This is a genomic window from Paenibacillus lycopersici, assembly GCF_010119935.1.
GTDB classification, from domain to species: Bacteria; Bacillota; Bacilli; order Paenibacillales; family Paenibacillaceae; genus Paenibacillus_Z; species Paenibacillus_Z lycopersici.
The window spans coordinates 2,292,672-2,350,342 of the sequence record NZ_CP048209.1 but is presented as its reverse complement, the minus strand read 5'-3'; the positions used below and the strand labels follow the sequence as shown (position 1 = coordinate 2,350,342).

52 protein-coding genes and 1 other annotated feature (1 of these 53 only partly in view) are annotated in these 57,671 nt (G+C 60.1%); of the genes, 4 read left to right on the top strand and 48 right to left on the bottom strand.

All coding sequences use genetic code 11. From position 1 onward, the window contains the following. The 11 genes from dnaK to GXP70_RS10130 all read right to left on the bottom strand — a co-directional run. Nucleotides 1-1,416 carry the 5' portion of a molecular chaperone DnaK gene (gene dnaK, locus GXP70_RS10180; protein ID WP_162356356.1) on the bottom strand. 423 nt of this gene lie to the left of the window's left edge, so 1,416 of the gene's 1,839 nt are visible here — the first part of the coding sequence; the start codon lies at nucleotides 1,414-1,416; the stop codon falls past the left edge of the window. 49 nt (nucleotides 1,417-1,465) lie between these two features. Continuing rightward, nucleotides 1,466-2,017 (bottom strand): nucleotide exchange factor GrpE, encoded by a 552-nt coding sequence (gene grpE / locus GXP70_RS10175; RefSeq protein WP_162360405.1) that lies wholly within the window; start codon nucleotides 2,015-2,017, stop codon nucleotides 1,466-1,468. 89 nt (nucleotides 2,018-2,106) lie between these two features. Then, on the bottom strand, nucleotides 2,107-3,132 hold the full coding sequence (hrcA, locus tag GXP70_RS10170; RefSeq protein WP_162356355.1) for a heat-inducible transcriptional repressor HrcA: 1,026 nt from the start codon (nucleotides 3,130-3,132) through the stop codon (nucleotides 2,107-2,109). Nucleotides 3,133-3,330: 198 nt separating this feature from the next. After that, complete coding sequence (locus tag GXP70_RS10165; RefSeq protein ID WP_225442745.1) at nucleotides 3,331-3,729, bottom strand: TM2 domain-containing protein; 399 nt, start codon at nucleotides 3,727-3,729, stop codon at nucleotides 3,331-3,333. Between the two features lie 163 nt (nucleotides 3,730-3,892). Continuing rightward, nucleotides 3,893-4,360 carry an N-acetyltransferase gene (locus GXP70_RS10160; RefSeq protein WP_162356353.1) on the bottom strand — a complete coding sequence of 156 codons (468 nt, stop codon included), beginning with the start codon at nucleotides 4,358-4,360 and terminating at the stop codon, nucleotides 3,893-3,895. Nucleotides 4,361-4,473: 113 nt separating this feature from the next. Then, complete coding sequence (hemW, locus tag GXP70_RS10155) at nucleotides 4,474-5,628, bottom strand: radical SAM family heme chaperone HemW (protein ID WP_162356351.1); 1,155 nt, start codon at nucleotides 5,626-5,628, stop codon at nucleotides 4,474-4,476. A 253-nt stretch (nucleotides 5,629-5,881) separates the two neighbouring features. Then, on the bottom strand, nucleotides 5,882-7,699 hold the full coding sequence (gene lepA / locus GXP70_RS10150; protein WP_162356349.1) for a translation elongation factor 4: 1,818 nt from the start codon (nucleotides 7,697-7,699) through the stop codon (nucleotides 5,882-5,884). 65 nt (nucleotides 7,700-7,764) lie between these two features. After that, nucleotides 7,765-8,226, bottom strand: coding sequence for a hypothetical protein (locus GXP70_RS10145; protein ID WP_162356347.1), 462 nt, complete (start codon nucleotides 8,224-8,226; stop codon nucleotides 7,765-7,767). A 41-nt stretch (nucleotides 8,227-8,267) separates the two neighbouring features. Continuing rightward, complete coding sequence (gene spoIIP / locus GXP70_RS10140) at nucleotides 8,268-9,641, bottom strand: stage II sporulation protein P (RefSeq protein ID WP_162356345.1); 1,374 nt, start codon at nucleotides 9,639-9,641, stop codon at nucleotides 8,268-8,270. Nucleotides 9,642-9,918: 277 nt separating this feature from the next. Next, nucleotides 9,919-10,923 (bottom strand): GPR endopeptidase, encoded by a 1,005-nt coding sequence (gene gpr, locus GXP70_RS10135; protein ID WP_162356343.1) that lies wholly within the window; start codon nucleotides 10,921-10,923, stop codon nucleotides 9,919-9,921. Between the two features lie 193 nt (nucleotides 10,924-11,116). After that, nucleotides 11,117-12,415 (bottom strand): ISNCY family transposase, encoded by a 1,299-nt coding sequence (locus GXP70_RS10130; RefSeq protein WP_162360403.1) that lies wholly within the window; start codon nucleotides 12,413-12,415, stop codon nucleotides 11,117-11,119. 177 nt (nucleotides 12,416-12,592) lie between these two features. Between GXP70_RS10130 and rpsT the strand changes: the two genes are divergently transcribed. Beyond that, nucleotides 12,593-12,865 (top strand): 30S ribosomal protein S20, encoded by a 273-nt coding sequence (rpsT, locus tag GXP70_RS10125; protein WP_162356341.1) that lies wholly within the window; start codon nucleotides 12,593-12,595, stop codon nucleotides 12,863-12,865. 1,285 nt (nucleotides 12,866-14,150) lie between these two features. Here rpsT and holA read toward each other — a convergent pair. The 13 genes from holA to GXP70_RS10060 form a co-directional block, all read right to left on the bottom strand. After that, a complete protein-coding gene (gene holA, locus GXP70_RS10120; RefSeq protein ID WP_162356340.1) occupies nucleotides 14,151-15,173 on the bottom strand; it encodes a DNA polymerase III subunit delta in 1,023 nt (340 codons plus the stop codon). A 315-nt stretch (nucleotides 15,174-15,488) separates the two neighbouring features. Then, entirely contained in the window at nucleotides 15,489-16,727 is a 1,239-nt protein-coding gene (locus tag GXP70_RS10115; RefSeq protein ID WP_162356338.1) for an anti-sigma factor family protein, read from the bottom strand. Then, entirely contained in the window at nucleotides 16,724-17,272 is a 549-nt protein-coding gene (locus GXP70_RS10110; protein WP_162360402.1) for an RNA polymerase sigma factor, read from the bottom strand. Before GXP70_RS10110 ends, GXP70_RS10115 begins: the two co-directional genes overlap by 4 nt. 252 nt (nucleotides 17,273-17,524) lie before the next feature. Beyond that, nucleotides 17,525-18,484, bottom strand: coding sequence for a D-2-hydroxyacid dehydrogenase (locus tag GXP70_RS10105; protein ID WP_162356337.1), 960 nt, complete (start codon nucleotides 18,482-18,484; stop codon nucleotides 17,525-17,527). Nucleotides 18,485-18,827: 343 nt separating this feature from the next. Next, the gene (locus GXP70_RS10100; RefSeq protein WP_162356335.1) at nucleotides 18,828-19,262 is read right to left on the bottom strand and encodes a cupredoxin domain-containing protein; all 435 of its coding nucleotides are present in this window, start codon (nucleotides 19,260-19,262) and stop codon (nucleotides 18,828-18,830) included. Nucleotides 19,263-19,274: 12 nt separating this feature from the next. Continuing rightward, nucleotides 19,275-19,475 carry a twin-arginine translocase TatA/TatE family subunit gene (gene tatA / locus GXP70_RS10095; RefSeq protein ID WP_162356333.1) on the bottom strand — a complete coding sequence of 67 codons (201 nt, stop codon included), beginning with the start codon at nucleotides 19,473-19,475 and terminating at the stop codon, nucleotides 19,275-19,277. 43 nt (nucleotides 19,476-19,518) lie between these two features. Beyond that, nucleotides 19,519-20,283 carry a twin-arginine translocase subunit TatC gene (gene tatC / locus GXP70_RS10090; protein ID WP_162356331.1) on the bottom strand — a complete coding sequence of 255 codons (765 nt, stop codon included), beginning with the start codon at nucleotides 20,281-20,283 and terminating at the stop codon, nucleotides 19,519-19,521. Beyond that, nucleotides 20,280-22,001 (bottom strand): GMC family oxidoreductase, encoded by a 1,722-nt coding sequence (locus GXP70_RS10085; RefSeq protein ID WP_162356329.1) that lies wholly within the window; start codon nucleotides 21,999-22,001, stop codon nucleotides 20,280-20,282. The genes tatC and GXP70_RS10085 overlap by 4 nt, the downstream gene beginning before the upstream one ends. 21 nt (nucleotides 22,002-22,022) lie before the next feature. Next, the gene (locus tag GXP70_RS10080; protein WP_162356327.1) at nucleotides 22,023-22,805 is read right to left on the bottom strand and encodes a gluconate 2-dehydrogenase subunit 3 family protein; all 783 of its coding nucleotides are present in this window, start codon (nucleotides 22,803-22,805) and stop codon (nucleotides 22,023-22,025) included. A gap of 155 nt (nucleotides 22,806-22,960) precedes the next feature. Next, entirely contained in the window at nucleotides 22,961-25,690 is a 2,730-nt protein-coding gene (locus GXP70_RS10075; protein ID WP_162356325.1) for a ComEC/Rec2 family competence protein, read from the bottom strand. Nucleotides 25,691-25,863: 173 nt separating this feature from the next. Continuing rightward, nucleotides 25,864-26,394, bottom strand: coding sequence for a deoxycytidylate deaminase (locus tag GXP70_RS10070; protein ID WP_162356324.1), 531 nt, complete (start codon nucleotides 26,392-26,394; stop codon nucleotides 25,864-25,866). Between the two features lie 52 nt (nucleotides 26,395-26,446). Further along, nucleotides 26,447-27,739 carry a homocysteine synthase gene (locus GXP70_RS10065; protein ID WP_162356322.1) on the bottom strand — a complete coding sequence of 431 codons (1,293 nt, stop codon included), beginning with the start codon at nucleotides 27,737-27,739 and terminating at the stop codon, nucleotides 26,447-26,449. Between the two features lie 65 nt (nucleotides 27,740-27,804). Next, entirely contained in the window at nucleotides 27,805-28,488 is a 684-nt protein-coding gene (locus GXP70_RS10060) for a helix-hairpin-helix domain-containing protein (RefSeq protein ID WP_162356320.1), read from the bottom strand. Between the two features lie 195 nt (nucleotides 28,489-28,683). On the opposite strand from GXP70_RS10060, the gene comER reads away from it, so the two are divergent. Further along, on the top strand, nucleotides 28,684-29,523 hold the full coding sequence (gene comER / locus GXP70_RS10055) for a late competence protein ComER (RefSeq protein ID WP_162356318.1): 840 nt from the start codon (nucleotides 28,684-28,686) through the stop codon (nucleotides 29,521-29,523). 66 nt (nucleotides 29,524-29,589) lie between these two features. Here the strand turns inward: comER and leuS are convergent, their stop codons facing one another. The 17 genes from leuS to GXP70_RS09970 form a co-directional block, all read right to left on the bottom strand. After that, entirely contained in the window at nucleotides 29,590-32,028 is a 2,439-nt protein-coding gene (gene leuS, locus GXP70_RS10050; RefSeq protein ID WP_162356316.1) for a leucine--tRNA ligase, read from the bottom strand. A gap of 85 nt (nucleotides 32,029-32,113) precedes the next feature. Further along, nucleotides 32,114-32,347 (bottom strand) — a binding site (T-box leader). A 400-nt stretch (nucleotides 32,348-32,747) separates the two neighbouring features. Continuing rightward, nucleotides 32,748-33,503 (bottom strand): class I SAM-dependent DNA methyltransferase, encoded by a 756-nt coding sequence (locus GXP70_RS10045; RefSeq protein WP_162356315.1) that lies wholly within the window; start codon nucleotides 33,501-33,503, stop codon nucleotides 32,748-32,750. A 10-nt stretch (nucleotides 33,504-33,513) separates the two neighbouring features. After that, the gene (locus GXP70_RS10040; protein ID WP_162356313.1) at nucleotides 33,514-34,467 is read right to left on the bottom strand and encodes a CvfB family protein; all 954 of its coding nucleotides are present in this window, start codon (nucleotides 34,465-34,467) and stop codon (nucleotides 33,514-33,516) included. Then, nucleotides 34,464-34,811, bottom strand: coding sequence for a ribosome silencing factor (gene rsfS / locus GXP70_RS10035; protein WP_162356311.1), 348 nt, complete (start codon nucleotides 34,809-34,811; stop codon nucleotides 34,464-34,466). The genes GXP70_RS10040 and rsfS overlap by 4 nt, the downstream gene beginning before the upstream one ends. Beyond that, nucleotides 34,808-35,383, bottom strand: a complete 576-nt coding sequence (yqeK, locus tag GXP70_RS10030; RefSeq protein ID WP_162356307.1) for a bis(5'-nucleosyl)-tetraphosphatase (symmetrical) YqeK — start codon at nucleotides 35,381-35,383, stop codon at nucleotides 34,808-34,810. Before yqeK ends, rsfS begins: the two co-directional genes overlap by 4 nt. Further along, nucleotides 35,370-35,960, bottom strand: a complete 591-nt coding sequence (gene nadD, locus GXP70_RS10025) for a nicotinate-nucleotide adenylyltransferase (protein WP_162360401.1) — start codon at nucleotides 35,958-35,960, stop codon at nucleotides 35,370-35,372. Before nadD ends, yqeK begins: the two co-directional genes overlap by 14 nt. A 42-nt stretch (nucleotides 35,961-36,002) precedes the next feature. Further along, nucleotides 36,003-36,296 (bottom strand): ribosome assembly RNA-binding protein YhbY, encoded by a 294-nt coding sequence (yhbY, locus tag GXP70_RS10020; protein WP_162356306.1) that lies wholly within the window; start codon nucleotides 36,294-36,296, stop codon nucleotides 36,003-36,005. Nucleotides 36,297-36,322: 26 nt separating this feature from the next. Next, complete coding sequence (aroE, locus tag GXP70_RS10015) at nucleotides 36,323-37,186, bottom strand: shikimate dehydrogenase (protein WP_162356305.1); 864 nt, start codon at nucleotides 37,184-37,186, stop codon at nucleotides 36,323-36,325. Between the two features lie 51 nt (nucleotides 37,187-37,237). After that, nucleotides 37,238-38,362 (bottom strand): ribosome biogenesis GTPase YqeH, encoded by a 1,125-nt coding sequence (yqeH, locus tag GXP70_RS10010; RefSeq protein WP_162356304.1) that lies wholly within the window; start codon nucleotides 38,360-38,362, stop codon nucleotides 37,238-37,240. After that, a complete protein-coding gene (locus GXP70_RS10005; protein WP_162356303.1) occupies nucleotides 38,359-38,886 on the bottom strand; it encodes a YqeG family HAD IIIA-type phosphatase in 528 nt (175 codons plus the stop codon). Before GXP70_RS10005 ends, yqeH begins: the two co-directional genes overlap by 4 nt. A 305-nt stretch (nucleotides 38,887-39,191) precedes the next feature. Further along, complete coding sequence (locus GXP70_RS10000) at nucleotides 39,192-41,435, bottom strand: transglutaminase-like domain-containing protein (RefSeq protein WP_162356302.1); 2,244 nt, start codon at nucleotides 41,433-41,435, stop codon at nucleotides 39,192-39,194. After that, complete coding sequence (locus GXP70_RS09995; RefSeq protein ID WP_162356301.1) at nucleotides 41,432-42,688, bottom strand: DUF58 domain-containing protein; 1,257 nt, start codon at nucleotides 42,686-42,688, stop codon at nucleotides 41,432-41,434. Before GXP70_RS09995 ends, GXP70_RS10000 begins: the two co-directional genes overlap by 4 nt. 5 nt (nucleotides 42,689-42,693) lie before the next feature. Continuing rightward, nucleotides 42,694-43,650 carry an AAA family ATPase gene (locus GXP70_RS09990; protein ID WP_162356300.1) on the bottom strand — a complete coding sequence of 319 codons (957 nt, stop codon included), beginning with the start codon at nucleotides 43,648-43,650 and terminating at the stop codon, nucleotides 42,694-42,696. A 172-nt stretch (nucleotides 43,651-43,822) separates the two neighbouring features. Beyond that, on the bottom strand, nucleotides 43,823-44,173 hold the full coding sequence (spoVAE, locus tag GXP70_RS09985) for a stage V sporulation protein AE (protein WP_162356299.1): 351 nt from the start codon (nucleotides 44,171-44,173) through the stop codon (nucleotides 43,823-43,825). A 23-nt stretch (nucleotides 44,174-44,196) separates the two neighbouring features. After that, nucleotides 44,197-45,213 (bottom strand): stage V sporulation protein AD, encoded by a 1,017-nt coding sequence (gene spoVAD, locus GXP70_RS09980; RefSeq protein WP_162356298.1) that lies wholly within the window; start codon nucleotides 45,211-45,213, stop codon nucleotides 44,197-44,199. Between the two features lie 2 nt (nucleotides 45,214-45,215). Continuing rightward, entirely contained in the window at nucleotides 45,216-45,668 is a 453-nt protein-coding gene (spoVAC, locus tag GXP70_RS09975) for a stage V sporulation protein AC (protein ID WP_162356297.1), read from the bottom strand. A gap of 452 nt (nucleotides 45,669-46,120) precedes the next feature. Continuing rightward, nucleotides 46,121-47,392, bottom strand: a complete 1,272-nt coding sequence (locus GXP70_RS09970) for a substrate-binding domain-containing protein (RefSeq protein WP_162356296.1) — start codon at nucleotides 47,390-47,392, stop codon at nucleotides 46,121-46,123. A gap of 170 nt (nucleotides 47,393-47,562) precedes the next feature. Here GXP70_RS09970 and GXP70_RS09965 point away from each other — a divergent pair, with 170 nt between their 5' ends. Next, nucleotides 47,563-50,730 carry a beta-galactosidase gene (locus GXP70_RS09965; RefSeq protein WP_162356295.1) on the top strand — a complete coding sequence of 1,056 codons (3,168 nt, stop codon included), beginning with the start codon at nucleotides 47,563-47,565 and terminating at the stop codon, nucleotides 50,728-50,730. Between the two features lie 236 nt (nucleotides 50,731-50,966). Here the strand turns inward: GXP70_RS09965 and GXP70_RS09960 are convergent, their stop codons facing one another. From GXP70_RS09960 to GXP70_RS09950, 3 genes are all read right to left on the bottom strand, one after another. Further along, nucleotides 50,967-51,542, bottom strand: a complete 576-nt coding sequence (locus GXP70_RS09960) for a nitroreductase family protein (RefSeq protein ID WP_162356294.1) — start codon at nucleotides 51,540-51,542, stop codon at nucleotides 50,967-50,969. A 184-nt stretch (nucleotides 51,543-51,726) separates the two neighbouring features. Beyond that, entirely contained in the window at nucleotides 51,727-52,566 is an 840-nt protein-coding gene (locus GXP70_RS09955) for a sugar phosphate isomerase/epimerase family protein (protein ID WP_162356293.1), read from the bottom strand. Nucleotides 52,567-52,638: 72 nt separating this feature from the next. Beyond that, nucleotides 52,639-53,709: a Gfo/Idh/MocA family protein gene (locus GXP70_RS09950; protein WP_162360400.1), complete on the bottom strand. Its 1,071-nt coding sequence runs from the start codon at nucleotides 53,707-53,709 to the stop codon at nucleotides 52,639-52,641. 124 nt (nucleotides 53,710-53,833) lie between these two features. Here GXP70_RS09950 and GXP70_RS09945 point away from each other — a divergent pair, with 124 nt between their 5' ends. Continuing rightward, complete coding sequence (locus GXP70_RS09945) at nucleotides 53,834-54,703, top strand: helix-turn-helix domain-containing protein (RefSeq protein WP_162356292.1); 870 nt, start codon at nucleotides 53,834-53,836, stop codon at nucleotides 54,701-54,703. Nucleotides 54,704-54,805: 102 nt separating this feature from the next. Here the strand turns inward: GXP70_RS09945 and GXP70_RS09940 are convergent, their stop codons facing one another. From GXP70_RS09940 to rpmG, 4 genes are all read right to left on the bottom strand, one after another. After that, entirely contained in the window at nucleotides 54,806-55,684 is an 879-nt protein-coding gene (locus tag GXP70_RS09940; RefSeq protein ID WP_162356291.1) for a phytanoyl-CoA dioxygenase family protein, read from the bottom strand. A 111-nt stretch (nucleotides 55,685-55,795) separates the two neighbouring features. After that, nucleotides 55,796-56,665 (bottom strand): AraC family transcriptional regulator, encoded by an 870-nt coding sequence (locus tag GXP70_RS09935; protein ID WP_162356290.1) that lies wholly within the window; start codon nucleotides 56,663-56,665, stop codon nucleotides 55,796-55,798. A 116-nt stretch (nucleotides 56,666-56,781) separates the two neighbouring features. Beyond that, nucleotides 56,782-57,150 (bottom strand): hypothetical protein, encoded by a 369-nt coding sequence (locus GXP70_RS09930; RefSeq protein ID WP_162356289.1) that lies wholly within the window; start codon nucleotides 57,148-57,150, stop codon nucleotides 56,782-56,784. A gap of 256 nt (nucleotides 57,151-57,406) precedes the next feature. Beyond that, nucleotides 57,407-57,559 (bottom strand): 50S ribosomal protein L33, encoded by a 153-nt coding sequence (rpmG, locus tag GXP70_RS09925; protein WP_162356288.1) that lies wholly within the window; start codon nucleotides 57,557-57,559, stop codon nucleotides 57,407-57,409. Nucleotides 57,560-57,671 lie beyond the last annotated feature (112 nt).

Sequence of the window (57,671 nt, the reverse complement as noted above, 5' to 3'; positions counted from 1 at the left end):
AATCGTAATTTTTTGGCTCTTGCCGGTGCCTTTGTCGAGCGCGGATACGTTAACGATACCGTTCGCATCGATGTCGAACGTCACTTCGATTTGCGGTACGCCGCGCGGAGCCAGCGGGATATCGCCCAGCATGAAGCGGCCCAGCGTTTTGTTGCCGGCAGCCATTTGACGCTCGCCTTGCAGGACGTGAATCTCAACGCTTGGCTGATTGTCCGCATACGTCGAGTACACTTGCGATTTGCTCGTCGGGATCGTCGTGTTGCGGTCGATCATTTTCGTGAACACGCCGCCCGCCGTTTCGATGCCGAGCGACAATGGCGTTACGTCGAGCAGTACGACGTCTTTCACGTCGCCGGTCAGCACGCCCGCTTGCACCGCCGCGCCGAGCGCAACGACTTCGTCCGGGTTAACGCCTTTATGCGGCTCTTTGCCGATCAGCTTCTTAACGGCTTCCTGCACGGCAGGAATACGCGTCGATCCGCCTACAAGCACGACTTTATCGATTTGGCTCGGGGAAATGCCGGAATCGCTCAGCGCTTGGCGAGTCGGGCCGAGCGTACGCTCGACGAGCGCCGCGGACAGCTCTTCGAATTTCGCGCGGGTCAGGCTCAGCTCCAAGTGCTGCGGCACGCCGTCAACCATCGTGATGAAAGGCAGGGAAATCGTCGACGTCAGCATGCCGGAAAGCTCTTTCTTCGCTTTCTCGGCCGCGTCCTTCAGACGTTGAACGGCCGCTTTGTCCTTGGACAGGTCGACGCCTTGCTCTTTCTTGAATTCGGACACGAGGTAGTCGATGATCACTTGGTCGAAGTCGTCGCCGCCGAGACGGTTATCGCCGCTCGTCGCTTTGACTTCGAAGAAGCCGTCGCCCAGCTCGAGGATCGATACGTCGAACGTACCGCCGCCAAGGTCATAGACGAGGATCGTCTGATCTTCGGATTTCTCAAGCCCGTAAGCCAATGCGGCAGCCGTCGGCTCGTTGACGATACGCAGCACTTCGAGACCCGCGATTTTGCCGGCGTCTTTGGTTGCTTGGCGCTGGCTGTCGTTGAAGTACGCAGGAACCGTGATAACGGCTTGCGTTACGGATTGGCCCAGGTAAGCTTCCGCGTCGGCTTTCAGCTTCTGCAGGATGATGGCGGAAATTTCTTGCGCCGAATAGTCTTTGCCGTCGATGACTTCCTTGTGGTTCGTACCCATATGGCGCTTGATCGACATGATCGTGCGGTCCGGGTTCGTGATCGCCTGGCGCTTCGCGGCTTCGCCGACGATGCGCTCGCCGTCTTTCTTGAAGCCGACGACGGACGGGGTCGTGCGGTTGCCTTCCGGATTCGGAATGACGACGGCTTCGCCGCCCTCCATTACCGCTACGCAAGAGTTTGTTGTTCCAAGGTCGATACCGATTACTTTACTCATAAGTAGAAATCCTCCTTAAGTGGATATGGAAAATATAGGAATCTGGGCATTACCCGCTCACTTTCACCATTGCGGGACGCAGCACTTTATCTTTCAGCATGTAGCCTTTCTGAACTTCTTCGACGACGATGCCTTCCTCGAATTCATCGGATTCCACCTGCATGATCGCTTGGTGGAATTCGGGATTGAACGGCTGTCCGACGGTTTCCATCGTCTTCAGGCCCTCCGCCTCGAGCACGCCTTCCACTTGGCGGAAAATCATGTCCACGCCTTTGGAGAACGACTCCACGTCGCCGCCCGTTTTCGCGGCTTCGATCGCGCGGCCGAAGTTGTCGATGACCGGCAGCAGCTGCCCGATCAATTTCATCGATGCGTACTGCGCGAGCTCCTCGCGCTCCTTCGCCGTACGGCGGCGGAAATTATCGAAATCGGCTTGCGCGCGCAAGTACCGCTGCTGATTCTCGTCCGCCAGACGCGTCAGCTCGGCAATTCGGCCGTCTTCGGCGCCCTCCGCTTCAACTTCGTTGACCGTTTCCTGTTCCTCGTTCGTTGCCTGGTCCGTCTCTTGCTTATGTTCTTCTTCTGTATGCTGTTCATTCACAGACACGCGTATCGACACCTCCTGAAAATAATCCTTCTGATTGGTTCGCGCAGTTCCAAGGGCGAATGTTCGCTGCCGGACATTCTCGATCACTTGTACCAGCGGCTGAGCAGCTTCGCCATGTCTCGGGAGAAGATGTTCAACAGGCTGATGACTTTGCCGTAATCCATTCTTGTCGGTCCAAGTATGCCGATCGTGCCGAGCGACTTGCCCTCGATGGAGTAGGTCGCCGTAATGAGACTGCAATTGTTGATCGCTTCATGCGTATTTTCTGTTCCGATGCGTACTTGAATACCGCTTGGAAGCGCATTGAACATCTGCATGATCGTAGGCGTTTCTTCCAACAGATCCAGCAGCGTCTTCACCTTGTCGACATCCTTGAATTCCGGCTGGGTGAGCATGTTCGTCGTCCCGCTCATGAAGACGCGGTGGTCGTTCTCGCTCTCCAGCGTTTGATCCAGAATGCCGAGCAGCCGTTCGAACTGGTCTGCGTAGCGGCCCAGCTCCTGGCCGACTTCCGAATGCAATTTCGATTTCAGGCGGACAAGCGGGACGCCGACGAGCTTGGCGTTCAAGATCGTAACCGCCTGCTGCATCTCCTCCATGTTCATGTCTTCCGGGAGGGAGATGGTCCGGTTCTCGACATGGCCGGTGTTGGTGACGATGATCGCCACGGCCGTGTCCTGCGTCAGCGGCACCAGTTGAAAATGTTTCAGCGACGTCGTGAACGTCTCCGGTCCGAGCACGATGCTCGTGTAATTCGTCATATTCGACAGAATCATCGCCGCATGCTGGATAATTTGCTCCATCTGGTTCATTTTCTCGGTCACGAAAGAGCGCACCAGCTGCATTTCCTGTTCATTGACTTGGCTTAGCTTGACGAGATGATCGACGTAATAACGATAGCCTTTGATCGAAGGGATGCGGCCTGCGGAAGTGTGCGGCTGTTCCAGGAAGCCAAGCTCCTCCAGATCGGCCATTTCGTTGCGGATCGTCGCCGGGCTGAAGCTGACGTCGCTGCGCTTCGAAATGCTGCGTGAACCGATAGGCTCCGCCGAACGGATATAATCGTCGATGATGACATTCAAAATCATTCGCTGCCGGTCGGTTAACATCGCAGTCCCTCCATAATCGCAAAATCGGATCGCCCTCGGGCGGCTCCGTTATCGTCTCATTCACCGTCGTTAGCACTCGATAGCGTTGAGTGCTAATCATTAATACAAAAATACCAAACCGGCTTAACCATTGTCAAGTCGGTTCGGCATTTTGCAACGACTATTTCAATAAAATCGTCCATCGCCCGCTTAACGATTTTAGACGTAATAGGGATTCGGTTTAAAGAGTAAAATGAAAAAATCGATTAGCGCGCCGATCCCGAAAATCCCCCATGTGAAAAAATAAAGAATCCCCGTTCCTACCTTCCCTTCGTAAAACCGATGAGCGCCCAATACCCCCAGAAAAAAACAGAGCGCCAGCGCGACCCATTTGTTTTTTTGTTTCCCCGCTCCATACACGCCCGCTACGTTCGTGTTCGTATTCGTATTCACGTTCGAATTATTAATCACGATATTCGGTTGCGCGCTTTTCAATTCTTCTACCTGAAGTCCGCACATCGTGCATATCACGGCATCGGCATGGATCGTTGCCGCGCAATGTTTGCAATATTTCGTTTTTATGGCAGGATCGTTCGAAACAAAGGCTGTCTGAGTCACAAATAACGCACTCCTTATGTAGGTAGGATAAAAGAATCATATAACCTGCCTATATTTTAGCATATTTTCCCGTTTAACAGTGTATTTTGCAGGATTTTGAAGCGTGCGCTCACAAAAAAACGCCAGGTCCAATTGATTTGGAACTGGCGATTCGAGCTTGGAATCAGTTGAGCATCTTAAGCACCGCGATCTCGTCGCAGGCATGCTGCTTCGGGCAATTCACGCAGTCGGTCCACACTTTCTCGGGGAAAATCTCTTTGTTCACGACCGTAAAGCCGTTCTTCTCGAAGAAATGAACCTCGTAGGTCAGCGCCATGATCTTCGGGATGTGCTGTTCCTTCGCTTCTATGATCAACTGGTCCACCAGCTTGCTGCCGATGCCCATTCCTTTGTAGCCCTCCGAAATGCCGAGCGAACGGATTTCCACCAGATCGGCCCCGAGCCGGGTCAACGAGCCGCAGCCCACGACGTCATCGCCCACCTCGGCCACGACGAACGTATCGATCTGGCGCTTCAGCGTTTCGCGCGATCGCGGCAGCATGATTCCTTTCTCAGCGTAACCGGCAATTAAATCCGCCAATATTTCGATATCGTCTTCGGTCGCTCTTCTGCATACCGCTACCGCTTCCATCGCTTGCGCCTCCATCCTTAAGCATTACGTCATGTAGCTTGATTCAATACGAATAAATATACAACACAGTGCATTTCTACACAAGAACAAATTGTCAAAAATCAAGCGGAAAATCAGCCGAGAAACGCGCCGAACACTTCGTTGCCTAGCGGGATGCCCCGCTTCGAAAGCCGGTACCCGCCGCCGCGGCCTTCCACGGCTTCGATCAGTCCCTGCCGCAGCAGCTTCTCGAGCGGCTCGCCGAAGCAGCCCTCGAGCGTCCGTCCCGGGAATTGCAGCGCGAAATCGCCGTTCCTTACCCCTGTCAGCATGCGAAGACCGACCATCATGAAATCTTCCATCGCTTCTTCGTCCGATACGCCGTTCGTCTCGAGACGCGGGAGGCGCGTCGCCGCGGCATCCAGGTACGGCTGTATGCCTTTGATATTGACATGCCGTTCCCCGCGCGCGTAGCCGTGCGCTCCTGCGCCCAAGCCGTAATACGGCTCGTTGCGCCAATACGTAATATTGTGCCGGCTCTCGAAGCCCGGCTTGGCGAAATTGCTGATTTCATAATGGTCATAGCCGGCCGCCGTCAGCTTGTCGATCAGCAGCATGTACATCGCCAGCTCGTCCTCTTCGGGCGGCAGCGGCAGCTCGTTGCGTTCGTACAACGCGTGGAACAGCGTGTTCTCTTCCACCTTCAAGCCGTACAGGGAATAATGAGGAAGCTCCAGCGCAAGCGCCTTGGCTACGCTGTCCGACAGCTGCTCGACCGTCTGGCCAGGCAAGCCGAACATCAAGTCGATAGACAGATTATGAACGCCCGCCGTTCGCGCGTTCTCGATGCTGCGGTACACGTCGTCCACGTTATGGATGCGCCCGATGCGTTCCAGCAGGCCGTTGTCGAACGACTGCACGCCGAAGCTGATCCGGTTGACGCCGCCCTCGCGCATCGCCTGCAGCTTCTCCGAATCCGTCGTTCCCGGATTCGCTTCCATCGTAAACTCCGCATCCGGATGAATCGGGAAATGCCGCTTCACCGAAGCGAGAAACCGTTCCATCTGCGGCGGCGTCAGCACCGTCGGCGTCCCGCCGCCGACGAACACGGTCCGGATCTCTTCCGGCGGCAGCGCCTTCGCGGTCATGACCATCTCCCGCTCCAATGCGTCGAGATACGCATCGACAGGCTGCCCCCGCAACACATACGAAGTGAAATCGCAATAATGGCACTTATGCGTGCAGAACGGGATATGAATATAAAGCGCGCGAGGCGCGTGGGTAAGCATATGCATTCCTCCAAGGTCTTGCATTCAGTTGCCGTTAGGCTTGGGGCTTGCGACTTCGTCCTACAAGCTTCCATAAATAAAAAAAGGAAGCGAGTCTGCTCCCTTAAAAAAGATAATAGAGGACAAGCCGGAAGATCGGTAAGGAGATGAAGCAACGAAGTGGTCGCCTTTGTAACCGGATTTCAACCTTTGAAAATTGTTCATGAAATCCGGGTACAACAGCGAGCGGAATCCCTTACCGATCTGGAGGCTCTTAGTCCTCGTCTATCTTGAGCACCGCCATGAACGCTTCCTGCGGCACCTCGACGCTGCCGACCTGCTTCATGCGCTTCTTGCCTTCCTTCTGCTTGTCCAGCAGCTTCCGTTTCCGGCTGATGTCGCCGCCGTAACACTTGGCAAGGACGTTCTTGCGCATCGCTTTGACCGTTTCGCGCGCGATGACTTTATTGCCGATCGACGCCTGGATGGGCACCTCGAACATTTGACGCGGAATGAGCTCCTTGAGCTTCTCGCAAATGATCCGGCCGCGATTGTAGGCGCGGTCGCGGTGCACGATGACGGACAAGGCGTCGACCTGCTCGTTGTTGAGCATGATGTCCATCTTGACCAGCTTCGATTGACGGTAGCCCGAGAGCTCGTAGTCGAAGGAAGCATAGCCTTTCGTGCTGGATTTCAACTGATCGAAGAAGTCGTACACGATCTCCGACAGCGGCATGTCGTACGTCAGCGTGACGCGGTTCGTGTCCAGATACTCCATGTTCACGAACTCGCCGCGCTTGCCCTGGCACAGCTCCATGATCGCGCCGACGAAATCGTTCGGCACGATGATGGCCGCTTTGACATACGGTTCTTCGACGTATTCGATCTTGCCGACTTCCGGGTAATTGGACGGATTGTCGATCTCGAGCACTTCGCCGTTCGTCTGCGTGACGCGGTATATAACGCTCGGCGCCGTCGTGATCAGCGGAATGTTGAATTCGCGCTCGATCCGCTCCTGGATAATCTCCATATGGAGCAGGCCGAGGAAGCCGCAGCGGTAGCCGAAGCCGAGCGCCGTCGACGATTCCGCTTCGTAGCGAAGCGAAGCGTCGTTCAGCTCCAGCTTCTCCAGCGCGTCGCGCAAATCGTTGTAATCCTGCGTTTCGATCGGATACAGGCCGCAGAACACCATCGGGTTGATTTTGCGGTAACCCGGGAGCGCTTCGAGCGCCGGCTTCTTCACGTCCGTGATCGTATCCCCGACGCGGGTGTCCTTCACGTTCTTGATGCCCGCGACGACGAAGCCGACATCGCCGACGGACAGTTCGCCGACGATGCCCATGCGCGGCATGAACGCTCCGACCTCGATGACTTCGAACTCCGCGCCCGTCGCCATGAAGCGGATTTTCTTGCCTGCCTTGATGCTGCCGTCGATGACGCGCACGTAGACGATAACGCCTTTGTACGGATCATAGTGCGAGTCGAAAATGAGCGCTTTGAGCGGCTCGTCCGGATCGCCGGTCGGCGCCGGAACCTTCGTCACGACCTGCTCCAGAATTTCCTTGATGCCGATGCCGGCTTTCGCGGAAGCATGCACCGCGTCGCTGGCGTCAAGGCCGATGACGTCCTCGATCTCCTGCTTGACGCGTTCCGGCTCTGCGCTCGGCAGGTCGATCTTGTTCAGCACCGGAATGATTTCGAGATTGTTGTCGAGCGCCAGGTACACGTTCGCCAGCGTCTGGGCCTCGATGCCCTGAGCCGCATCGACCACGAGCAGCGCGCCTTCGCAGGCTGCGAGGCTGCGGGAGACCTCGTACGTAAAGTCGACGTGTCCCGGCGTATCGATCAGATTGAGAATATATTCCTCGCCGTCGTCGGCTTTGTAGCCGAGACGAACGGCCTGCAGCTTTATCGTAATGCCGCGTTCGCGTTCCAAGTCCATTTGGTCAAGCACTTGCTCCTGCATTTCGCGGGACGACAGCGCGCCGGTAAATTCGAGAATCCGGTCGGCCAGCGTCGATTTCCCATGATCGATATGGGCAATGATGGAGAAGTTTCTAATTCGTTTTTGTCTTTCGCGTACGTCCGCCATGCTTAACCCCCAGAGGTACCTAAATGCTAATCATCATTGTATTATACCAGCTTGGGCAAAGGCCATCAATCCGTTACCTTCTCAAAAAAGGAAACGACCATGCGGATCCCCTTCGACGAGATCGACTGCAGCACGCCGGCCGTGCCGTCGGCAACCTCGTTCACCGTCGATTCGCTCCGCGTATCCGGCAGCCCCGGAAGCCGCTTCGCGAGCTCTTCCTGCAGCATCCGCTCGTATTCGCGCCGAATTTCCTCTTCGGTGCGCCCATGCTGCGCGTCGGCGACCGTCATCTGCCGCAGCGGAGCGACTTCGTCCTCGGGCAGCCGCTCAGCGCCAACGGCGCCGGATGCGCTCTTCTCCCATCCCTCTTCGCTGCCCGCCGCAGCCGCCGATTGGTTCGCTGACGCGCCGCCGTCGACCGGACCGTAGATCCGTTCAATGCCGCTCGTTGCGATATCGATGCCGAACAGGACGATCAGAGCGACCGCTCCCCCGACGAATGCCGTTTTCAACGTATGACGACGCATAATCCGTTTCCCCCTTTAGTATCCCATCCGGCCGCAAACGATTATTTCGTCTTCGTTTGCGGAGCCGATACCTTCTCGTCCTGCCAGTACAGATCCGAAATGACCTTCGCCAGCACGTCGATCGTCCGGTACGATTCCGCCAGCGTGTTGTCGACGCCGCCGACCTCGATCAGCACGCTGTCCGGCGCGATCGACTGATTGTATTCGCCGTTGCCGCTTGCCGTCGTCTTGGCCCATATGCCGTGCGACAAGCCGGGATATTGGCTGTTCAGCTTGTCGTTGATCGAGCTCGCGAACGCCTCGTTCTTCTCCCAGTTCGGGTTCGCGTGCCCGATGATCAGAAACACCTGCGCGTAATCCTTGCCGTCGATCGTGACCGTGGTATCCTTGCGGCGCTTCGAGTCGCGATGGATGTCGAAGAAGAATTTCAGCTCTTTATTCGTCGAGAGCGCCGCCAGAACCGATTGCTTGGAATATTTATAGGATAGGTTCCAATTGTAGTTTTTAATCGCCGTCGGATAATCCGTCCCCGAATGGAGCGCGCCGATGCCGACCTTCCCCAAGTCCTCGGCCAGACGCTTGCCGAGCAACGTAATATTCGTCGTCGGGGATTCCGGTAGCTTCTTGTTGCTGACTTCCGGGTACCACGATTCGCGGGCGTGGGAATGGTAGATGAAGACGACGTTCTTCCCTCCCGTCGTCGGCTTCGCCGGATCGGCGGGCACGGGCTTGCCGCTGCCGCTGTCCGTCCCTGCCGTGTCGCCGGGCTTGCCGCCGGAAGCTTCTCCGGGTGTATCGCCGGATGTATTGCCAGGCGCATCGCCGAACTTTCCGCCGGACGATTGGCCATCGTTTCCGCTGTCAACGCTTCCCGTATCGGCGCTTCCCGTGTCGCCGGGATCGTGATCGGGGCGGTCGGCGTCGGACAAGCCGTCCGTCGTATCCGCATCGTTGCCGCCGTTGTCCGGAATCGATTCATGATCCTCGGGCTCGACCGCGGCGCCTTCGCCCGTTCCGCCTTGCAGCAGCGTCGCTTTATCGCTGTCCAGTCCCGGATACTGGCTGGCCAGCAGACTTTTGGGATCGTCAGGGTTAATGTCCGTCAACAGACGAACGAGGAAACTGCCGATTCGATGGCCGGAAATCGACGATGGCTCGTCGGGCTTGGCCGTTCCCGGCATTTCCATGGCGAGCATGTCCGCAAACAATCCGTTTCCGACAGAGGCCGCGAAGCCTTTCATGGAAGACACCGGCGACGTTGAGGCTTTCTGCTGCACGATCATGCCGATGCCGACGACAAGAACAAGGACCATCGATCCTAATGACAGCAGGGCGAAGGTGCGTCCGGCAACGAGCAGCCGCCTGAGCCGCAGGCTGCTTTTGCCGAGGTTGAGCGTCATTATGATTCGTTTCATTCGCGTTGTTCCTCCCAGTTCCTCGATTGATTTGCTTGCCTGAACCAGGCTTGATTCCATCATATGAAGACAAGCCGTTTGCTAGAACCGAAAGTTTAATAGAACGCTAGAATGCCTGCCTCGCTGACAGATGCGAGATAAGAGATTTATAGATTCGCGGTCCGTTATCTTGACGGGAGCGGACATGACAAAAAAGCCCCCGCCCATAAGAGGCGGGGACTTGCGCAGGCCGGCGAACCGCCGGCTGCCGATCTGCCGGCCGAGCTGCGCGGCAGGATCAGTGCGTATAAGCGGCGACGTTGGTCTTGTCGACCGCTTCGTGAAGCGCGGCGTTCAGCCCGCTGGCGACGATGTTGGCGATGTCCTCGATGAACTGGTCGATTTCCTTCGGCGTCACGAGCAGGTCGTGGCCAAGCGGCCCGAGCGCCTCGCGGACGAGCTGCAGACGCTCGTTCTCGTCAATGGAATCCAGCAGCCCCATGAACCCGTCGGCCTGCCCCGCATGCCGCATCAGATGCTCCCGCAGCAGGTCGATGCTGTTGCTGACGATCGTGGACGCGTACAGCACCGTCGGCACGCCGATCGCGACGACGGGCACGCCGAGAATGTCCTTCGTCAGCCCGCGCCGCTTGTTGCCGATGCCGGAACCGGGATGGATGCCGGTATCGGCGATCTGGATCGTCGTGTTCACCCGTTCCAGCGCTTTCGATGCAAGCGCGTCGATGGCGATAATGAGATCCGGCTTGGATCGGTCGACGATCCCCTGCACGATATCGCTCGACTCGATGCCGGTAATGCCGAGCACGCCGGGCGCGATCGCGCTGACGTTCCGGTAGCCCGGCGCCACTTCATTCGGCATCAGCTCGAAGAAATGCCGCGTCACGAGCGTGTTCTCGACCACGATCGGGCCGAGCGCGTCCGGCGTGACGTTCCAGTTGCCAAGGCCGACGATCAGTACGTTGGCGGCTTTGCCGACGCCGATCCGCTCCAGGAAGCCGGCGAATTCCTGCGCGAGCTTCGTGGCGACGCGATCCTGCAGGCCGGTATCCTGCTTGCGCAGCTCCGGCACCTCGAACGTGACGTAATGGCCGATCATTTTCCCCATAATGCGCGAGCCTTCTTCGGTCGTAATATCCAGACGGGTTATCTTGATGCCGTCGTCGTCCGTCACCTCGGACAATACCCCGGGCACCGGGCCGTTTCCGCCGGATTCCGCCAGTTCCTTCGCTTCCAGCGCCAGGTCGATGCCGACGTTAAACCGCTGCAGATCCAGGTCACTCATAGAATAAGGGCGCTCCTTCCATCTTCGAATGACATTAGTTTGCGGAAGCCGAACGCGAATTATGCGATGCTTGGCGGAGACGAACGCAGAATATAAGCGGAATCGAAGCGCCGGATGCTATGTCAATTGTCTGAGAGAATGTCACCCTAACTGTTCTGTGAAAATGTCACCCCCGTTGAGTTTAAAGCCACCGTCAGGTGGCTTGGTTTCGGCCTTGCATTGTGGTATTCTGAATCTGTTTTTGGTGTACCTGATACGTCCTTTTCCAAGGATGGTCAGCGGCGGGTTTGCGTGGCTGCGCAATACCCGCTTTTTTATTGGGCTTCTTCTCCGCCTGTCGGACCGCTTTCGTGGTCTCCTTCAGCATTAAGGCCTCTCCGTTGTGCCAGATCAGCAAGGCCCCGCTAAGTGTCTCTCGGACCTCGACAACGGATTTGGCATCCCAGTGTCCCGGTACCGCCTTGGCGAAGGTGTAAATCCTCCCGCCGTACGAAAGCGTTCGGCCCGTACCCAGCTTACGATGTTCACGTGTCGTGAATACATGCTCTAAGCGTACGTCCTTGCCAAGCTTGCGGTAAGCGGAGTCGGCAGATACGGGGGCTACGGCAAACTGCTTGTTGTGCTTGGCGATAAGCTTGGGGAGTGCCTTATTGGCCTCCTCGATGGTCGATACACCGAGCAATCGCAGCTCAATGACGAGGCGGTCCTGCAGCGTCACCCAGAGGCGCTCAATGCGGCCCTTGGCTTGCGGCGTGACGGCCTTGATGTGTTCGATGCCCAATTCATGCATAGCCTTGCCAAAGTGCGAGAGGGGCTTGGTCATGCCAGCAAGCTGCTGCTCCAAGGTAAGTTTCTCGTTCGGCGAACGGAAGATGGTGTGGCGATCGCTGTAGAGTCCGAGTGGGATGCCTTGTTTCTTGATTCCCTGCATCATCACAAGCGAATACCCTTCGCGGCATTCAGTGGGCATGAATACGGCGCCTGTCACGATGCCGGTAGCGTCGTCGATGGCGGCGTGAAGGGCAAAGACAGGGGCACGATCCTCGAGCCAAGCATACGGAGTTGCGTCGATCTGCCAAAGCATACCGACTTGGGAGCGACGTTTACGGGGCTGGTGCACCTTCGAACGTCTACGCTGTTTCGCCGATTTCAAACCCTTGGTGAGGAGAATGCGACGTGTGCTGACGCCGCTTAGTTCAATCCCCTCATGCTCAGCAAGCAGTTCGGCAAAGTGACAGCTGTTGCTGCCTTGATACTTTTGTGTGTAAAGTTCCGCGACTCGATCCTTGATTTCCGCGGACAAGGCATGAACGGGCTTACGTCCGCGATTGCCGTGAGCGATCCCCCCAGCGTTTCCGACTTGATAACGTTTTTTCAGACGTTGAACCTGTCTAACCGAAAGCCCCAGCAGGGCAGCTCCTTCCTCATTCGTCATGTGTCCATCCAACACTTTCTCCACAACCAATACCTTCTTCAGCTCTGTGTTCGTCAATGTCATGGTCTCCTGTCTCATAGTGACATTATCTCAGAACAGTTACAGGGTGACATTATCACAGACGAACAACATCGAAGCGCCGGATGCTATTGCATTTTGTCCTTGCCCATGATAAACTATGTCAAGTTGTGTTTGTTACAAAGGGTTTTCCCTTTCTTACAGGAGGTGAATGCAATGCCAAACATTAAATCCGCAGTAAAACGCGTGAAAACAATCGAGAAACGCCGCGCTTTGAACGCTTCTCAGAAATCCGCGCTCCGCACGGCCGTTAAAGCTGCTGACCAAGCTGTTGTTGCTACTGATGTCGAAGCCGCTAAAGCTGCTCTGATCACTGCAACGAAGAAGCTGGACAAAGCTGTTACTAAAGGCCTGATCCATAAAAATGCAGCTGCTCGCAAAAAGTCGCGTCTGGCTAAGAAGCTGAACGCACTGAGCGCACAAGCCTAATCAAACGAAATGAAAGTCCTGCCTTTCGCCTTGGCGAAGGAGCAGGACTTTTTATGTTTTCTGCGGTTTTCTGCGATGCACCACCTTGTGCGGCGCTATCGTAAGCGTGGAATCGATGACCAAGGCTTCGCTGCTCGGCAGCCCCCGGTCCTCGGTCGCGGGTGGCATTGTCCGCTGCGTATGTGCCGTATGCGCCCTATACGCCGTATGCGCCGCCTTGGGAGTGCCCGCTCTGCTCGTTCTTACGAATCGTACACGCCTTAAACGGGTCATTTGAACGCCTGCAGCTCGCTTACGAATCAGAGACGCCTTATCTCGGTGAAAATGGCTTGTAGGCCGCTCGAAACGGTCAACTAACGACGCTGAAGTTCGTTTCAGCGCAGAAGTAAGGCAATGGGAGCGAATAGCGCCGCCTCGATTCATTAGCGACGATATCGCAGGCGTGGAATCGAATCGAGGACCGAGGCTTCGCTGCTCGGCAGCCCTCGGTCCCCGGTCGCGGGGGCATTGTCCGCTGCGTATGTGCCGTATGCGCCCAATACGCCGTATGCCCCGCCTTGGGAGTGCCCGCTCTGCTCGCTCTTACGAATCGTACACACCTTAAACGTGGGCATTTGAACGCCTGCAGCTCGCTTACGAATCAGAGACGCCTTATCTCGGTGAAAATGGCTTGTAGGCCGCTCGAAACGGCCAACTAACGACGCTGAAGTTCGTTACACCACAGAAGTAAGGCAATGGGAGCGAATAGCGCCGCCTCGATTCATTAGCGACGATATCGCAGGCGTGGAATCGAATCGAGGGCCGAGGCTTCGCTGCTCGGCAGCCCCCGGTCCCCGGTCGCGGGGGGATGGCCCGCATGGCAGCTTCCGCACACGGCCTCGCATACTTCGGCTTCGCTGCTCGGCAGCCCCCGGTCCCCGGTCGCGGGGGCATTGCCCGCATGGCAGCTTCCGCACACGGCCTCGCATACTTCGGCTTCGCTGCTCGACAGCCCTCGGTCCCCGGTCGCGGGGGCATTGCCCGCACAGCAGCTTCCGCACACGGCCTCGCATACTTCGACTCCGCTGCTCGGCAGCCCCCGGTCCACGGTCGTAGAGGGCATCGCCCCGCATGGCAGCTTCCGCACACGGCCTCGCATGCCTCGGCTTCGGGCTTCGCTCTACAGCAGCTCCTCGGCAGCCGCTAGGCCGTGCCGCAATGGGCACGCTGCGCCGCGAAGGGTTCGCGCTCCTTGCGGCGCCGCAAGGGGCACGGCCTGCGGCGCGGAGCGCACCGGCAGCGGCGCCTACGCCGCCAGCGACAGCAGAAACAGCTCCAGCCCCAGCGTCTTGTCCACGCGGCCCGTCTTCATGCCGTAATCCAGCTCCGCCAGCTTGCTCAGATGCCGTCCGAGCGTTTGGGGCGTGAACCGCCTTGCCTTCTCCGCGGCTAATTTCACGGCGTACGGATGAAGCCCCAATTGGCCGGCCATCTGCTGCGGCGAATAGTTATGCTGCTCAAGCTCTTTCACCTGCAGCATGATCCGGAACTGCCGGGCGATGAGCGCGGCGATCTTGATCGGCTCCTCCCGGCGCAGCAGCAGCTCCGCGTACAGCCGCAGCGCCTTCTCCACGTTCAGCGAAGCCATCGCGTCGATCAGCGCGAATACGTCTTCCTCCACGGTCGACGCGATCAGCATTTCGACATCCTCGGCGGTAATCTGCCCGCCGCTGCCCGCATGCAGACATAGCTTGTCCACCTCGTGCGCAAGCTGCTGCATGTTCGAGCCCGTCCGGGCAAGCAAGAGCTGCGCGGCCTCGCGGCTCATGGATCTGGCTTGCTCTTCCGCCCGCTTGACCGTCCACTCTCGCAGCTCCTGCTCCTGCAGCTCCTGGAACGCGAGCAGCGCGTTCTGCTCCTTCAGCAGCTTCACGACTTTGCGTCGTTCATCGAGCTTCTCCGCCATCACTTGAAACACGACGACACTGCTCTCGCAAGGCTGCTTCAAGTAGGCGATCAGCGTTTCGGTGCTATGCTCCAGCTTGCCCTCCTTGCCCTGCGCCGCGGCAAGCACGGACACGTCCCGAATGAGCACGAGCTTGCGCGATGCGAAGAACGGCATCGTATCGGCCTCGGCGACCGCCTCCTCGACCGGCGTCTCCGACGTGTCGTACTTCACGATGCCGAGCTCCCGTTCATCCTCCGGCAGCAGCTTGTCCGTCAGCGCTTCGACGAACTGCCGCATCCGGTACCGGTCTTTCCCGTACAGCACGTAGACGGGGCGAAACGTCCCCGCTTTCCATTCCTTCGCGGCATCCTTCAGTTCCATCCGCTCGTCCCCCTATATATTATGCGAGCGAACTTGCAGCCGGCACTCCGGCAAGATCAGCAAAACTCGCTTCCAAAAGCATACGTTAAACAGTCATTCTAACGATAGCGCCATTCCGCCGAAAACGCAACAAAGGGATGCGGCAGCAAACGCCCATCCCTTCGTCCCCGAACATCTATATAAACATTCGCAAGCAGCGGCCCATGGTACCGGCTGCGAATGGTCATACGACGACAAGCCCCGCTCGATCGTCCCATGACTTCTCTTCCCTACACCATACGCGAACATCACGTCATGTGTGCATGGGCAGCTTCATTATTTGCTAGATTGCGTATGTTCCGTCCCGGCTTGCGGATCGACGACATACGTCACTTTGGAGCCGTCGGCCTGTACCGCGGTATAGGTCAGCTGCTTGCTGTCTTCCGACCATTTCAGGTCGGATATGCCGCTTCGCTTCTCTCCAAGGAAAACAGGCAGGCTGTCGCTGACCGTATAGATGCTGACCGCATCGTCGACGATGAACGCTTGGTAGGCCTTATTCGGCGAAATCGGCGACGCCATGACCGCGTTCGCGCTCGCGCTCGCGAAATCTTTCCTGTTGTCGTTCGCGGCGCTAAGCCCGTTCGGCTGGTTTCCGCCGCCGCTGTCGGCAGGCTTACCGGCAGCAGAACCGGCGTTGGCGCCGCCGGAAGAATTCGCATCCGACGCCGGCGGGTTCGCGCTGTTCGAAGCTGCGCCGTCGTCCGCGCTGTCCGATGCCTTGCCGCTGTCCCCTTGGGCTCCGCCGTTCTTAGCGGCCGCATCGTTCCCCTGATTGACGACGAGCGATTGATTCGGGGAGAACGCCTCGGGAGCGACATCCGCCTGGTCCTGCTCGCTGCCCGTAATCGGCGGCATCGGCTCGCCGTTCGGATCGACGGAAGCCAAGCCTTTCGCCAGCTGATCGCTCTTCGCCGAACCGTTCGCCGCGCTCTTCGTCGTGACATCGCTGTAGGCTTTATCGTCCGAGCTGGCGGGAGCCGTGCCCGTCGATTCCGTAGAGCCGCTGTTCGACATGATCGAAGTCGAAGCGCTGTCGTTCGCCGCGTTGCTGCTGGCATCCGCCGTCATGCTGGCGGTGCTATTGCCGCTGTCCCGCACCGTATGCGCGCCTTGATTGCTCAAGTAGAACATGCCGAGCAGCACGCCGGCTGCCACGACGCCGCCGCCTGCCGTCATCGGAAGCCAGCGCCGCCAGCCGCCCGCGGTCTTCTTCGGCCGCCGCGGAGCCGCCGGTTCAACCCCGCCGATCACGATATTCGGCAGCGGCGACGACGGTTCGGGAGCGGATGGTTGAAGCTCGGCCAGCTTGGGTAATATCGCATCGACCAGGCTGTAGCTTGGCACGACTTTAGGCAAATTTTCAAGACCCGCAGAAAGCAGCTTCAGCCGCTCGAACATGGCTGCGCAGTCGGAGCAATGCCGCGTATGATTCATCAAGATTTCGGTTTCCCGTTCATCCAGGTCGCCGTCAAGCTGCCGTTGCATATAGTCCATCACCTCTTGACAATTCATCCTCGGACACCTCCTCTCTGGTAGTCGTGCAGGTAGGTTTGCAGCTGCTGTCTTGCCCGGAATAAGTATGATTTCACCGTATTGAGCGGCAAATCGAGCGAATCCGCGATTTCATTGTACGAGAAGTCCTGCAAGTACCTGAGTACGACGACGGCCCGATGATGTTCGGGAAGCTTGTCGATCGCTTGGCGGATATCCTGCGCCGTATAGGACGACATCACATCCTCTTCGACGGAATGGCGGTCCTGAAAAACCATCTCATGCTCGTCGATGGACACGGTCGGCTTGTTCCGCCTGAACTTGTCGATGCAGATATTCGTGACGATCCGCTGAACCCAGGTTTTGAACTGCGCCTTCTCCTCGTACGTGCCGATTTTGGTATAAATGCGAATCAGGGCCTCCTGAGCGGCATCCATCGCATCCTGCTCGTTGTTGACGATATAGTATGCGGTGCGGTACACATGATTCTCAATTTGGCGCAAAAGAGCAATAAGAGCTTCGCCATCGCCGGATTGCGCGGCTTTGATCAGGCCTGGCTCTACCACCACGGTGGTCCCCCCCTCTTGCAACTTAACAGACGGATAACGCGTCTCGAAAGTTGCACGGCATATGAACTTTTTTTATAAAAATTTTAGATGTTCGCGTTCTATAAATGATAAATGCGTGCGTTCAATAATGGGTTATAGAATTAGCGCTCCATTTAAAAAGGATAGCAGAAAATAAAAAGACCGTACACCCTGCCAAGGATTTACCAGCAGGGGCGCGGTCCTCATTCGTCTCGTGCCGCCAAGGCGACGTCAATACTGCGCGTTCAGGTCGACCAGATTGCGGCCCGGTACGCCGTGCGCGCGATAGTGCGCCAGATTATCGAGCACGATCTCCATGGCGCGATCCATGTAATGCTCCGTATTGCCTGCTTCATGCGGCGTCAGCACGACGTTGTCCAGCTCCCAGAGCGGATGGTTCTCCGGCAGCGGCTCCTGCTCGAACACGTCCAAGCCGGCGCCGGCAATGCCGCCGCTCCGCAAAGCGCCGATCAGCGCAGCCGTATCCGTCGTGGCTCCCCGGCCGATGTTGATGTAGAACGCGGTCGGTTTCATCGCTTCGAATTGGGCTTTGCCGAACAACAGCCTCGTTTCGCTTGTCAGCGGCAGGCAATTGACGACATAATCGCTCCGCGCCAGAATTTCGTTCAGTTTATCCAACCCCGCCATTTCATCCACGTTCTCGGCGTCCGCGCCGGATCTGCGAATGCCGAGCACGCGCATGCGGAACGCTTTCGCAAGGACGGCGATCTCGCCGCCGATCGCGCCGGCGCCGACGATGGCGATCGTGCGCCCGTGAGCTTCTCCGAGCATGGGCGAAGGCTGCCATTTCCCCGCCGACTGATTGCGAATGGCGCGATGCACGCCGCGCGTCAGCGACAGCAGCATGGCAAACACCGATTCGGATATTTGATATGGATGCACGCCCGACGCGTTCGTCAAGACAGCGCCTTGTGCCGAAAGGCGCTCGAGCGGGATCGAATCGACGCCGGCATTGATCGTCTGCAGCCATTTCAGGGCGATGTCCGCCTCGAACAGCGTCTTCTTCACGTCGCGGTTCCAGCCGATAATGACTTCGGCGGTTTTCAAATGCGCCCTGGCTGTCTCCGTATCGAGCGCCGATGCGTCGATGAAAGCCAATTCCGGCAGCGCCGTCCGAAGCGCCGCGATTTGTTCCGGCCGGAATGCCTCGACGGAAACGATCGTTCTCATGAGCAACGACTCCTCTCCTAATTGCATCAAACATTACCATCGGAAGGGCATTCTGTCAAACCCGGCGCCAGACCCCCCGCATACGCGACAAAGCCCTGTTCCCGGAGCGGTCGAACGCCGCGGAAACAGGGCTTATTCCTAAGTGTGCATGCGAGTGAAAGAGCAAACATTCGTTGATGAGCCCATTCGTTGATGAGCCCATTCGTTAAGGACCTTTCGGTGTGGGGCCATTCGTTAAGGGCCTTTCGCTAAGGGCCTTTAGTTAAGGGCCTTTAGTTAAGGGCCTTTAGTTAAGGGCCATTCGCTACAAGCTGTTCCTTCTTGGCTGCAGGTCTGCCGACGATCAGTCGACGATCAGTTTGCCGACCATGTTCGCATGGCCCGCTCCGCACACGATCGAGCAGTGGAACGGGTGCTCGCCCGCCTTATCCGCCGTAAAGCTGGCGGTTCCGCCGCTTTCCTTGATGTCCACGTTGTAATCGTCGATCGCGAAACCGTGCATGCCTTGGTCGTTCTGCAGCTTGATCGTCACTTTGTCGCCTTGCTTCACATGGATTTCGGGCTGATCGAACTTGAAATTGCTCGCCTTGACCGTAATCGTCTGTTCGCCGCCGGAGCTTGCGCCGGTGTTGGCGCTGTTGTTCGTACCTGTATTGCCGTTGTTCGTACCCGTATTGTTCTTGTTCGCGTTGTTGTTGCCGCCGCAGCCGCTTAGCGCAAGCGCGGCAGCGCAGCACAGAACGGCCGTCAGCAGGCCTTTGCGTAGCCGATTGTTCATGGTGAACACTCCTTATTTGACTTCTTCCAATTCCTTGACGGGCTGCTTCTCTTCGATCGCATCGTCGATTATGATGCCCTTCGTCGAGTTGCGGAATTCACGCAGCGTGTCTCCGAACGCGCGGCCGAGCTGCGGCAGCTTCGCCGGCCCGAATACGATCAGCGCGATGGCCAATATAATGATCAAGCCGGAAATGCCGACATTGTTGAACATACGGTCTCCTCCTTCGGATAAGATGGCGGAATCGGCGTTTCCGTCAAGGAAGCGCCGGTTCCAGGGATGGCTTCGACTTTCTTCTCATGTATCGCATGCTGATCCATGCGCTGATCTCGAACAGCAGAATGAGCGGAACGGTAACCGACAGATGCGAGACGAAATCCGGCGGCGAGATCAGCGAGCCCAGAACGGCGAGTCCGACGTACGCGAATTTGCGCGCCTGCTTCAGATTGCCCGGCGACAGCAGCCCGACGCGCGCCAGCAGCAGCATGACGAGCGGCATTTCGAACGCCAACCCCATCGGCAGCAGGAAGCTCACGAGGAACGACACGTAATGCTGAATGCCGTAAACCTCATGCGCGCCGATCGAATGGTTGAGCTTGATCATGAACGAGATCATCATCGGCAGCGCCACGGTATAGCCGAACAGCACGCCCGCCAAGAACAGCACGAACGACAGCGGCACGTAGAAGAGCGTGCTTCTCGCTTCCGCTTCCGTCATGCCGGGCCTTGCGAACGCCCAGATCTGGTACATGAACACCGGGAGCGACAGCAGCAAGCCGATCATCAGCGCGCATTTCATGTAGACGGCAATGCCGTCCGACAGCGCGAACACGCTCCATTCCACGCGCACGGAGCCGAGATGCGTCTTCACGAAATGCAGCATGCGCGGCGAGACGTAGAGACCTGCGGCTAGCGAGAGGACGAACCAGATAGACGCGAAGATCAGCCGCTTGCGCAGCTCGGTCAAATGCGCGATCAAGTCGCGGTCGAGGGAAAGCTTGCCGCCCTCCCCGCCGCTCATGCGAGCGGTCCAGGCTTCGCGAGATACTTGGCAATGCCGTCCGCTGCCCGATATGCCATCGCGCCGACCGTCGCGGTCGGGTTGAAGCCGCTATTGTGCGAGAAGGTGGAGGCGCCGCAGATGAAGACGTTCTCCGCGTCCCACATTTGCAAATAGTTATTCACGACGGACGTCTTCGGATCGCTGCCCATGATCGTACCGCCCGTGTTATGGGTCGATTGGTACGGCACGATATTGTACTGCTTGATTGAATCGTGCATTTCCGTCTTCGTGCCGCCCATGCCGTCGGCGATTTCCTTCGTCCGAGCGGCGATGTACTTGACCAGCTCGCGATCCTGATCCTCGAAATCGAACGTCAGCCGAATAAGCGGCAGTCCGAGCGCGTCCTTGTATTCCGGATCCAAATCCAGGTAGTGATGGCGCCATGGCATGCTGGAGCCTTGCGCGGCGACCGTCAGCGTCCGGTTCGCATAATGGAGCGTCTGCTTCTTGAACTCGGCGCCCCATTTCGGCGTGCCCGCCGGCGCCGGCTGGAATTGGATCGGCCGGAGCCCCGTCTGCGTGAACCGGATGTTCGCGCCGTGAAGGAATTTCAGGTCGGCATGATCGAAATTGTCGCCGTTGAAATCGTCAAAGCTGCTGCCGAGCGCGCCGGCGCCCATCGCCATATTGAATTCGCGGTCCTCGTACACGACGTTGGTGCTGGCGCCGTTCACTTGGTAGGCATAGTTGCGTCCGACCGATCCCGTATCGGTGTTCGGATCGTACGGCGTGCCAAGCTTGGAGAGCAGCAGCAGCCTGACGTTCGAGAACAGGTAGCTGGACAGGATGACGACATCCGCGGGCTGGATGTATTCTTCGCCCGTCGGCGTGTTGATGTAGCGCACGCCCGTAGCCCGTTTCCCGTCATGCAGGATTTCCGTGACGTTCGAATGGGTGCGCAAATCCAGCTTGCCCGATTGCTGGGCGACCGGCAGCACGGTCACGACGGGATCGGACTTCGCCCCGTACTCGCAGCCGAACCGCTCGCAGTAGCCGCAGTATTGGCACGGCGCCCGCTCGATGCCGTCGGGGTTCTTGTACACTTCGGTCAAGTTGGCCGACGGAATGATGTACGGATGGTAGCCGAGCTTCTTGGCCGAGTCCTCGAACAGCTTCATGGCCGGCGTCTTCTTCATCGGGCCGACCGGGAACGCTTTGGACATCGCGCCGACGTTCGCCGGCGTCGTCGGCTCGCCGCCGATGCCGGCCATTTGCTCGAATTTGACGTAATACGGCTCCAGCTGGTCATAGGTAATGCCCCAGTCGCGGATCGTCATGCCGTCGGGGATTTTGTTGGCGCCGTAGCGCTCGATCGTCTTGCTGCGAATTTCGAAATCATACGGCAGGAAGCGGTAATATTGCCCGTTCCAGTGCACGCCCGCGCCGCCGAGCCCGTCCCCCAGGAGGAACGAGCCGTAGCTGCGCATCGGCAGCGCCCGCTGCTTGGACGTATTACGGAACGTCACTGTTTCCTTCGACAAGTCCTGCATCAATTCGTAGCGGGATGCATACCGCAGTTCGTCGTGCACGTGGTAATAATCCTGCGTGTTCCGGCTCTTGCCACGCTCCAGGCCGACGACGGAATGGCCGGCCTTCGTCAGCTCCGCGGCGATAATGCCGCCTACCCAGCCCATGCCGACGATAACGATCGGCACTTTGGGAAGTTTCGTTGCCATGCTCTGCTCTCTCCTTTGCCTTTAGCCGATTTCGAGATGATCGCTCAGGCTTAACGGTTCCATTTTCACAAAATCTTCTTTCTCGATATTGTCGGTGTAGCTCATCTGGTTGCCGGGGTAATTGCGCATCCGCCAGCCGTCCATGTTCTTGTTGCCGCCGTAGAGCGGGTCCGCGTAGACCCCCTCGATCGTCAGGTTCAGGAAGAACGAGAAAAACGTCGATGCCGGCACGCCTTTGATCTGGACGACGTCCTTCTCGAAGTCGCCGAGCACCTGATCCTGCTCCTCCGGCGTCAAATCCGGGAACGCCTTCTGATGCTTCTCGGTGCTGTACTGGTTCACCGCGTCCAGTCCGAGCGCGATCAACTCCCGGCGTTTGAACGACAGCTGATAGCCCTGCGTCGTCTCCGATTTATAGAAAGGCGGGCTCATGTACTCGCGCGCGTTCATCCCGTAAGCGCTCGCCATCTGATGGTCGATGAAGAAGGCGACGCCGAGCTCCTTCGCGCCTGGACCGGAATCGTCCTTCGGATAAATCCGCTCCGCCGCCGCTTCCGCGGTCAGGAACTGGTCCTGGTTGAAAAACATGAGCGCCTGATTGTAATCCCGGTTGGCCGACTGGGCCGGCTTGCCGGTATCGGGCTGCGCCGGAGCTTCTTCCTTCTTGGTCGACTTCGCGTTTGCGCCGATCAGGCCGCCGATCACGCCGCCGACAACGACGCCGCCGATCGCGGTGCCCGAGTACTTCAGAAACTGCCTGCGCGATTCGTCGCGGGGCTGCTGCGGGTCTTTAGGGTTTGCCATCCTTGCTCGCCTCTCTTCACTTGATGTTGAAGGAAATCGCTTGGCTTATTGTTTTCCTGATCGACTAGCATTATCCATGAATGGCAAAATGATTTTGGCATGGCAAAAAAGCCGGGAGGTCCGAATGGACTTTCCCGACTTCAAAAATGCGGCGGCTAGCGGACCGCAAGCCCTTCGCGCATGCGCAGTTCTCCGTCCGGCGCGATCCGAAACTGTACTTCGCCGTTAAGATCCGTCCGCGCAGCCGGGATCCCCGCGTTCGTTATTCGTTCGATCACGGTCGGATGCGGATGCCCGTATACGTTGTTGCGGCCGACGGAAATGACCGCCAGCTGCGGCTGCCAGTATGCCAGCCACTCGTCCGTCGTTGACGTTTTGCTTCCGTGATGGGACAGCTTCATCACGTCGATGGGCGGGGATACCGGCGCTGCCACGGCTCCCGGCGGCGGCGTATCCGCCGATTGCCCGGAGCTTCGCTCAAGCTGCGTCAGCAGGCTGCGCTCTTCTCTCGCATCGGCATCGCCCGTGAACAGGAATTGCCGGCCGTTCAGCTTGATCAGCAGCGGAACGCTCTCGCCGTTCTGATCGTCGACCTCGGATACGGCCGGCATCGCCGCCTCTTCAGCCCCGGCCGGCGGCTCAAGCAAACCCGGCGATGCCAGCAGGCTTGGCGGCGTGCCGATCACTTGAACCGCGCCGCCGTCGATGCGCCAGCTCATTCCCTTCTCGGCGCGATACAGGGGAATGCCCGACGTTACCGCCGAGTGCAGCAGCGCTACCGCGTCCGCGGAGTCCTTCACGGTGCCGTTCCACAGAATCGCCCGTACCGGTATGGCTTCCATAACGGCCAGCAAGCCTTTAATATGATCGCTGTCGAGATGGGAGAGGACCAGCAGATCGAGATGATGCACGCCTCGCTGCTGCAGCAGCGGCACGACGGCTTTCCGGCCGACCTCGTAGGGGTCCTTCCGCTGGCGCCACGCCTCGCGGCCGCCGAATTCGACCGCGCCTCCGCCGTCGATGAGCAGATGCTTGCCGCCCGGCGTTCGGATATAAATCGAATCGCCTTGTCCGACATCGATGAAATCGACATAGCCGTTCCGGTCGAATGCGTCAGGGAAATACGCGCCGAGCAGCAGCCCCGCCAACGCTAGAACGGCACCGGCCGGGACGACGCGCCGGTTCATCCGCGAATCGGGAGACAGTGCCGATACGTCGATGAACGGCGCCGACCAGACGGCGTTTCCCGGTTCGGAGGCCGGCCGCAAGGGAATCGTGTCCGGAATGGCCTCTCTAGCCGCATCCTCCCTCGCCGCCTGCAGCTTGCTCAGCGACCGGAACAGCACGCCCAGCACCGCATAGAAAGCCGCTACCCACCACAGCGGCGGCGTCGCCCAAATCATCCGGAAGCGGGTCCAGCCGCTCAGCTTCAGGATGAAGCCGAAGGTCAGCTCGTTGCCGAGCGCCGTTATGATCGCGGTCAGCGCACCGACCGGTTGCCAGATTGCGTCAAGCAGCAGCGATGCGCCGCCGAGCGGCATGACGATGAAGCTGATGAACGGCACGAGCACCAGGTTCGCGGCGATCGACAGCAGATGCACCCCGTTAAAATAATAAATCGTCAACGGCATGGATATCGCCTGCGCCACGACCGTTACCGAGAGCAGATCGAATGCAGCGGCGGACCACCATCGCCTGCCGCGGGGAAACAGCTTGCGCACCGGCGACGAGCCGAGGATCAAACCGGCCGTAACGAGAAACGACAATTGAAACCCGATGTTGCCGAGCATATACGGCTCCCACAGCAGCATGAGCAGCGCGGCGGCGGCCAGTAGATGCAGGCCGTCCTTCAGCTTGTGCAGGCGCGCTGCCGCCAGGCCGAGCATGGCCATGATGCCGGAGCGGACGACCGACGGCGACGCGCCGGCGAGGAGCACGTAGAACGGCACCGCCGCGATCATGACGAGCAGCATGCGCTCGCGCGTCATGCGCAGCAGCCGCAGCAGGCCGCCGAGCACGTAGAGGAACACGGCCACATGCAGGCCGGAAATCGCCAGAATATGCGTAAGCCCCAGCTGCGAGAACTGGCGGTATACGACAGGATCGAGATCGTCGGTTATGCCGAGGACGAGGCCTTTCATGTAGCCGGCCTGGACGCCGGGATACAGGGCGTCCATCCGCTTGCCGAGCGCGGCGCGCAAGGCATCCATATGCTGCAGCAGCGCGGTGCCGCTCCAGCGCGGGCCGGCGCTTGCCCGGACGGCGGCCGCGCCGCCCGCGCCGAGCAGCCAGTGGATGCGCTGGCCGCGCAAGTACGCGCGGTAGTCGAAGCCGCCGAAGTTCGTGGCGGCCGACGGCGCCGTCAGTTCGCCGGCGACGACGACCCGCTGGCCGCGCTTCCATGCCGCGGCCGCCGCCAGCTCGTCTTCCCGCGCCAGCTTCACCTGCACGAGCATCCGCTCGCCGCCGAGCTGCACCGGCGCCGCTGGCGCGCCGTCCTCCCCGCCGAGCGCGATGCTGTCGCCCGCCACGCGGAACTGCACCCGGTCGCCGTCGATTTCCGGCGGCGACATGATCTTGCCGGCGAGCTCCGCCGCATAAGCCGCCCGGTCCGCCGGCGAAGCCGCAAGCGCTGCCGCGTATTGCTCCGGCAGCGCCGTCACGTTCCGGGCATCGGTCCATACCCGATGCCCCGCGGCCAAACCGAACGCCGCCATGCAAGCGGCGGCGAGCGGCCACGAGCAGCGGCGCAGCAGAACCTGCGCCGCCAGCGCGGCAAGCAGCGCGGCGCCGGCCAAGGCGGCGCCGCGGCCCGACAGGGACGCTGCGGCGCTGCTGCCTAACACCCAGCAGACCGTAAACCATACGAGCGGTCTCTGCGTCATTTTCTCCCCTCCTCCTCTCCCGCTTATAGCGATCGGCGAGACGTTCGCCGCCGCGATAAACAAAAAAACCTCCGGCCGCTCCCGTGAAGCTGCGCCCGGCCGATAACGGCCAAGCGCAGCTTCACGGGTGCAGCCAGAGGTTCTTCCTCTTGCGATGCGATTCCCTATGGCATTTACGAAATAACGTCCATGCCCGCCTGAGCCGGCGGCTCGTAGGCGGACAGATGACGAAAGGCGATCCCCTTCAAATGCATAAGCGAGACGACTTTCTCGCTGTCCTTCAAATACGCGCGATGGTACACGACTTCCTTCACCCCGCTGTTCGCGAGCATGTTGGCGCATGTCCAGCAAGGCTGGTCGGTCACGTAGACCGTCGAGCCCTCGCGGTCGATCCGGTCCGTGAACAGCAGCAAATTCTGCTCCGCGTGAATCGTGCGGATGCAGCGCTGCTTCTTGATCATGCGCTCCACGCCGTTCTCGACCTGCATCTCCAGCTCTTCCACGATCATGCAGCCGTCCTCGGAGCAATCCGCGACGCCCATCGGAGCTCCGTTATAGGCGGTGCCGAGCAGCTTCTTCCCCTGCACGAGCACGGTGCCCACATGCCTGCGCGGGCAGCGCGAACGGGTCGAAACCATATACGCGATATCCATGAAATACGTATCCCAGTCTTTTCTCGAGCTGTCTTGCGCTTCCGGTGCCATGTCTAGCCGGTCTTCCTTCCTGCAATTAAGGTTGCTGTTGGCTTGCGTATGATTACTGTTGGCTTGCCGCCAAGGCTTGTGTTAAATCGTGCAAAAGATCGTCGATGCCTTCCGTGCCGATCGACAATCGGATCATGCCGGGCGTCACGCCCGCCGCAAGCTGTTCCTGCTCTTCCAGCTGCTGGTGCGTCGTGCTCGCCGGGTGGATGATGAGCGACTTGGAGTCGCCGACATTCGCCAAATGCGAGAACAGCTGCACCGCGTTAATGACCTTCTTGCCGGCTTCGACGCCGCCTTTGATGCCGAAGGTCAGAATCGCGCCTTGTCCTTTCGGCATGTATTTCTGCGCCAGGTCATAAGACGGATGGCTTTCGAGACCGGCATAATTGACCCACTCGACCGCTTCGTGCCGCTCCAGGAACTTCGCGACGGCCAGCGCGTTGGCGCTGTGGCGCTCCATGCGCAGATGCAGCGTTTCCAAGCCTTGCAGCAGCAGGAACGAGTTGAACGGCGAAATCGCGGCTCCCGTGTCGCGCAGCAGCTGCACGCGCATTTTAATAATGTAAGCGACCGGTCCGACCGCGTCCGTATAGACGACGCCGTGATAGCTCGGATCCGGCTGCGTCAGGCCGGGGAATTTGCCGCTTGCTTTCCAGTCGAATTTGCCGCCGTCCACGACGACGCCGCCGATCGACGTGCCGTGGCCGCCGATGAATTTGGTCGCGGAATGAACGACGATGTCCGCGCCGTGCTCGATCGGACGGCACAGGTACGGGCTCGGGAACGTGTTGTCGACGATAAGCGGAATGCCGTGCTTGTGGGCGATGTTGGCTACCGCTTCGATGTCGATGACGTCGCCCTTCGGATTGCCGATCGTTTCGGCGAACACGGCTTTCGTCTTATCCGTGATCGCCGCTTCGAAATTGGACGGATTCGACGGATCGACGAATTTGACGGTGATGCCGAGCTTCGGCAGCGTATGCGCGAACAGGTTGTACGTACCGCCGTACAAGCTGTTGGCGGACACAATTTCGTCGCCGGCTTCGGCGATGTTCAAAATCGCATATGTAATGGCCGACGATCCGGAAGCGACTGCGAGCGCCGCCGGCGCGCCTTCAAGTGCGGCGACCCGCTTCTCGAAGACATCGCTTGTCGGATTCATGATACGGGTATAAATATTGCCGAATTCTTTCAGGGCAAACAAATTCGCCGCATGTTCCGAATCCCGGAATCCGTAGGATGTCGTTTGATAGATCGGCACCGCGCGCGAAAGGGTGGTCGGGTCGATCTCTTGGCCTCCGTGAACGGATAGCGTTTCAATCGAAAGCTTGCGTTGTTCGGACATATGAATTTTCCTCCTCGCATGAATGGAAGGGCCGATTCGACCCTATCGCTACCATTGTCGCATAATCACGGCTGGAGAACAATGTAAGACTTCATTTTATCTAGTAGTTTAGGACCAATGCCCTTGACGCGAAGCAAATCGTCGGGATTGCGGAACAAGCCGTTGCGTTCGCGGTCCGCCACGATCGCTTCCGCCTTGGCCGCGCCGATGCCCGGGAGAGCGTCCAGCTCCGCCGCCGAAGCGTGATTGACGTCGATCTTGCCTTCATTCGACGCCGCCCCGGCCTGCTGAGACTCCGCGCCTAACTGCCGGGGCTTCGCGCCATCGCCTGCCATCCCATCGGTCGCCGTGCTTGCCGAATCCGATTGTTTGACCTCGGCTTGGCCGGCCGCTTCCTGCTGCGCAGGAGCCTGCATATCTTCGGCCTTCAAGTTTGGCGCTTGTTTCGCATCGGCCTGCTTATCGGCGGCTTGACTCCCCGCGGTCCGCTTCTCCGCGTCACGCTCCTGCCCGCTTGCCGCCGGCTGCTTCTTCTTATCCCCGGCCGTCTCCTTCGGCACGTTCGCCTCGCGCTGCTCCAACGGCGCCAAGGCGCGGTCCACCTGCTCGTTCATCGCCGTCCAGCCGGGCTTCGCCTGCGCGCCGTTCTGCATCATGGCGATGGCAATGAGCAGTATCGACACGAGTATGCATGCGCCGGCTCCCAGCCGCGATCCGCTCCAGCTGCTTCTTCTTATCCTTCTTTTCATGCCGGACAACGCCTCCTGTCGTAATGCGATCTTTTCAAGAAAGTGGTCATCATGGCCTTGCCGGCCCGCATAGTGTAGTAAGAGCACCATGGCAGCGATTCCGGCGCGCGCGATGCAGTGCTTTCGCCGTGCGCCGATCCGTATCATGCTGTTGAAGCTGCGCCGTCGTCAACGAGGCGCGTGGGAGGGATTGCAATGAATGTCGGGTTTATCGGTATAGGGAGCATGGGCAGCCTGCTAATCGATGCGTTCATCGGCTCGGGAGCGCTAAAACCGTCGCAAATCACGGCCAGCAATCGTACGTATTCCAAAGCCGTCTGCTTAGCCGACCGCCACCCCGGCCTGCAGGCCGTCCCGCTGAACCGCGATGCCGTCGTCGATCAGGACGTGATTTTCATCTGCGTCAAGCCGCATGAGTACAAGACGGTACTGGAAGGCATTCGCGATTATGTCCAGCCGAGCCAGCTCGTCATTTCCATTACGAGCCCCGTCCTGCTGAAGCAGCTGGAAGATTCGCTTCCCTGCAAAATCGCTAAGGTCATTCCGAGCATCACCAACTACATGTGCAGCGGCGCCACGCTGTGCATGTACGGCAGCCGCATGACCGATGCCGATATCGTCCGGCTGAACGGACTGCTCTCTTATATCAGCGAGCCGCTGATCATCGACGAAGCGCACACGCGCATCGTGTCGGACCTGTCGAGCATCGGTCCGGCCATCATGGCCTGCCTGCTGCAGCGGTTCATCGACGCGGCTGCCGAAGAGACCGGCATCCCGCGCGAGCAAGCGCGGATGATCGCCAGCGAAATGCTGCTCGGCACCGGCCAGCTGCTGACCGGCGGCGGCATGTCTCCCGAAGAACTCCAAGCCCGGGTCGTCGTGCCCGGCGGCATAACCGCCCAGGCGCTGGCGCTGCTGAACATGGAGCTGAACGGGGTGTTCAACCGCGTCATCCGGGCGACGCACGCCAAGTACCACGAAGACCTGGTGCGCGTATCCGACGCCTTGTACGGCAAAGAGGTGAACGGCCCTTAACGCATGCTTTGCGTTAAAAGGTCGTTCACCTCTTTTTTATGCCTATCGGTCACCCGCCGCCGCCGATTAACCGACGACGATGTTGACGAGCTTGCCCTTGACGACGATCAGCTTGCGGACGGTCTTGCCCGCGATCGCTTCGGCCACTTTATCCGACGCTTTCGCGATCCGTTCCATCTCGGCTTCGTCCGTATCGGCCGCGATCGAGAGACGGTCGATGATTTTGCCGTTCACCTGCGCGACGATTTCGACCTCTTGGTCGACCGTCCACGCTTCTTCGTAAGTCGGCCATGCCGCGTACGTCAACGCTTCGGCGCGGCCGAGCTTCAGCCACAGCTCCTCGGCGATATGCGGCGCCAGCGGCGACAGCATTTGCACGAAATGCGCCATCGCTTCGCGCGGCAGCGAGTCCGCCTTGTACGCGTCGTTGACGAAGATCATCAGCTGGCTGATCGCCGTGTTGAAGCGCAGATTCTCGTAGTCGTCCGTCACTTTCTTCACGGTGCGGTGCCATGTCCGCTTGAACGCGTCGGAGCCGTCGCCGCCGATCTTCTCGCTCAGCTCGCCGTTATCGCCGACGAACAGGCGCCATACGCGGCCGAGGAAACGGTACATGCCTTCGACGCCGTTCGTGTTCCAAGGCTTCGTCGCTTCCAGCGGGCCCATGAACATTTCGTACATACGCAGCGTGTCCGCGCCGTACTCGTTCACGATGTCGTCCGGGTTGATGACATTGCCGCGCGATTTGCTCATCTTCTCGTTGTTCGTGCCGAGAATCATGCCTTGGTTGACCAGCTTGTGGAACGGCTCCTTCGTATCGACGACGCCGATATCGTAGAGCACCTTGTGCCAGAACCGCGCGTAGAGCAAGTGAAGCACCGCATGCTCGGCGCCGCCGATATAGAGATCGACCGGCAGCCATTCCTTCTGCTTCTCCTTGGAGCACAGCTCCTTGTCGTTGCGCGGATCGATGAAGCGCAGGTAGTACCAGCAGCTGCCCGCCCATTGCGGCATCGTGTTGGTCTCGCGGCGCGCGCGCATGCCCGTCTCCGGATCGACCGTCTCGACCCACTCCGTCACGTTGGCAAGCGGCGATTCGCCCGTGCCCGACGGCTTGATCTGATCGACGTCCGGCAAGAGCAGCGGCAGTTGATCGTCCGGTACCGGCTTCATCGTGCCGTCCTCCAGGTGGAGGATCGGAATCGGCTCGCCCCAGTACCGCTGGCGGCTGAACAGCCAGTCGCGGAGACGGTACGTCACTTTGCCTTGGCCTTTGCCTTCCGCTTCAAGCCATTCGATCGCTTTCGCAATGGCTTCTTCGTTGTTCAACCCGTTCATGAAGCCGGAGTTGACGTGCGGGCCGTCGCCGGCAAAAGCCGCCTGGCTTATGTCGCCGCCCTGCACCACTTCCGTGATCGGCAGATCGAACTGCTTCGCGAACTCCCAGTCGCGCTCGTCATGGCCCGGAACGGCCATGATCGCGCCCGTGCCGTAGCCCGCAAGCACGTAATCCGCGATCCAGACCGGCACGCGAACGCCGTTGATCGGATTGATCGCGTATGCGCCGGTGAACACGCCGGATTTGTCTTTGTTCAGGTCCGTACGCTCCAGATCGCTCTTGCGCGCGGCCGTTTCTTGATAATCCTTCACCGCGGCCTGCTGCTCAGGCGTCGTAATCGCCGCCACGAGCTCATGCTCCGGCGCGAGCACGCAATAGGATGCGCCGAACAGCGTATCCGGACGAGTGGTGAAGACGACGAGCGAAGCGTCATGGCCGTCGATCGCGAACGTCACTTCCGCGCCCTTCGACTTGCCGATCCAGTTGCGCTGCATGTCCTTGATGCTCTCCGTCCAGTCGAGCTCTTCCAGGTCTTCGAGCAGACGCTCGGCGTATTCCGTAATCCGGAGCACCCATTGGCGCATCGGCTTGCGGATGACCGGATGGTTGCCGCGCTCGCTCAGGCCGTTGATAACCTCTTCGTTCGCGAGCACCGTTCCGAGCGCCGGACACCAGTTGACCGGCACTTCCGCTACGTAGGCAAGCCCTTTATTGAACAGCTGGATGAAAATCCACTGCGTCCATTTGTAATAATCCGGGTCCGTCGTGCTGAACTCGCGGTCCCAGTCGTACGAGAAGCCGAGCGATTTGATCTGACGGCGGAAGTTGTTGATGTTCTTCACCGTGATGTCGCGCGGATGCTCGCCCGTATCGAGCGCGTGCTGCTCCGCCGGCAGGCCGAACGCGTCCCAGCCCATCGGATGAAGGACGTTGTAGCCGCGCATTCTTTTGTACCGCGAGACGATATCGGTCGCCGTATAGCCTTCCGGATGGCCGACGTGCAGCCCCGCTCCAGATGGATACGGGAACATGTCGAGCGCGTAGAACTTCGGCTTGCCCGCGTCCTCCGTCGTCTTGAAGGTTTTGTTCGCATCCCAATGCTGCTGCCATTTCGGCTCGATAACGAGCGGGTTATACCCCTGCTGATCCTGACGTTCCTGTGTCATAACGATTGCCTCCCTGTTCTCTAGCCTGCGCGTACGCGCACGCGCCGCCGCATGCAATAAAAAACCTCCCGCCCCCAGCGAAATCGCTAGGGACGAGAGGATTACGCTCCCGTGGTACCACCCTAGTTAACGGACGGTATGCTTTACCGCCGTTCACTCTAGACCCTTAACGCGGGCGAAACGGCATGCTTCCCGAATCGGACGATTCGATCGCATGCGGCTCCAAGGCGAGTTCGCTTCGCGTCGGTCCGGCTTTCACCACCCGCCGGCTCTCTGGTCCTAACGCTACCAAGCTACTGCTCCTCTTCAACGCCGTTCTTCTTACAGATAATTCGATTATATGAAACGTGTCGTGTCATGTCAAGGTATGTAACGCCCTGGTTTGCTTGACAGCTCGGCCCAGGGCTTAATTCCAGCCAGACGCACAAGCGCGGATTCAGGCCTGCCCGGATCGACCTGATCGACAGGAAGGGCTGTCGAGCAGCGCTGGTCTAACGAATCGAGCACACGCTATCGGCTCATATTTGGCGCTTCCTGCGAGCTAACGAATCGTACCCGTGCAATTAGCCTTTACGTTCCATCTTCTGAGTCTTTCTCGCCATCATAAGACGCCTCAAGTTCGTTATACGCCGAGAGGCAGACAATTCGTCCGAATAACGTGTACACGGTTCGTTATACATGCAAGACGCAGGCCAAATCTTGGCCTGCGCTCAGAAAGGTCATTTCACTGCGGCAAAAAACAGCCGCTCCGTGTCGTCATCCGGCGCTTCCAGCTTGAAATCCCCGAATGGCTCCACTTTCGAGAAACCCGCCGCGAGCAGCGCTTCCGTGATCCATTCCGCGTCGTAGGCGCGCTGCACATGCACTTCCTCGAACCGTGCGTACGTCCCGCCCGAACCGCCGCCTTCCTCGGCGAAAATCGTCAAATGATGCTCGATCTCCATCCGGTCCTCGTCCAGCTCGCTTGTCCAGATGTACGCGATGCCAGGCTCGTCCAGCACGAAAGGCTGCTCCTCGGCATAGCACTGCAGCGTTCGCGGCGCATGGACATCGAACAGGAAGACGCCGCCCGGCTTCAAGCCGGCGTACGTCGCTTGAAACGCGGCCAGCACGTCGTCTTCCTCGGTCAAATAGTTGATGCAGTCGCAGAACGAGATGACGCTGTCCGCCTGCGCGCCGATATCCCATTCCGCCATGTCCTGCTCCAGCCAGGTGATCGTCCCTCCGCCGCCGGCGGCATCCTGCTTGCTGCGGCCGATCGTCAGCATGTCCGACGAGATGTCGATGCCGTACACCGTATAGCCCGCGCGCGCAAGCGGAATGGCTACGCTGCCAGTGCCGCAGCCGAGATCGACGACGGTTCTCGGCTTGCCGTACCGCTGCCAGCACGCATCCGCGAACGCGATCCACTGCGGATAAGGCATGTCGGCCATCAAACGGTCGTATACCGTCGCAAACTGCGTATAGGCTTCCATCGGCCGCCTCCTACTCCGCTGCTCCGGGCTTCGATGCCGCCGATTCTTCGGAGGCCGAAGCCGCAGCTGCGTTCGCCGCCGCGCCCTGCTCCGTCAGCTTCGTCGAGCTGCCTTCCTGCGTCACGAGCCCGTCCCGCATCAATTTGCCGAGCGCCCGCTTGAACGCGCCCTTGCTGATGCCGAACCGCTGCTTGATAATATCGGCCTGCGTCTCGTCCGAATACGGCATCGTCCCGTTCGGCCGTTCTTTCAGGAACGCAAGCAGCCGGTCGGAATCCTCGAGCCGGCCGACCTCCTTGCGCTGGTGCATCGACAGATTGACGCGTCCGTCCTCGCGCACGAACGTCACGCGCGCCTTCACGCGCTCGCCGAGGCGAAGCAGCCGCGTCCGCTCGTCCGCGGGAATGAAGCCGAATGCGCCGAAGCCGAGCACGCCGCCGTCGATCATGACGAACGAGCCGATCTTGAGCGTCTTCGTCACCCAGCCCTCGACCCACGTGTTGTGCCAGGACGTCGGCGCATGGAACGCAAGCTCCGCCAGCTCTTCCTCGAACGCAACCTTCGCGACCAGCCGGCCGATCTTGTCGTGCGCGAGGATGACGTGCACCTCGTCGCCGCGCTTCGGACGCAGCTCCTTCAGCTCCGGCTGCTCCGACAACGGCAGCAGCAGCTGCCGGCCGAGCCCCATCTCCAGAAACGCGCCGATGCGCGGGTGAATGTCCGCAACGGCAAGGCGCGCCACTTGCCCGAGCTGGATAAGCGGCTTCTTCATCGTGGCGGCGATGCGATCCTCGGAGTCGAAGAATAGAAACACGTCATAGAATTGCCCGATTTGCGGGCGATGGCCGACAAGCTCCGTGTAATGCATGAGCACTTCGTTCTCGCCGTCCGTCATGAAATAGCCGTACGGCGAAACTTCCCGCGCGAGCTTCAGCTTCATCGTCGTGCCGGCTGTGAGCGTCATGCGAATTCCACGACCTTCGCGTCGGACCAAAGCCGTTCGATGCTGTAATATTCGCGCTCGTCCCGGTGGAACACGTGCACGACGACATCGCCGATATCGACGAGCACCCAGCGGCCGCTGTCCGCGCCTTCGATGCCGCGAACGCGTACGCCGCGCGCTTCCGCCTGCTTGCGGACCTCCGTCGTGATCGCTTGTACCTGAACGTCCGAATTCCCGTGACAGATCACGAAATAGTCGGCGACGAGTGAAACGTTCTTCAAATCAAGCGCGACGATGTTCTGCGCTTTCTTGTCTTCCGCCGCGGCGACTACCGCCTGCAGCAGCTGTTCCGAGCTAATGGTCATTGCCCAGCCTCCCGTAAATGTGAAATCAAATCATTCCGCGCAGCGATGGTCAGCGGGAAGATCCGCTTGCCCTGCTGCAGCAAATAGCCGATCGTCGAATCGAAGCCCGCGACCAGCGCCTGATCCAGATTATGCTCGGCCAGCTCCCGAATGCGCTGCACGCCCGGAAAATCCCGGCCCTGCTCCATGTAATCGGCCAGGCAGACGATTTTGTCCATCAGCGTCATGCCTTCGCGGCCCGACGTATGATAACGGATCGCGTCCAGAATTTCGAGGTCCCATATGCCGTAATCATGCTCCGCGACGAACGCGCCCACCGGGGCATGCCATAATTCTTTATCGTACTGAAGCAGCTCTTCCGGCAGCTGCCGTTCCCTGATGATCGTTTCCATGCGCGCCGTCGGCCAGTATTTCGCCACATCGTGCAGGATGGCCGCCGTCTCGGCGCGTTCCGGATCCCCGTTGAACCGTTCCGCGAGCATGATCGACGTCTCCATCACGCCCAGCGTATGCTTCCAGCGCCGTTCCGGCATTTCCGCCTTCACGGCCGCAATCATCTCATTCCGGTTCATAAAGGCCGTTCCTCCTTATGAACGAATGCACCTTCTCCGGCAGCAAGAAGCGGATGGAACGGCCGGCGGCGATACGCTCCTTGATTATCGTGGACGATATATCGAGCAGAGGCATGTCGACGAGCGTCAGCTTGTCGGTAATATACTTCGGAAGCTGCTCCGGCCGGAACGTCTCGCCGGCCCGCGTAACGCCGATGAACGACACCATCCCCGCCAGCGCTTCGATTTCATGCCACTGCGGCAGGTCGTTGACGCGATCCGTGCCGATAATGATGCTGAACGTCCGGCCGGGATAAAGCTCGTGCAGCGCCTTGATCGTATCGATCGTATAGCTTGTGCCTTCGCGCTCCAATTCCAGGTCCATCGCACGGAAATGCGGCTGGAAGTCGATCGCCCGATAGACCATTTCCAGCCGCGACTCGCCGTCGGCTTCCGGTCCGTTCTCCTTCAGCGGCGGATGACCCGCGGGAACGAACCACACTTCGTCCAGGCCGCAAGCTTCTCTCGCGGATTCGGCGGCCAGCAGATGTCCGTAATGAATCGGGTCGAACGTGCCCCCCATAAAACCAACTTTAATCAAATGCCCGCAGCTCCTTTCGCTTCCAGCCTGACGAGTTCCTTATCGAGGAAGCTCGATGGTTTTGTGATCCTTCGATTCCTTGTACAGCACGATCGTCTTGCCGATAACCTGCACGAGCTCGGAGCCGGATTCGGCCGCGATCCACTCGCCGACTTCCTTCGGATCCTCGACGCTGTTGTTGAGCACGTTCACCTTGATCAGTTCGCGCACCTCGATCGCTTCTTCGACGTGGCGGATCAAATTCTCGTTCATGCCGGCCTTGCCGACCTGGAATACCGGATTCAAATGATGCGCGAGCGAGCGCAGATGGCGTTTCTGTTTGCCTGTCAACATAGTTCGTGTTCCTTCTCTCGTGGTAATTAGCTTCGGGACCGAAGCGCCGCCAGCACCGTCTCGCGCATAGCCGCGGCGGGAGCGGGCTGCCCCGTCCAATATTCGAAGGCGTAAGCGCCTTGATAAATAAACATGCCGAGCCCGCCGTGAATGAGGCAGCCGCGAGCCTTCGCCTCTTCCAGGAAGCGCGTCGTCAGCGGGTTGTAGATCAGATCGCTGGCGATGCTGCCCGGGCGAAGCCACGCGCTGTCAAGCGGCGCGGCGTCCACGTTCGGGTACATGCCGAGCGACGTCGTGTTGATGATGATGTCGCTCTCCGCGCATGCATCGCGAAGCTCGTCCTGGCCGATCGCGCGAACAGCCGGGCCTTGGCCGGCGAACGCGTCCGCCAGCTCCTGCGCGCGCGCGACGGTCCGGTTCGAAATCGTCACCGAGGCGACGCCTTCGCGCGCAAGGGCGTACAGAATTCCGCGCGTCGCGCCTCCGGCGCCGACGATCAGCACGCGCGCGCCGTTCAGATCGGACCGCGCTTCTTCCTTCAGCGAGCGGACGTAGCCGATGCCGTCCGTGTTATAGCCGGTCAGCCGGCCGCCGTCGTTGACGATCGTGTTCACCGCTCCGATGGCCGCCGCGCTTTCGTGGATTTCGTCGAGCAGCGGCATGACGTCAAGCTTATGCGGTATCGTGACGTTCACGCCGCGTATGCCCATCGCCCGCACGCCGGCAACGAAATCGCCCAGCTTGTCGGTCGTAATATGAAATGCCGTATAGATCCCGTTGATGCCGCATTCCCGGAAGGCCCGGTTCATCATGATCGGCGACTTGGAATGCCGGATCGGGTCGCCGATGACGCTATAGAGCACCGTATGGCTGTCCACGTTGTTGCCCATGCTCTGTCACTCCCCCTATGACGCGATGAGGCGGTCGATGATAATTATAGTTTAAATCAACGCGTCGCGGGTCAATACCCGGATGCCTTTCGGCGCATGAATGTCGATGAGCGCGCCGCTCGCGCCGTTGACGTGGATCCAGCCGAGGCCCGATATGAAAATATCCGTGTCCGTTCCCCGGCGGATATTGAGCCGATGGCGCGTCCACGCCGGAATGTCTTCCAGCTGCTCGCGCGAGGGCGGAGCCAGCAGCTCGCCCTTATGCTCCGCGAACAGTTCGTCCGCCCGCTCCAGCTTCGTCCGGTGCACCTGCAGCGCGTTGGATATATAAATCGAGAACGACTGGCGATCGCCGTCGATGAAATCGAACCGCGCCAGCGCGCCGAAGAACAGCGTCTGGCCGGCGTTCAGCTGGTAGACGAGCTGCTTGATCGGCTTGTCCGGCAGCAGCGCGCCGAGCACGTCGCGCGGCACGATCTCCGTCAGGCGATGCTTGTAGACGATCCCCGGCGTATCGATGATTTCCTTGCCGTCGTCGAGCGGAATATGGACCGCGTCCAGCGTCGTTCCCGGATAGCGGGACGTCGTCAGCTCGCGCTCCAGGTCGCTGTAATCGCGGATCAGCCGGTTGATGAGCGTCGACTTGCCGACGTTCGTCGCGCCGACGACGTAGACGTCGCGGTCGCCGCGATGACGGCCGATCGATTCGATGACGCGCTCGAAGCCGATGTTACGCTTCGCGGAGCACAGCACGACGTCGACGACCTTCAAGCCTTCCTTCTTCGTCTGCTTCTGCACCCAGTTCAGAAGCCGGTTCGGATTGATGCCCTTCGGCAGCAGGTCGATTTTGTTGACGACGAGCAGCACGGGGTTGTTCCCGACGAACCGCTGCAGCCCGGAGATCAGGCTGCCTTCGAAGTCGAACAGGTCGACGATGTGGACGACGAGGCTCTTCGTGCCGGCAATGCCGCCCAGCAGCCGCAGGAAATCGTCCTGGTCGAGCGCGATCGAAGCCGCTTCGTTATAGTTCTTGATCCGGAAGCAGCGCTGGCAGATGGGCAGTTCCTTCTCCAGCGCCGCGGCCGGGACGTAGCCAAGCTTGTCCGTCGCTTCGGTCTGCAGCTTGACGCCGCAGCCCGCGCACGAACGAATGTCTTCTTCTTGCCGATTGATCATGAATGCCGTTCCTCCTCGGGCCATAGCCCTTTCTTACGCAGCCGGGACAGGGCGATCTTCTCGATCATCCGATTGAAACGGGTCATGATACCTTCGTCTTTCGGAGCGATGGGCTTGACCAGGATCGTGAACAAGCCCATCCGCCTGCCGCCGAGCACGTCCGTCATCATCTGGTCGCCGATGACGGCCGCCTTCTCCGCGGGCAGGCCAAGCGTATCCAACGCCCGGACGAACGGCCTGTTGGCCGGTTTGCGCGCGGCATGAACGAACGGGATATCGAGCGGTTTCGCGAATTTGGATACGCGAGACTCGTGGTTATTGGACACGATGACGACTTTGAAGCCGAGATCGCGAACATCGTCGAGCCACTTCACGAGCTCCGGCGTCGCCAGCGGCTCCCTCGCGCCGACAAGCGTGTTGTCGAGATCGGTTATAATGCCGATGATGCCCTGCTCTTTCAAGGCATGCAGATTGATATCATAGATGGTATTGACGCGCATTTGCGGCAACAGCCGTTCAAACATAGTTTCGACTCCTTCGGTTGCATAGGCGAGCAGTACTCCCAGGTGCAATCATTATCATGCACATGAGTACGACCAGCCTCGGTTGCATAGGCGAGCAGTACTCCCAGGTGCAATCATATTTATGCGCATGAGTACGACCAGCCTCGGTTGCATAGGCGAGCAGTACTCCTAGGTGCAATCATATTTATGCGCATGAGTACGACCAGCCCTGTCATCGCTATCACGCAAACTATACCATAACTTGTGAATTTGTTGCAAAGAAGCCGGCACGGCTGCTTGCGCATCCGATGCCGGCCCAATAAGCGTCAACCGATATGCTCGCGGATTTGCTTCATCATGGCGCTGGCCCGGTCCGCTTCCTCCTGGGTCATCGCCTGACGGCTGTACATCGCTTTCTCGAACGCGTCCTGCACGACGGCGAATTGCGGCTGCAGCGACGTCAGCCGCGTCGACCAGCGGCCCATCGTTTCCCGCACCGTTTCGTTGTGCTCCACGTCCATCCCTTTCTTGCGGCAATACTTGATCAGCCGGTTCGTCTCGCCGACGATCCGCGCATTGACGGTGTCCGACCTGCCGCGGTAACGGCGAACGAGCGCCGGGAACGAGCGGTAAGCGTAGAACGCGAGCGCCAGCGCCAAAGCGCCGGCGGCCGTCCAGAACATCCAGGGCTTCACATCGAAGCCGCCGGTTTCTTCGGCCGGCTCGTCGACCGCGGCGATATCCGTCGCAACGACGTCATCCGTGACCGGAGCCGGTTCGTCCTTCGGCAGCGCGTACGGGTAAGAGAAGCCCGGCGTCGCTTCGAACGGCAGCCATCCGTAGTCGTTGAAATAGATTTCGACCCAGGAATGGGCGTCCGCATTGCGGACGGTATAGGCGCCCGCTCCGTCCGGGTTCGAGTTTGCGCTCGGATAGCCCTGCAGCCGCCGCTGCATCTCTTCGTTGCCCGGCAAGCTGCCGGAGGAGTAGCCTTTCACCCATCTTGCCGGAATGCCGAGCGAGCGCGCCATGACAGCCAAGCTCGTCGAGAAATAATCGCAATAGCCTTCCTTGATTTCGAACAGGAACGCGTCGACGAAGTCTTTGCTCGACTTCTTCCCGAGGTCGGGCGTGTTCGTATATTGATAATGCAATTGCAAGTAGTTGACCAGCGCCTCGACTTTATCGTACGGCGTCGCGGCGTCCTGCGTAATTTGCTTGGCGAGCGCGCTTACGCGATCCGGAAGATTGTCTGGCAGCTCGGTGTAGACCGAACTGACGGCTTCCGCCGCGGGCTTGACGGCCGAACCGCCGCGCAGCTTATTCTCGTCCAGCACGGGCACCTTGGATTCGATCATATACGATTTCGGATAGTGAACCGACGCCGATTTCGGCATCCGCAGCTCCCATGAATCGGGCAGCCAGCCGAGCGCCGGGAACGATTCCTTGCTTTCGTTGATCGAGGTCACCTCGGAGATCGGCCCCGCGCCGAACAGCACGGGAAACTTGTCTTTCCGTTCCATCGTGACCGTCTGCGTAATCGTCTCCGTCGCCGCGGATGACGGCACGCCGTTCACTTGAAGCGGCTGTCCCGACACGATCCCCTTCAGCGGCTCCTCCTGCTTCTCGTCGGCGGATTCCAGCCAGCCTGTGCCGTTGTAGAACGCCCGCGTCTCGCCGCGCCAGTAGCTCTTCTTCGTCGTGACGACCGTCATGACCGGCGTATAGTCGAACGTGAACCCGCCGCCGAGCACGCCGTCGTTCCGGCTGTAGCCCGAGCGGGTATCGGCGTTGTTCTTGGCGATGGCGATAACGACGGCCTTGTCGCCGACGAAGGTCGTAACGGTCTCGCCGCGCGATGCTTTCCAGGCCGTGTACGGATCCGTCAGCATCGGCCTGATGGTCGGCACGAACAGTCCTGCCGCCATCACGAGCGTAAGGATGAACAGAATCGGAACGAACAGGCTGAGCGGATATTCCAGCAGCTGCGCCCAATTGTCGGGATGGCGGCTCTTGAATCCGGCGAAATGGCTGGCGACCAGCCAGCCAAGGCCGATAAACACGATCCAGGCGATTTCTTCCCACAAATAAATCGGCGTAAAGATCGAATCGGCCACCGTGAGGGAGAGAATCGCCGTCCCGACGATTAACAGCATGTAGCCTCGTTTGCGGCGCAGGCTCACGATCATATGGAACGCGGCCAATATGCCGAGGCTGATCCACAGGTACGGATTCAGCTCGCCGAATTGGTTGCCGATCCAATACATCCAGTTCAGCAAATGCCTGCGGGTGCCGACGAAAGGCTGCCATTCGAAATGGGCATACGAGACGTTCAGCCAGACGAGGGCGGCCAGCTGCGCGCCGATCGACAAGTATTTGTTCGGAATGAGCACATTCGCCAAGGCCGCCGCGAGCAGCACGCCGTTCACGATCGCGAACGTCTCCATCCACCAATAATCGCCCAAGCAGCGAATCCATTGATATATCATCAGCGCGGCGAAGACCGCGCTGATCTTGCGGTAGAGGCCAACGGTCAGCCAGCGCGCGAAGACGCGTCGAACGGCGGTCATACCCGGCCTCCTTCCAGCGCTTCCGGCAGCTCCTGCAGCTTGCCGATCGCGTAGACGGTGAAGCCGCTGCGGCGGAGCAGGCGCAGCCACTCGCCGGAACGAATGTCGCTGACCTTGCTGCCGCGGCCTTCGTCGTCGCGCTTCAAATGCACGAGCACCGGCACGACGCCCGTCCGGCTCAGCCATTCCATCGCGCGAATCGTCTCTTCGCCGGTCTGCGGGCTGACGATGATGACGAACGAGCCCGCTCCCGCGAGCGCGCCGGATTGGCGCAGCGCGCGGTACAACGGCTGGTCGCCGTCCGCCTGCACGCGCACGAGATGCTTCATCATCAGCTCGCGCTGATCGCCGGAGGCGTTCGGGGCGTAGCCTTCATGCTTCGCGCCGACGGAGATCAGGCCGACCGCCGTCGACCGCCGATAGCCGAACTCGAGCAGCGAGGCCGCGGCCGACACCGCGAGCTCGAATTGGCTCTTGTGCTCGTACGCGCCGTGGAACCGGTCCAGCATGACGATGATGCGCGGCAGCGATTCGCGCTCGAACTCCTTCGACTTCCATTGCCCGGTCTTCGCCGTCGCGTTCCAATGGATGCGGGAGAGCCGGTCGCCGTAAATATACTCGCGGACGCCGTTGATCTGCGTCGTTTCTTTCGAGGACGTGCGCGCGACGGACGTCGAGAACGGTCCCTTGAAGCCGCGCTGCATCTGCCGCCATTCGCGGATGGCCGCCGTGCGGGGGTAGACGCTGAACGGAACCGACGATTCGAACGTTCCCTTATGCTCGAACAAGCCGAAGATATCGCGCGTGGAGCATTCCGTCGATTCAAAATGGTACATGCCGCGCTCCAGCGGCGGCGTCACATAGTTGATCGAGCCCGCCCGGCGGTAGTTCGGCACGAACGACGCCTCGAACGGGACGACCGTGCCGTTCTGGGCGACGAGCCGGTCGCGGACGAGCACGTAAGGAATCGGCCAGAAGCCGGGAAGCTGCACGTCGATGTTCACTTCGAGCCGCGTGCCCGCGACGAGCGCCTGTTCCGACAGCGTATTGGCGCCGCTCTTCAGCTTCCGTTCGCCGGACACTTGGGCAATGCCGCTCCATCGGCCGAAGACCAAATAAACGAGCAGCACGTTGAAGATGCAGAAGAGCATCAGCGACGTTTTGCCGCCCTGGAACAGGACGAACAACAAGGAAGATAGATAGATAATGCCGATCAGCCGCCACCGATATAACGCCGCTTTCGCCGTCAGCATACGCGTTAACGCTCCATTCGGACGGGTACGCTCGTGTCGCGGACGACCGCTTGCACGACTTCTTCGGCCTTCAGGCCGTTCATGCGGGATTCGGTGTGCAGGATAATCCGGTGCGCGAGTACCGGGGAGGCCAGCTGCTTAACGTCGTCGGGAATGACATAATCGCGTTCCTGCAAGTACGCGCATGCCCTTACGGCCGCCGTCAGCGAGATCGCCGCCCGCGGACTCGCGCCGAGCTGCACGCCGGCATGCTCGCGCGTGCCGCGGATAATGCGGACGATGTATTCCGCCACGGCGTTGTCGAGATGCACCCGCTTCACTTCTTCCATCATCAGCGCGACCTGGGCCGAGGTGACGACGGGCTCGAGCAGCTCGGCAGGCGATGTCGCGTTCGGGGAAACGATCATTTGACGCTCGGTCGCGGCATCGGGATAGCCGAGCGAGATTTTCATCATGAACCGGTCCAGCTGCGCTTCCGGCAGCGTATACGTGCCGTCGAACTCGATCGGGTTCTGCGTGGCGATCATCGTGAAAGGCACCGGCAAATCGTACGTGTCGCCGTCGACGGTCACTTGACGTTCTTCCATCGCCTCCAGCAGCGCGGACTGCGTCTTCGTCGTCGCGCGGTTGATCTCGTCGACCAAAACCAGGTTCGCCATTACGGGACCCGGACGGAATATGAAACTCTCATGTTTGGGATGATAGATGGCAACGCCGGTAATATCGGAAGGCAGCAGGTCGGGATTGCACTGGATGCGCCGAAATTGGCCGCCGATCGTGCGGGCAAGCGCCTTCACGAGCTGCGTCTTTCCCGTTCCCGGGACATCCTCAATAAGCACATGGCCGCCGGCCAGCAGCGCCGTCAACAGCCGTTCGATTTCGGAACGTTTTCCCAGGATGCAGCTTTCCAGATTGCGGCGAATTTCATTGCTTAAGCGGTATTCGGCCGTACGAGTCTCCATGAACATTCCTCCCGGAAAAAGGCTAACTAGTTGTAGAGTCGCTAGTCCTACTATTTTACAGAAAATCCATTCCTGCGTATAGCCGCACTTCCGCCAAAAAAAATTGGAGATTCCCACAGGGAACCTCCAAAGCCGCACTCTTACGCGCTTGCCTGCTTGCCTATAGATGAAGCTACCCTTTCGGTCTGACGGCGACCGCCGCCAGGAAGGAGAAAATGATCGCCGCGGATATGCCCGCGCTCGTGATATCGAATATCCCGGTAATCACTCCGATCCAGCCGTCGCGGTGCAGCTCCGTGATCGCCCCGTGAACGAGCGCGTTGCCGAAGCTCGTGATCGGCACCGTCGCGCCGGCGCCGGCGAACTTGATCAGCGGATCGTACAAGCCGACGCCGTCCACGACCGCGCCCGCCACGACGAGCACCGCCATCGTATGCGCCGGCGTCAGCTTGACGACGTCGAACAGCAGCTGCCCGATCAGGCAGATGGCGCCGCCCACGATAAAAGCCCACAAATATATCATGCTGCTCTGCTCCTTTCCTGCCGTTAATTGTGCATCGGACTTTCGAGCGCCACGGCATGGGCGATGCAAGGGATCGATTCGCCCTGCTGGTACGACAGCGGCGACAGCAGCGCGCCCGTCGCGCAGACGAGAATCCGCTTCAGCTCGCCTTTCTGCAGCCGTTTCAGCAGGTGGCCGTAGGTGACGACCGCGGAACAGCCGCAGCCGCTTCCGCCCGCTTGCACCTTCTGCTTCTGCACGTCGTACACCATGAGGCCGCAGTCGCCGAACACCGTCTCCTCCATCGGCACGCCGTCTCTCGCGAACAAATCCTTGGCGATGCCGTGACCGACCGTGGCAAGGTCGCCCGTCACGATGAGGTCGTAATCCTTCGGCTGCCTGCCGGTATCGTTGAAATGCGTCGTCAGCGTGTCCACCGCCGCCGGCGCCATCGCCGCTCCCATGTTGAACGGATCCGTAATGCCGAGATCGACGATCTTGCCGAGCGTCGCGCATTCCACGATCGGGCCTTCGCCGTCCGGCGCCACGACGACCGCGCCAGCGCCCGTCACGGTGTACTGCGCGGTCGGCGGCTTCTGCGAGCCGTATTCCGTCGGGTAGCGGAACTGCTTCTCCGCCGTGCAGTTATGGCTGCATGTGCCTGCGAGCACGTATTGTCCGTTGCCGGAATTGACGATCAGCGAGGCGATCGCGAGCGACTCCATGGAGGTGGAGCAGGCGCCGAACACCCCGAGATAAGGCGCGCCGATCGTCCTGGCCGCGAAGCTGTTGCTGATGATCTGGTTCATGAGATCGCCGCCGACGTAGAACTGCAGCTGCTGCTTGTTGACTTTCGCCTTCTCCAGCGCCAGCTCGGACGCCTGCTCCAGCAGGAGCCGCTCCGCCTTCTCCCAGCTCTTCTGCTGCATGTCCAGCTCCGGATGCACGAGATCGAAGTCGGCGGCGAGCGGACCGTCCCCCTCGTCGGGGCCGACGACGGTCGCCGCTCCGATGATGACGGGGCGCTGATCGAACCACCAGGTTTGTTTTCCGCGCAGCATGGTCAGTGTCCCTCGATTCCGAAAATCAAATAGACGAGGCCGACGAAGAACGCGGCCACGACGCCGAAGACGATGACCGATCCGGCCAGCTTGAACATGTTGGCGCCGACGCCGAGGACGAGGCCTTCGGCGCGGTGCTCCAGCGCCGCGGAGCACATGGAGTTGGCGAAGCCGGTTACCGGTACGGCCGTGCCGGCGCCCGCCCACTGCGCGATTTTGTCATAGACCCCCAGACAGGTCAGGATGACGGAGATGAGAATCAGCACGGCGACCGTCGGATTGCCCGCCGCCTGCCGGGACATATGGAACCCGTAAATGAACACTTCGGAAATCGCTTGTCCGACGATGCAGATCAGGCCGCCGATGAGAAAAGCCCGCACGCAGTTGGCGAGGATCGACCTGGACGGTTCCCGTTGCTTGGCATAATTCTGATATTCTTTAGGCGACATGGTCATCTTCTTGTATTTGGATTGTCCTGCGCTCTTGGTTGCGATGATTGCGCCCTCCTTTTGTTTATTTGCATGAAGTATGTGTCAAACGAGAGCGGCTTATGCCAAGATTGTCATATGCCTCGCCGGGAGGCGGCGGCCAGCGCGAATAGCGCCCGCGATCTCGGCGGGCGCTGTCGCTGCGGGCGCTATACGGCATGCTGGTGTTTCGTATCGCTAAAGTCAGAACAGAATCGCCGCGAGCAGCAGCACGACGAGCAGAACGAACAGGACGAGCGCCAGCAGGACGAACTCGCTAACGGTTTTTAATCCCCATTGCATGACGGAAACTCCTCTCGGCCAAGGCTTACCGGCCGTCGCCGCCCTTGAGCGGCGCGCTTCGTTCCGGAATAGGCATCTGCTGTACAATATGCGGACAATTGCGGATACGAGCGTTGTCCCGGGGACAATTATTCGCGTTAACCGGAATGCCTGACGATAAGCCTCGCGGAAAGGATGATCTTCTCCGGCTGCGCCTCGGGCTGCCGCAGCTTGCGCGCGAACGCCTCCACGGCACGAATGCCGAGCGTTTCCTTGGCGAGATCGACGGTCGTCAGCGGTACCGCCGCGCTCATCGCGGCGGCCGTGTTGTCGATGCCGACGACGCGGGCGTGATCGGCCAGCCCGCGTCCCTGCAGCACCTCCAGCAGATGAATGGCCAGATCGTCGTTCGCGCATACGAAGCCGTCCGGCAGCCCCTCCGCCAGCGCCGCGTCCAGCTTGCGCTCCATCGCCGCCTGGCAGACCGCCATGGCCGTGCTGCCGTAAGGCACGGTCCACTTCTTCAGCTGCACGGGCGGCATGCCCGCCGAGCCGCTGTGACGCGCGCCGCCGGGCTCCTTCACATCGTCCAGCGACTGGCGGCAGCCCCACCATCGTTCGCGGAAGCTGACGGCGAAGCTGTCGCGCCCGATGAACGCGATGCGGCGGCAGCCCTGCGACAGCAGATGGCGGCAAGCCATCCGCCCGGCTTCGGCGTTCGCGTTCAGCACCGCGTCGGCGCCGATCAGCGGTTCTTCGTTATCCGCAAGCACGATCGGCAAGCCCAGGCGCTTGAGGCGCAGCAGCATATCGAGCGGACAATTGCCCGCGACGATGAACCCGGCCGGCGCGCCGGCGGCGTCCCGCGCTGCCGGTCCAGCGTCGGCGGCCTCCTCCGGCAGGCCCCCCGCTTCGAGCTCCGGCGGATTCGTGCCTCCGGGGCCGTAGGTGAAGAAGAACGGCCGAAGCCCTTGCAGCCGGCAGCCGGCCTCAAGCCCTTCCCGCACGCGCAGCCAGAAGCTCGATTCCTGGCTATGGCGCTCGTCCAGCCCGATGAACAGCACCTGCGACGGCGGGGCGGCAGCCGCGGGCGGGCTTCCCTGCCCCGCTTGAATTCGCGGCTGCGACGGCTTGCTTGGGTGCGACGGCGCGTGCTGCGCCGGCGGCTGCGGCTGCACCGGAAGCTTCGGATGCGGCGATGCCTGCATGGGCTGCGCTGCCGCCTCGATCTGCGCCGGCTCCGGGGCGGGCTTCCGCTTCCCGGTCCTGGCGGACGGCTTGACGGCGTATCCGAGCGCGCCTGCCAGCGCCGTTACTTCTCTTCGGGTCGCTTCGCTGACGCCGGGCTTGCCGGCAAGCGCCTGCGAAACGGTATATTTGGATACGCCCAGACGGTCGGCAAGCTGCTGCATCGATAGTTTTCCCGCCACTGCGCATCGCTCCTTTACTCCAAAATAAACGTTAGGCCGAGCAGTTGACTTTTCTTTATTTTAGCTCTAAAGTAGCCGCGGATAAAGCGTTTGACACCTAACAAACCTAACAATTTCATGCAAATCGTGGGCGATCCTATCACTTACACACGGAGAGGCAGTGAACGAACGTGAGCAACCGAATTCTATTCTATGACGAGCATTTCCCTTATGCGGGCGAGCGGCCGAGCGCGGCTGCGATCGCAAGACTGCAAGAAACGTTCACGATCGTCGATGCGTCCGGTCTTGCCGGGGCGCTGCAGGATGCGAGCGTCTATGTCCACCTGCACGGACCGTATTTCCCGAAATCCGCTTGGCCGGCGATTCTTGCCCATGCCGGCGCAGGCAAAGGGCTGGTCGCGGCAGGCGGCGCGCCGTTCAAGACGCCGGTGACGGGTGCGGCCGGCAGCTGGCAGGCGGAGCCTGACCAGACGGCTTACCATCAGCAGCTCTACATTCACGAAGCGCTGCCTGTCGGTACGGAAGGCGCAGCCAAGTTGGCGGCCAACCGCGACATCGCGCTTATGGAGGGCTATGAATCGCTCTTCGCGATCGCGCCGACGTACGGACTCGTCCTGCACGTGACCCGCGCGGACGACTGTCCCGGGCAGCAGAACGGCTCCGCCGGCCCGATGGACGCGCATATTTACCCGCTCCTGAGAGGCATCAGCGGCGACGGGCTGGAACGCGAACGGACCGCGCCCGTCGTGCTGATCGAGCATACCAAAGGCCAATTCGCGGGCAGCCGGATGATCTTCGTGAACCAGCAGCTCGGCGCCGGGTTCTGGTCGGGCAACGGCGCGGAAGGGCTCGCGAAGTGGGCGAATTTCGCCGCTTCCGGCGTGACCGAGCTGTGGCTGAAGCCGAACTACGGCTCTTACGAGCTTGGCGAGCGCCCGGTCCTGATGCTGCAAGGCCAGCAGCTGCTGCAAACGCGCACGGAGCGCGTCAGCTCGCGGACGGCGGCCTGGACCTTCAACGTTCGCGTCCTGAAGGCGGTTAACAGCGAAGCCGGGCAATCGGTCCCTTCGTTCGACTACGACAACGGCGGCTTTAACGAAGTATGGCGCACGGAAACGACGCTCGAGATCGGACGCGAGCTGGTCATTCGGCGCATCGCGGCTCCGCTCGAAATGGAAGCCGGCTTCTATACGGTGGAATGCGAAGCCGTCTCGCCTGACGGCGAACGCCGATTGCTTCGCCAAGGGTTCTGGGGCATGGACCGCGCGCTGCTGGAATCCGGCGAGATGATCTCGTGCGACCGCGATTATTTCATCAAGAACGGCCGTCCGCTGCCGATCGTCGGCATGACGTACATGACGAGCGACGTCGCGCGCAAATACTTGTTCCTGCCGAACGCGGCCGTCTGGGACCGCGACATCGCCCAAATGAAGCGAGCCGGCATCAATTCCATCCGGACGGGGATCTGGACGGCATGGCGCCACATCATGTTCGTCGACGGCCACCCGTACGAGGAAGTGCTTCGCGCGATCGACGCGCTCTTCCTGACGGCCAAGCGCCACGACATGGAAGTGACGTTCAACTTCTTCGCCTTCACGCCGGAAGCGTGGGAAGGCGTCAATCCTTACCTCGACCCGCGCAGCGTGGAAGCGCAGAAGCGGTTCATCGCGGCCATCGTATCGCGCCATGCGCAATCGAAGCATGTGCACTGGGACCTCATCAACGAGCCGTCCATGTTCGATCCGAAGCGGGTGTTCAGCGGCGGACCGCGCTCCGCGCATGATTCGTTCGAGCATGCGGCTTACCTGGAATGGCTGGAGGCGCGCCACGGCTCGATCACGGTGCTGCAGGAACGCTGGAACATGACGCCGGCCGAGCTGCCGTCCTTCGCGGCCGTCAAGCTGCCGGAACCGGACGACATCGCCTTCCGTACGACCGAAGTGCTCGAGAAGCGCGGCGGTCCTTGGCTCGATTACACGCTGTTCTCGATGGACATGCACAACCGCTGGGCGTCCCAGCTGGTCGAAACGATCCGCGCCATTCAGCCGAAGCAGCTCGTGACCGTCGGCCAGGACGAAGGGCTCGGCGCGCAGCGTCCGTCGCCGTTCTTCTATGCGGAAGCGGTCGACTATACGACGGTTCACTCCTGGTGGCTGATGGACGATCTCGTCTGGGACGGCGTCTTCTCGAAAGCGCCGGACAAGCCGAACCTCATTCAGGAAACCGGCATCATGTACGTCGAGACGCCGGACGGCCGCGCCAAGCGCACCGAGGAAGAGCTGCGCAACATCCTGGAGCGCAAGTACGCCTACGCCTTCTCGACGGGCGGCGCCGGCGCGGTGCAGTGGATCTGGAACATCAACTTCTACATGCACAATATCAACGAATCGCATATCGGCGCCGTGCGCGCGGACGGCACCGAGAAGCCGGAAGCGAACGTCTCCTACGACTTCGGCGCCTTCATGGGCGAGATCCGCGATCTGTTCGCGGACCGCAAGCTGGAGGACGTGGCCGTCATCTACCCGTACTCCAACGACTTCTCGAACCGCTCGCTGGCGAACGCGGCGACGACCCGCGCGATCCGCACGCTGTCGTACGCGATGAACGTTCATGCGTTCGGCCTCGGCGAGTACCAGCTCGAATCGCTGGCGGCGACGAAACCGAAGCTGATCATCGTGCCGAGCGCGCACAATTTCAGCGCCCGGGCGCTCGAAGCGTTGACGTCCCATGTCGAAACGCACGGCGGCACGCTGCTCTTCACCGGCCCGCTCGGCCTCGACGAATACTGGCGCCCGGTGCAGGCGCAAGCGAACGCGCTCGGCTTCGGCGCCGTCGGCAACCTGCTCCGCGAGGAGCTGCTGGAGCTGAACGGCAAGCTGCTGCCGGTATCGTTCGGCGGCACCCGCATCGCGGACAGCTGCAAAGGGCTGCCTGCTTCGGCCGAAGGCGGTCCTGCGAAGCTGCATGACGTGCAGCTCGGCGCCGGCCGCCTGCTCTACTGCCCGCTGCCGATCGAGCTGAACGAGCGTCTCGAGCCGCTTCAAGCGGTATACGGCCAGGCGCTGGCGCAGGCCGGCGTCGAAACCGAGCTGGAATGGCTGCACGGCGGCGAGCTCCCCGGCGTATATGGACGGAAGCTGTCGTTCGCGTCCGGCTCGCTGTACATCTTCGTCTCCGAATTCGGCTGCGATGCGGCGATCGAGGTTCGCGACCCGCAATCCGGCGCGGCATACGCGTTCACGCTTCCGCAGGAGCGGACCGTGATGTTCGCCGCGGACGCGCAGGGCAAGCTGCTTGCCGTGTACCGTCCGACCGAAGTGACGGTAGACGTCCGCTAGATCTTGCAGAGCTTGTTGTAAATAACGTAGAGGCGAGTGGGTTCCGATTGCGGAACGTCACTCGCCTCTTTGTTTAGCATTGTCTTCATGTCAGACTTCATGCCGATCAGACTTCGTATCGATCAAGCTTCGTATGAATCAAGCTTCATATCAATCAAGCTTCATATCAACCGGGCTTTGTATCTCCCAAGCTCAGTATCGATCGGGCATCCGTTCATTAACCTGCTGCATATCGACTAGGCCTCGATCCACGTCGTCTTGCCGGCCGCCGGGGAACGCTTGCCCTGCGCAGGCGTCATGTCGGGCACGCCGATATACAGGAAGCCGAGCATCTTGTCCTGCGGACGCAAGCCGAACGCTTCATTCATCAGCGGATGGAAGCAAGGCTCGCCGGTTCTCCATACGGCGCCCAGGCCGAGCGCGTGCACGGTCAGCGCCATGTTCTGAATGGCCGCGAAGACGGCGCCGTATTCTTCAAGCTCGATGACGTCGCGCCGTTCCACAGGAGCGACCGCAATGCCGGTGACGACCGGCGCGCGGCGCGATTTGGCGTGCGCGTCCGCCGTCTTCGTCTCGATCACCGCCGCGTCCGCGCCTTCGCCCGCCTGATGCACGGCGATATTCGCCAGCGCTCGGCCCAGCTTCGCGCGGCCTTCGCCGCTCATGACGAAGAATTGCCAAGGCTCCGTCAGCCGGTGGTTCGGCGCCCATGTACCCGCTTCCAATATTTGTTCGATCGTTTCCTTGGCAATCGGCTCCTGCGTCACTTTGCCGATGCTCCGTCTCGTGCGAATCGCTTCGATCACGTTCATGCGCTCTCTCCCATTTCCTGTCGTAGTTAATAGATTCATTGTAGCATACCTAAGCTCCATAATTGAATCGGCCGTTGACGCGCATGCGAGACTAGTCCCGGCCGCTGCCCGCAAAAAATCCCGCAGGACGGCTTCCGGCCGCCATGCGGGACATACGAGAACGGCTTGCGCCAATGATTATTCCTTACGCCAGGCCGGCAGCCTGATAGACTTTGTCGAAGCCGGCTTTGGAGCGCTCCAGCAGCGCTTCCGACGAAGCCGCGGGCGCTTCCTTCGTCAGGATTTCCTGCGTGACGGAGCCTTTGTAGCCGATCGCGTTCAGCGCCTTCAGGAAGCCGCCCAGATCGATCACGCCTTCGCCCGGATAGAGACGTCCGTTGTCGAGCACCTCTTCCACCGGAAGGTCCGGCGCGTCGTTGATATGGACATGCACGATTTGATCCGGCGTCAGGGCTTCGATGTCAGCGAGCGTATGGCCGTTCGTGTACCAGTGGTACGAATCGAACAGCAGGCCGACGTTCGGCTCGCCGATCGCGTCGATCCAGTCCAGCGTCTCGTGCATCGTCCACAGGAACGGGTTCGCCCATGCCGTGCGCAGGTGATGCGGGCCGACGAATTCGAGGCCGAGGCGAATGCCGTAAGCGCCGAGAATTTGCGCGCATGTGCGCAGTCTGCGCGTGGCGATCACCGTGAAATGCGCCGCTTTGAAATCCGTTGCCGGCAGAATGTACGTGCAGCAGCTGCGGCAGCCGAGCGCGGCCGCGGCCGCGGCATCTTCCGCCAGCTTGGCCAGTCCGGCGCGGAACGTCTCTTCCGACTGGCGCCACTCGACCGACAGGCCGATGGAGCCGATCGTGACGTTATTGTCGGCCAGCAGCTTGCGCGCGGCTTCGAGGCCGTTGCGGTCGATCAAGCCTTTGGCATCGATGTCGACCGTTTGAAATCCGTGTTCGCCGGCAAGCGCGATGAAACGCTCGTCGCTGCCGATGCTGCCGAGTCCGGCGCGGGAAAGTCCTCTCAACATATGAATCCGCCTCCAATGGAATATAGAATCTTGTTTCTATACATCTACTTCAATACGCTGGCGAGTACCGGTCTACAGGTTCCAATCCAATTTCACTTCATTGCCGGTGCGCGACGATTCATAGATCGCATCGAGCACCAGATTGTTCGTGAAGCCCGTGAGCGCCGACGTGATCGGCTGCTTGCCCGTCTTGATGCAGTCCAGGAAATGACGGCTGAGGCGCAGGCGCTCGTGCTCGTCGTTCTCCGGACGGGACAGCGCGATTTCCATCGGCTTGTCGAATTTCTCCGTCAGCAGCTTGCCGGTCGCGCCGCGATAGCTCGCGCCGCCTTCCGTGCCCATGAGATGCACGAACGGCGTATTGTCCGTATCCATGTGAACGGCCCAGCTTACTTCAAGCGTCAGCGTGCTGCCGTCTTCCATTTTGATAAGCGCCGTCGCCAGATCCTCGACATCGTACACGCCGTCCCAGTTCGGCTTGCCCCATGTGCCGATGCCCTTGCGCTTCGGCCCGAATTCCGCGTACGTCGAACCGAACACCGATACCGGCTTCGGATTGCCCATCAGATAGAGCGCCAGGTCCAGCATATGCACGCCGATATCGATCAGCGGGCCGCCGCCGGATTGATCCATGCGCGTAAACCAGGTGCCCCAGCCGGGAATGCCTTTGCGGCGGAACCAGCCGGTCTTGGCCGTGTAGATTTTGCCGAGCTCGCCCCGGTCGATCTGTGCCTTGATCTGCATCGGCACGGATTCCCAGCGCATCTGATGCCCCACCATGACGACCTTGTCGGACTTCTCGCTCGCTTTCAGTATCCGCTTGGCCGCCGCCGCGTTGATGCCCATCGGTTTCTCCAGCAGCACATGCTTGCCTGCCTCGATCGCCTGCAAGGCCAGCTCCGCGTGGAATTGATTCGGTACCCCGATGATGACCGCGTCAACGTCCGCGCTCTGAATGAGCGCCTCGGGAGATTCGAGCACGGCAGGAATGCCGAACTCGGCCGCGCGCTGCTCCGCCAGCGGGAGATATACGTCTGTAATCGCCGTTACTTCGCACAGGTCGCGCAGCTGCGTGAACTGCGAAGCGTGAACGCTGCCAATATTGCCGGCGCCGATGATGCCGATCCGAACCGCCATGTCCATCTTCCTCTCCGATTGCCTTCGCATGATAACGCTTGCTATCGTTTCTATGATAAGATAAACCTTGTAAAAAAGCTTGTCTCATATTTCGATAAACGTCCCATTTCTTCGGAGGACCGCGATTGCCATGACCCATTTTCCGGACTATTTGAAAACGTATCCGAACGCCGATACGCCGTTTCCTTTCCATATCGGCATCCATACGCTGGATCGCGGCTTCCGGGCGCACCGGCACGATTTTCTGGAGCTGTCCTACGTGATCGAAGGCCGCGGCTCCGAAGTCGTCAACAACGTCAGCCACGACATGGTGCCGGGCACGTTCACGTTCGTGCAGCCGTACCAGGTGCACGAAATCTTCACTGAGCCGGGCAGCACGCTGCTGTTGTACAATTGCATGTTCAGCATGGATCTGCTCATGGACGCGAACGCCCAAGGAGACGGGCTGGCCGAGCTGATCGAGCCGAGCCCGCTTCCGCCGTACACGACGTTTACCGGCACCATGGCGGCCCGTACGCGCTTCCTGATCGACGACATGATGCGGGAGTACAAGGGGAACGACCCTTGGCGGCTGACCATGCTGCAAGGCCGGCTGAAGGAGCTGCTCGTCTGCTTCGACCGCGAACGCAGGAAGCAGCAGCCGCTGACCGCCCCGCCGCCGGCCGCGTCGAAGCCCCATGCCTCCGTCTGGCCGATCATCCACTACATTCACCGCAATTATCAGGAAGACGTGACGCTGACGCAGCTGTCGGACCGCTTCGGCATGAGCGCGTCGCGGATCAGCGAAGTGATCAAGGAGAAGACCGGCCAGACGTTCGTCCACTTCCTGCAGGATCTCCGGCTGCGGCATGCGAGCGCCCTGCTCCTCTCGACGGATTTCAGCGTCGTGGAGGTCGCGCTCGAGGTCGGCTTCGGATCGTACAAGACGTTCGCCAAAATCTTCCGCGAACGCAAGGGCATGGCGCCGCTTGCGTACCGCAAAGCAAAGCGGCCCGTCTGATTGAAGGACGGGCCTTAACTTGGACGGCGAGTATCGGCAGCGACTACAGCGTCCCTGAACCGACGAGGCGCGCCACTCTCGCCGGAGGGATATACGCTCCGCTTAGACGCGGTGCAGCTTCCGCCCCTTCTCGTCCTTGACGGACTGCCACAAGCGCCGCCATTCCTCGGCGTCCGTCAGCACGCTTGCCGGATCCGAGGCGCTGCGCACGGGGAAGGACGGCTGGAACTCGCGGCCCGAATTCGCCCCCGTCTTGTGATAGCGCAGGTCGATCGACCAGCGCACGATGTCCGAGCGGTTGCCGATGCCACGGTGGGGCGTATATTTGTTCATGATGACGAGGCTGCCTTTCGTGCACTCCGCAAGCACGGGCTCCGCCTCCGGCAGCTTGTCGGGATCGATCATCGTCCCGCCTTCCGCGCGGTGGTCCAGATAGCCTTGCTTGAACACGCGGGGCATCACCTCCATGCAGCCCGTTTCCGCCGTCGCGTCGACGAGCGGCATCCAGAACGTAATGATCTCGGACGCTTCGGAATCGGGCGACGTCACGGCGCAATCCTGATGCCAGGGGACGTTTTGAAAATAATCCGGCTCGTCGCCCGCGTACTTCTTCGGCAGCTTCGCGCGCAGATGCTGGATCGGATTGCAGCTCAGCTCGCTGCCGAGCAGGCATTCCACGACGTCCAGCAGCTTGTCGCTGCCGAGATGCCGGAACATCGCTTCGCCCAGATAGGTCATAATATCCAGTCCCCTGCCGATCTCCCGGCAATCCCGGTACAAGCTCGCATACCGTTTCTCGAACGGCTCGTCCTCGTAAAGCGCTTGCAGTTTGCCTTCCGCCTTCAGCTTCCGCGCCCGATCGTCGATCTCCCGCCCGATCTCGTCAATGACCGGCTGCAGGTCGTCCGCGCTCAGCACGTCCGGCACGATCAGATACCCTTCCGTCTGGTACGTTATGATTTGTTCCACCGTTAATCGCATGCTCGCTTACCTCCATGATCGCTCTAGTGCTGGCATGAAACGCCATATCCTCATGGTATCAGCGCGGCAGAAGGCCTTGAAGGCACAAAACAATCGGAGATGCGGACGATCTTATCCTTTTCGGTAGTCGCTCGGCGCCCGGCCGCGATGCCTGCGGAACAAGCGCGCGAAGTAAGAAGGATCCTCGTAGCCGACCGTCTCCGAAACCGTGAATACGGGATAATCCGTATAGAGCAGCAGCTTCTCGGCCGCCTCCATCCGCAGCTGCTGCAAATGCGCGAGCGGCGTCATGCCGGTATGCGTCTTGTACACGCGGCATAAATAATTCGGCGACCAATGGACAAGCGCCGCAAGCTGCTCGAGCTGGATCGACTCGCCCAGATGCGCGGCCATATAGCGCTTCAGCGTCTCCACTTCTTCGGCTCCCGTCCGTTCCCGCGTCCGGTCGCCCTGCGACGCGATCAGCTGCCAGAGCAGTTCTTCCGTCCGCAGCAGCAAGTCCGCGACCATAAGCTCCCGGTGCTCCTCCGTCACATAGCGGCTGCCGGGATCGAGCAGCCGGTTGAAGCCTTCCAGCAGGAACGGCTGCAGCTTCGCCGGCACGCGAATCGGCCCTTCGCGGAGCGAGGCCGGGACGGGCATGCCTCGCTTCGCTTCGAACCAATCGAAGAAATTGACGACGGCGGGCTCCTGCGTGTCGTCGCGAACGAGAAACGTGCATTCCAGGTTATGCAGCGAATTCGTCTCGTCGCCATGAAACTGATGCCATTCGTTCGGGTTGATGATGTAGAGATGCCCGGGAAGCGCCCGCGTCAGCCGGTCATTCACGAGGAACCGGCCTTCCCCGTCCGTGATGTACATCACATGGAAAACGGGATGGCGATGGCGGTTGTTCACCGGCCCCCTGCGGTTCTGCTGACGGTCTGTCGTGATATGCTCGACGCGCAGCGGGCGGCCGTGCATGAGAAGCCGAAAGCTCATATTCGGAACCCTCCTGACGATAATGCCTGTACGCCCATTTTACGCCAATGCGGGAACGGCGAATAGACCGGAACGGTACATTCCGGTCTCTATCTATGCTTGCCTGGGCCGGATCGTCAATTGATTTGACCGAGCCGGTTGCGGTTATGCAGGACCGGTTCGCTGGCATTGCCGCGCTCCCGCTTCTCCATCACTTCATGCAGGCGCTCCGTCAGCTCCGCGAACCATTCCGCATCCCGCGTCGCCAAGGCCAGCTCGATGAAATCGAGAATCGGCTCCGCGTAATCCAGCACCCGCGCCGCAGGCTGCGGCTTAAGCCAGCCGCTCAATACGGAGACCGTAGTGCCGACCGCGGCATCGTGATCGGATTGCACGACGTACACGCTTGCAATGTTCTGCCGTTCGTTCAGCGACGTAATAAATCCTTGAATAAGCTCCCCGTCCTTCGTTCTGCCTTGTACCCAATCACTGATCGCAAAGCTCATCGTCAGCACCACCTGTCGTCGGAATTGACCAATCTGTATCTGTTATAGTTACAGTTCAGTGAAGAAAAGAGGACCTTGCACGCGCGGCTTACCGGCTCGAGTCCTTCTTCTCTTTCGATACTGTAATTATATGAGTTACAGTTTAAAATGTCAAGCAACTTACTTATATTAAGTTAACTTCATCGCAACATGCGGCCATGCAAACATGCAAATGAAGATTAGGGACATCCGTGGAAGATCTAGCGATCAGGAGCGATCAGGACCTGGTCTCTCTGTGAAGCGTCACCTTTTTTTGCGACGGACAATATTTGTTCAGCTCCAGCCGGTTAGGATCGTTCTTCTTGTTCTTGGTCGTCATGTAATTGCGGGCACTGCATTCCGTGCATGCCAGCGTGATCGTTACGCGCATGATGCTTATTCCCCTCCTTTGCCTCCCTTTGTCACTAAGGTATGAAGGAAAGCCTCGCGGTGACAATCGCACGGCCAACAAAAAGAACCCGCCTTGCGGCAGGTTCCCGGAT

Coding starts and splice junctions, on each gene's coding strand:
- hrcA (WP_162356355.1), bottom strand. CDS start 3,132: ATGTTAACCGACCGGCAGCGAATGATTTTGAATGTCATCATCGACGAT.
- GXP70_RS10160 (WP_162356353.1), bottom strand. CDS start 4,360: ATGGAAGCGGTAGCGGTATGCAGAAGAGCGACCGAAGACGATATCGAA.
- hemW (WP_162356351.1), bottom strand. CDS start 5,628: ATGCTTACCCACGCGCCTCGCGCGCTTTATATTCATATCCCGTTCTGC.
- lepA (WP_162356349.1), bottom strand. CDS start 7,699: ATGGCGGACGTACGCGAAAGACAAAAACGAATTAGAAACTTCTCCATC.
- GXP70_RS10145 (WP_162356347.1), bottom strand. CDS start 8,226: ATGCGTCGTCATACGTTGAAAACGGCATTCGTCGGGGGAGCGGTCGCT.
- spoIIP (WP_162356345.1), bottom strand. CDS start 9,641: ATGAAACGAATCATAATGACGCTCAACCTCGGCAAAAGCAGCCTGCGG.
- gpr (WP_162356343.1), bottom strand. CDS start 10,923: ATGAGTGACCTGGATCTGCAGCGGTTTAACGTCGGCATCGACCTGGCG.
- rpsT (WP_162356341.1), top strand. CDS start 12,593: ATGCCAAACATTAAATCCGCAGTAAAACGCGTGAAAACAATCGAGAAA.
- holA (WP_162356340.1), bottom strand. CDS start 15,173: ATGGAACTGAAGGATGCCGCGAAGGAATGGAAAGCGGGGACGTTTCGC.
- GXP70_RS10115 (WP_162356338.1), bottom strand. CDS start 16,727: ATGAATTGTCAAGAGGTGATGGACTATATGCAACGGCAGCTTGACGGC.
- GXP70_RS10105 (WP_162356337.1), bottom strand. CDS start 18,484: ATGAGAACGATCGTTTCCGTCGAGGCATTCCGGCCGGAACAAATCGCG.
- GXP70_RS10100 (WP_162356335.1), bottom strand. CDS start 19,262: ATGAACAATCGGCTACGCAAAGGCCTGCTGACGGCCGTTCTGTGCTGC.
- tatA (WP_162356333.1), bottom strand. CDS start 19,475: ATGTTCAACAATGTCGGCATTTCCGGCTTGATCATTATATTGGCCATC.
- tatC (WP_162356331.1), bottom strand. CDS start 20,283: ATGAGCGGCGGGGAGGGCGGCAAGCTTTCCCTCGACCGCGACTTGATC.
- GXP70_RS10085 (WP_162356329.1), bottom strand. CDS start 22,001: ATGGCAACGAAACTTCCCAAAGTGCCGATCGTTATCGTCGGCATGGGC.
- GXP70_RS10080 (WP_162356327.1), bottom strand. CDS start 22,805: ATGGCAAACCCTAAAGACCCGCAGCAGCCCCGCGACGAATCGCGCAGG.
- GXP70_RS10075 (WP_162356325.1), bottom strand. CDS start 25,690: ATGACGCAGAGACCGCTCGTATGGTTTACGGTCTGCTGGGTGTTAGGC.
- GXP70_RS10070 (WP_162356324.1), bottom strand. CDS start 26,394: ATGGCACCGGAAGCGCAAGACAGCTCGAGAAAAGACTGGGATACGTAT.
- GXP70_RS10065 (WP_162356322.1), bottom strand. CDS start 27,739: ATGTCCGAACAACGCAAGCTTTCGATTGAAACGCTATCCGTTCACGGA.
- GXP70_RS10060 (WP_162356320.1), bottom strand. CDS start 28,488: ATGAAAAGAAGGATAAGAAGAAGCAGCTGGAGCGGATCGCGGCTGGGA.
- comER (WP_162356318.1), top strand. CDS start 28,684: ATGAATGTCGGGTTTATCGGTATAGGGAGCATGGGCAGCCTGCTAATC.
- leuS (WP_162356316.1), bottom strand. CDS start 32,028: ATGACACAGGAACGTCAGGATCAGCAGGGGTATAACCCGCTCGTTATC.
- GXP70_RS10045 (WP_162356315.1), bottom strand. CDS start 33,503: ATGGAAGCCTATACGCAGTTTGCGACGGTATACGACCGTTTGATGGCC.
- GXP70_RS10040 (WP_162356313.1), bottom strand. CDS start 34,467: ATGACGCTCACAGCCGGCACGACGATGAAGCTGAAGCTCGCGCGGGAA.
- rsfS (WP_162356311.1), bottom strand. CDS start 34,811: ATGACCATTAGCTCGGAACAGCTGCTGCAGGCGGTAGTCGCCGCGGCG.
- yqeK (WP_162356307.1), bottom strand. CDS start 35,383: ATGAACCGGAATGAGATGATTGCGGCCGTGAAGGCGGAAATGCCGGAA.
- yhbY (WP_162356306.1), bottom strand. CDS start 36,296: ATGTTGACAGGCAAACAGAAACGCCATCTGCGCTCGCTCGCGCATCAT.
- aroE (WP_162356305.1), bottom strand. CDS start 37,186: ATGGGCAACAACGTGGACAGCCATACGGTGCTCTATAGCGTCATCGGC.
- yqeH (WP_162356304.1), bottom strand. CDS start 38,362: ATGATCAATCGGCAAGAAGAAGACATTCGTTCGTGCGCGGGCTGCGGC.
- GXP70_RS10005 (WP_162356303.1), bottom strand. CDS start 38,886: ATGTTTGAACGGCTGTTGCCGCAAATGCGCGTCAATACCATCTATGAT.
- GXP70_RS10000 (WP_162356302.1), bottom strand. CDS start 41,435: ATGACCGCCGTTCGACGCGTCTTCGCGCGCTGGCTGACCGTTGGCCTC.
- GXP70_RS09995 (WP_162356301.1), bottom strand. CDS start 42,688: ATGCTGACGGCGAAAGCGGCGTTATATCGGTGGCGGCTGATCGGCATT.
- GXP70_RS09990 (WP_162356300.1), bottom strand. CDS start 43,650: ATGGAGACTCGTACGGCCGAATACCGCTTAAGCAATGAAATTCGCCGC.
- spoVAE (WP_162356299.1), bottom strand. CDS start 44,173: ATGATATATTTGTGGGCTTTTATCGTGGGCGGCGCCATCTGCCTGATC.
- spoVAD (WP_162356298.1), bottom strand. CDS start 45,213: ATGCTGCGCGGAAAACAAACCTGGTGGTTCGATCAGCGCCCCGTCATC.
- spoVAC (WP_162356297.1), bottom strand. CDS start 45,668: ATGACCATGTCGCCTAAAGAATATCAGAATTATGCCAAGCAACGGGAA.
- GXP70_RS09960 (WP_162356294.1), bottom strand. CDS start 51,542: ATGAACGTGATCGAAGCGATTCGCACGAGACGGAGCATCGGCAAAGTG.
- GXP70_RS09955 (WP_162356293.1), bottom strand. CDS start 52,566: ATGTTGAGAGGACTTTCCCGCGCCGGACTCGGCAGCATCGGCAGCGAC.
- GXP70_RS09950 (WP_162360400.1), bottom strand. CDS start 53,709: ATGGACATGGCGGTTCGGATCGGCATCATCGGCGCCGGCAATATTGGC.
- GXP70_RS09945 (WP_162356292.1), top strand. CDS start 53,834: ATGACCCATTTTCCGGACTATTTGAAAACGTATCCGAACGCCGATACG.
- GXP70_RS09940 (WP_162356291.1), bottom strand. CDS start 55,684: ATGCGATTAACGGTGGAACAAATCATAACGTACCAGACGGAAGGGTAT.
- GXP70_RS09935 (WP_162356290.1), bottom strand. CDS start 56,665: ATGAGCTTTCGGCTTCTCATGCACGGCCGCCCGCTGCGCGTCGAGCAT.
- GXP70_RS09930 (WP_162356289.1), bottom strand. CDS start 57,150: ATGAGCTTTGCGATCAGTGATTGGGTACAAGGCAGAACGAAGGACGGG.
- rpmG (WP_162356288.1), bottom strand. CDS start 57,559: ATGCGCGTAACGATCACGCTGGCATGCACGGAATGCAGTGCCCGCAAT.